Source organism: Cysteiniphilum halobium, assembly GCF_003574425.1.
GTDB lineage: Bacteria > Pseudomonadota > Gammaproteobacteria > Francisellales > Francisellaceae > Caedibacter > Caedibacter halobius.
In genome coordinates this window covers 1-57,671 of record NZ_QLIU01000017.1, presented here as the reverse complement: position 1 = coordinate 57,671, position 57,671 = coordinate 1, and the positions used below count along the sequence as shown (strand labels likewise).

Annotated in this window: 48 protein-coding genes (1 of these 48 running past the window's edge); 29 read left to right on the top strand and 19 right to left on the bottom strand. The window is 36.5% G+C overall.

The genetic code is table 11. The annotated features are described in order from the left end of the window. The 3 genes in view from DNK85_RS04465 to DNK85_RS04455 are tightly spaced (at most 26 nt apart) and all read left to right on the top strand, a layout consistent with a single transcriptional unit that may run on beyond the window. A protein-coding gene (locus DNK85_RS04465; protein WP_119328373.1) for a hypothetical protein crosses the window boundary here: on the top strand, positions 1-5,214 show its 3' portion. It extends 2,793 nt beyond the left edge of the window; 5,214 of the gene's 8,007 nt are visible here — the last part of the coding sequence; the start codon falls outside the window, past its left edge; the stop codon is at positions 5,212-5,214. 26 nt (positions 5,215-5,240) lie between these two features. Further along, positions 5,241-6,548, top strand: a complete 1,308-nt coding sequence (locus DNK85_RS04460; protein WP_119328372.1) for an HlyD family type I secretion periplasmic adaptor subunit — start codon at positions 5,241-5,243, stop codon at positions 6,546-6,548. A 16-nt stretch (positions 6,549-6,564) separates the two neighbouring features. Next, positions 6,565-8,535: a type I secretion system permease/ATPase gene (locus DNK85_RS04455; RefSeq protein WP_119328371.1), complete on the top strand. Its 1,971-nt coding sequence runs from the start codon at positions 6,565-6,567 to the stop codon at positions 8,533-8,535. A 158-nt stretch (positions 8,536-8,693) separates the two neighbouring features. Here the strand turns inward: DNK85_RS04455 and DNK85_RS04450 are convergent, their stop codons facing one another. Both DNK85_RS04450 and DNK85_RS04440 read right to left on the bottom strand, forming a co-directional pair. Beyond that, entirely contained in the window at positions 8,694-10,175 is a 1,482-nt protein-coding gene (locus tag DNK85_RS04450; RefSeq protein WP_119328370.1) for a YfjI family protein, read from the bottom strand. Between the two features lie 612 nt (positions 10,176-10,787). After that, positions 10,788-11,003 (bottom strand): DUF378 domain-containing protein, encoded by a 216-nt coding sequence (locus DNK85_RS04440; protein ID WP_119328368.1) that lies wholly within the window; start codon positions 11,001-11,003, stop codon positions 10,788-10,790. A 233-nt stretch (positions 11,004-11,236) separates the two neighbouring features. Between DNK85_RS04440 and DNK85_RS04435 the strand changes: the two genes are divergently transcribed. From DNK85_RS04435 to DNK85_RS04350, 20 genes are all read left to right on the top strand, one after another. Then, a complete protein-coding gene (locus tag DNK85_RS04435; protein ID WP_407919660.1) occupies positions 11,237-11,365 on the top strand; it encodes a cold-shock protein in 129 nt (42 codons plus the stop codon). A 347-nt stretch (positions 11,366-11,712) separates the two neighbouring features. After that, positions 11,713-13,578: a UvrD-helicase domain-containing protein gene (locus DNK85_RS04430; RefSeq protein WP_119328367.1), complete on the top strand. Its 1,866-nt coding sequence runs from the start codon at positions 11,713-11,715 to the stop codon at positions 13,576-13,578. 83 nt (positions 13,579-13,661) lie between these two features. Then, positions 13,662-14,354, top strand: a complete 693-nt coding sequence (locus DNK85_RS04425) for a hypothetical protein (protein ID WP_119328366.1) — start codon at positions 13,662-13,664, stop codon at positions 14,352-14,354. Between the two features lie 88 nt (positions 14,355-14,442). Further along, positions 14,443-14,865, top strand: coding sequence for an RNA-binding protein (locus DNK85_RS04420; protein ID WP_119328365.1), 423 nt, complete (start codon positions 14,443-14,445; stop codon positions 14,863-14,865). A gap of 76 nt (positions 14,866-14,941) precedes the next feature. Next, on the top strand, positions 14,942-15,307 hold the full coding sequence (locus DNK85_RS11760) for a hypothetical protein (RefSeq protein WP_208123134.1): 366 nt from the start codon (positions 14,942-14,944) through the stop codon (positions 15,305-15,307). A 169-nt stretch (positions 15,308-15,476) separates the two neighbouring features. Further along, a complete protein-coding gene (locus DNK85_RS04415; protein ID WP_208123133.1) occupies positions 15,477-16,871 on the top strand; it encodes an HsdM family class I SAM-dependent methyltransferase in 1,395 nt (464 codons plus the stop codon). Position 16,872: 1 nt separating this feature from the next. Further along, positions 16,873-18,000, top strand: coding sequence for a restriction endonuclease subunit S (locus tag DNK85_RS04410; protein WP_119328364.1), 1,128 nt, complete (start codon positions 16,873-16,875; stop codon positions 17,998-18,000). Beyond that, a complete protein-coding gene (locus DNK85_RS04405; RefSeq protein WP_119328363.1) occupies positions 17,990-18,253 on the top strand; it encodes a hypothetical protein in 264 nt (87 codons plus the stop codon). The genes DNK85_RS04410 and DNK85_RS04405 overlap by 11 nt, the downstream gene beginning before the upstream one ends. A 37-nt stretch (positions 18,254-18,290) precedes the next feature. After that, positions 18,291-18,425, top strand: a complete 135-nt coding sequence (locus tag DNK85_RS11900) for a helix-turn-helix domain-containing protein (protein WP_268876829.1) — start codon at positions 18,291-18,293, stop codon at positions 18,423-18,425. A gap of 46 nt (positions 18,426-18,471) precedes the next feature. Continuing rightward, positions 18,472-19,020, top strand: a complete 549-nt coding sequence (locus DNK85_RS04400) for a hypothetical protein (protein WP_119328362.1) — start codon at positions 18,472-18,474, stop codon at positions 19,018-19,020. 10 nt (positions 19,021-19,030) lie between these two features. Next, positions 19,031-19,366 carry a RecX family transcriptional regulator gene (locus DNK85_RS04395; protein ID WP_119328361.1) on the top strand — a complete coding sequence of 112 codons (336 nt, stop codon included), beginning with the start codon at positions 19,031-19,033 and terminating at the stop codon, positions 19,364-19,366. A gap of 9 nt (positions 19,367-19,375) precedes the next feature. After that, complete coding sequence (locus tag DNK85_RS04390; protein ID WP_119328360.1) at positions 19,376-20,320, top strand: Rpn family recombination-promoting nuclease/putative transposase; 945 nt, start codon at positions 19,376-19,378, stop codon at positions 20,318-20,320. An 852-nt stretch (positions 20,321-21,172) separates the two neighbouring features. Beyond that, on the top strand, positions 21,173-21,544 hold the full coding sequence (locus tag DNK85_RS04385; protein WP_119328359.1) for a phosphoglycerate kinase: 372 nt from the start codon (positions 21,173-21,175) through the stop codon (positions 21,542-21,544). 59 nt (positions 21,545-21,603) lie between these two features. After that, entirely contained in the window at positions 21,604-22,278 is a 675-nt protein-coding gene (locus DNK85_RS04380; RefSeq protein WP_119328358.1) for a hypothetical protein, read from the top strand. A gap of 73 nt (positions 22,279-22,351) precedes the next feature. Next, entirely contained in the window at positions 22,352-22,579 is a 228-nt protein-coding gene (locus tag DNK85_RS04375; RefSeq protein ID WP_119328357.1) for a hypothetical protein, read from the top strand. Continuing rightward, complete coding sequence (locus DNK85_RS04370) at positions 22,576-23,400, top strand: PD-(D/E)XK nuclease-like domain-containing protein (RefSeq protein WP_119328356.1); 825 nt, start codon at positions 22,576-22,578, stop codon at positions 23,398-23,400. Before DNK85_RS04375 ends, DNK85_RS04370 begins: the two co-directional genes overlap by 4 nt. A gap of 129 nt (positions 23,401-23,529) precedes the next feature. Then, complete coding sequence (locus tag DNK85_RS04365; protein ID WP_119328355.1) at positions 23,530-24,453, top strand: hypothetical protein; 924 nt, start codon at positions 23,530-23,532, stop codon at positions 24,451-24,453. A gap of 256 nt (positions 24,454-24,709) precedes the next feature. Next, on the top strand, positions 24,710-24,928 hold the full coding sequence (locus DNK85_RS04360) for a hypothetical protein (RefSeq protein WP_119328354.1): 219 nt from the start codon (positions 24,710-24,712) through the stop codon (positions 24,926-24,928). A 4-nt stretch (positions 24,929-24,932) separates the two neighbouring features. After that, positions 24,933-25,121: a hypothetical protein gene (locus tag DNK85_RS04355; RefSeq protein WP_119328353.1), complete on the top strand. Its 189-nt coding sequence runs from the start codon at positions 24,933-24,935 to the stop codon at positions 25,119-25,121. After that, positions 25,114-26,064 (top strand): ArdC family protein, encoded by a 951-nt coding sequence (locus DNK85_RS04350; protein WP_162896523.1) that lies wholly within the window; start codon positions 25,114-25,116, stop codon positions 26,062-26,064. The genes DNK85_RS04355 and DNK85_RS04350 overlap by 8 nt, the downstream gene beginning before the upstream one ends. 55 nt (positions 26,065-26,119) lie before the next feature. Here the strand turns inward: DNK85_RS04350 and DNK85_RS04345 are convergent, their stop codons facing one another. Next, on the bottom strand, positions 26,120-26,395 hold the full coding sequence (locus DNK85_RS04345; protein WP_119328351.1) for a hypothetical protein: 276 nt from the start codon (positions 26,393-26,395) through the stop codon (positions 26,120-26,122). An 86-nt stretch (positions 26,396-26,481) separates the two neighbouring features. Here DNK85_RS04345 and DNK85_RS04340 point away from each other — a divergent pair, with 86 nt between their 5' ends. The 5 genes from DNK85_RS04340 (at position 26,482) to DNK85_RS04320 (ending at position 30,137) form a co-directional block, all read left to right on the top strand. Beyond that, positions 26,482-26,853 carry a type II toxin-antitoxin system RelE/ParE family toxin gene (locus tag DNK85_RS04340; RefSeq protein WP_119328350.1) on the top strand — a complete coding sequence of 124 codons (372 nt, stop codon included), beginning with the start codon at positions 26,482-26,484 and terminating at the stop codon, positions 26,851-26,853. Next, the gene (locus tag DNK85_RS04335; protein WP_162896522.1) at positions 26,853-27,155 is read left to right on the top strand and encodes a helix-turn-helix domain-containing protein; all 303 of its coding nucleotides are present in this window, start codon (positions 26,853-26,855) and stop codon (positions 27,153-27,155) included. The genes DNK85_RS04340 and DNK85_RS04335 overlap by 1 nt, the downstream gene beginning before the upstream one ends. A 149-nt stretch (positions 27,156-27,304) precedes the next feature. After that, complete coding sequence (locus DNK85_RS04330) at positions 27,305-28,486, top strand: transposase (RefSeq protein ID WP_119328348.1); 1,182 nt, start codon at positions 27,305-27,307, stop codon at positions 28,484-28,486. 870 nt (positions 28,487-29,356) lie between these two features. Next, positions 29,357-29,749 (top strand): hypothetical protein, encoded by a 393-nt coding sequence (locus DNK85_RS04325; protein ID WP_119328347.1) that lies wholly within the window; start codon positions 29,357-29,359, stop codon positions 29,747-29,749. Beyond that, complete coding sequence (locus DNK85_RS04320; protein ID WP_119328346.1) at positions 29,742-30,137, top strand: hypothetical protein; 396 nt, start codon at positions 29,742-29,744, stop codon at positions 30,135-30,137. The genes DNK85_RS04325 and DNK85_RS04320 overlap by 8 nt, the downstream gene beginning before the upstream one ends. A 66-nt stretch (positions 30,138-30,203) precedes the next feature. Here the strand turns inward: DNK85_RS04320 and mobF are convergent, their stop codons facing one another. The 8 genes from mobF to DNK85_RS04280 all read right to left on the bottom strand — a co-directional run bounded on the left by mobF (position 30,204) and on the right by DNK85_RS04280 (position 45,438). Continuing rightward, positions 30,204-37,517, bottom strand: a complete 7,314-nt coding sequence (gene mobF / locus DNK85_RS04315) for a MobF family relaxase (protein WP_119328345.1) — start codon at positions 37,515-37,517, stop codon at positions 30,204-30,206. Positions 37,518-37,740: 223 nt separating this feature from the next. Next, a complete protein-coding gene (traD, locus tag DNK85_RS04310) occupies positions 37,741-39,780 on the bottom strand; it encodes a type IV conjugative transfer system coupling protein TraD (protein ID WP_162896521.1) in 2,040 nt (679 codons plus the stop codon). A 962-nt stretch (positions 39,781-40,742) separates the two neighbouring features. Next, positions 40,743-41,156 carry a hypothetical protein gene (locus tag DNK85_RS04305; protein ID WP_119328343.1) on the bottom strand — a complete coding sequence of 138 codons (414 nt, stop codon included), beginning with the start codon at positions 41,154-41,156 and terminating at the stop codon, positions 40,743-40,745. Positions 41,157-41,964: 808 nt separating this feature from the next. Continuing rightward, on the bottom strand, positions 41,965-42,909 hold the full coding sequence (locus tag DNK85_RS04300) for an Rpn family recombination-promoting nuclease/putative transposase (protein WP_119328342.1): 945 nt from the start codon (positions 42,907-42,909) through the stop codon (positions 41,965-41,967). A 4-nt stretch (positions 42,910-42,913) separates the two neighbouring features. Continuing rightward, the gene (locus tag DNK85_RS04295; RefSeq protein ID WP_119328341.1) at positions 42,914-43,864 is read right to left on the bottom strand and encodes a hypothetical protein; all 951 of its coding nucleotides are present in this window, start codon (positions 43,862-43,864) and stop codon (positions 42,914-42,916) included. A 34-nt stretch (positions 43,865-43,898) separates the two neighbouring features. After that, positions 43,899-44,216 carry an HU family DNA-binding protein gene (locus DNK85_RS04290; protein WP_119328340.1) on the bottom strand — a complete coding sequence of 106 codons (318 nt, stop codon included), beginning with the start codon at positions 44,214-44,216 and terminating at the stop codon, positions 43,899-43,901. Between the two features lie 74 nt (positions 44,217-44,290). Then, positions 44,291-44,881, bottom strand: a complete 591-nt coding sequence (locus tag DNK85_RS04285) for a single-stranded DNA-binding protein (protein WP_119328339.1) — start codon at positions 44,879-44,881, stop codon at positions 44,291-44,293. A 122-nt stretch (positions 44,882-45,003) separates the two neighbouring features. After that, on the bottom strand, positions 45,004-45,438 hold the full coding sequence (locus DNK85_RS04280; RefSeq protein WP_119328338.1) for a hypothetical protein: 435 nt from the start codon (positions 45,436-45,438) through the stop codon (positions 45,004-45,006). A gap of 192 nt (positions 45,439-45,630) precedes the next feature. Here DNK85_RS04280 and DNK85_RS04275 point away from each other — a divergent pair, with 192 nt between their 5' ends. Next, complete coding sequence (locus DNK85_RS04275) at positions 45,631-46,017, top strand: hypothetical protein (RefSeq protein WP_119328337.1); 387 nt, start codon at positions 45,631-45,633, stop codon at positions 46,015-46,017. A gap of 37 nt (positions 46,018-46,054) precedes the next feature. Here the strand turns inward: DNK85_RS04275 and DNK85_RS04270 are convergent, their stop codons facing one another. From DNK85_RS04270 to traW, 8 genes are all read right to left on the bottom strand, one after another. Then, positions 46,055-49,036: a conjugal transfer protein TraG N-terminal domain-containing protein gene (locus tag DNK85_RS04270; protein WP_162896520.1), complete on the bottom strand. Its 2,982-nt coding sequence runs from the start codon at positions 49,034-49,036 to the stop codon at positions 46,055-46,057. Between the two features lie 127 nt (positions 49,037-49,163). Next, positions 49,164-50,762, bottom strand: coding sequence for a conjugal transfer protein TraH (locus DNK85_RS04265; RefSeq protein WP_119328335.1), 1,599 nt, complete (start codon positions 50,760-50,762; stop codon positions 49,164-49,166). Further along, complete coding sequence (traF, locus tag DNK85_RS04260) at positions 50,762-51,493, bottom strand: conjugal transfer protein TraF (RefSeq protein ID WP_162896519.1); 732 nt, start codon at positions 51,491-51,493, stop codon at positions 50,762-50,764. Before traF (DNK85_RS04260) ends, DNK85_RS04265 begins: the two co-directional genes overlap by 1 nt. A 100-nt stretch (positions 51,494-51,593) precedes the next feature. Beyond that, positions 51,594-52,649: a conjugal transfer protein TraF gene (traF, locus tag DNK85_RS04255; RefSeq protein ID WP_119328333.1), complete on the bottom strand. Its 1,056-nt coding sequence runs from the start codon at positions 52,647-52,649 to the stop codon at positions 51,594-51,596. Positions 52,650-52,745: 96 nt separating this feature from the next. After that, the gene (gene traN, locus DNK85_RS04250) at positions 52,746-54,554 is read right to left on the bottom strand and encodes a conjugal transfer protein TraN (protein ID WP_162896518.1); all 1,809 of its coding nucleotides are present in this window, start codon (positions 54,552-54,554) and stop codon (positions 52,746-52,748) included. A gap of 106 nt (positions 54,555-54,660) precedes the next feature. Then, complete coding sequence (trbC, locus tag DNK85_RS04245; RefSeq protein ID WP_119328331.1) at positions 54,661-55,632, bottom strand: type-F conjugative transfer system pilin assembly protein TrbC; 972 nt, start codon at positions 55,630-55,632, stop codon at positions 54,661-54,663. 41 nt (positions 55,633-55,673) lie between these two features. After that, the gene (gene traU / locus DNK85_RS04240) at positions 55,674-56,729 is read right to left on the bottom strand and encodes a conjugal transfer pilus assembly protein TraU (protein ID WP_208123132.1); all 1,056 of its coding nucleotides are present in this window, start codon (positions 56,727-56,729) and stop codon (positions 55,674-55,676) included. Beyond that, complete coding sequence (traW, locus tag DNK85_RS04235) at positions 56,716-57,582, bottom strand: type-F conjugative transfer system protein TraW (protein ID WP_119328330.1); 867 nt, start codon at positions 57,580-57,582, stop codon at positions 56,716-56,718. Before traW ends, traU begins: the two co-directional genes overlap by 14 nt. Between the last annotated feature and the right edge of the window lie 89 nt (positions 57,583-57,671).

Genomic DNA, 57,671 nt, shown 5'->3' with positions numbered 1-57,671 from the left:
CTTCAAAATGTACGAAGCGAAACACACACCGTAAATGAGAAGAAAAATGCGACCAACATAACAAAATCTAAATATCAACATAATAAACCTTCAGTAGAAGAAGTATTAAAAAAGATAAAAATAGATAAAAAGGAAAAGGAAGAGAAAGGCAAGCTTAATCAGCTCGATACTCTTATAAAATCTAAAGAAAACGATATCAATACATTTAATGTTAAAATCAATAAACAGAAGGATTTAATACGCTCTAATGACATAAAAATTAATCATTATAGTTTGGTTAAAAAAAATATTATTAAAAATAATTATCAGATAGAGGATAAGTTAGAAGTTGCAAGAAAAGAATTTAACAAATTATTCCACCCCAAACCCCCAGTAGCACCTAACCCTTATAATTCTACTCCAGATAAATGGACACCTAAACAAGTAGAGGAAATTATTTCTTACTTGAAAGCTAAGGATAATAAATTTATTCCAGATAATTGGAATGAAACTGAAGATGGTAATTTCCAAGAAATAAAAAAACGTATAACTGATCTTGAAACTTCTGGTGTAGACAAACTCATAGAACGTATGACCATAACTATTAATAAACACATTGGAAAAAACACGAAATCTCAACTATTAAAACACCTAGCCACCCTCTACCTAAACCACCACGTCGATCAGCAGGTGGATGAGAGGGTTATACAGACTTTGCAAGATATTATTGATCAAAAGAATGTGGAATTTAACTCAGAAGAAGTTATAAAGACTATTGGTAATCTGTTTGGTGATGTTAATTTAAAAGATAATGTTCGCAATAGCTTTAAAAGTAAAAATCCGAAGCTTAAGCAATATGAAATTAATGGTAAATTAAACCCTTTATTTCTTCGCTTAGATGAGTTACTTAGTAATTGTAATGACTATTTGTCTTCAATGATGGAAAAAGACTCAGATTTGCTCAATTATATAATTGAGCAAACGACAAGTTTGCTAAAAGAAATTGCACCTATAAAAGAAATAAACCTTAATAGCTTGGCTGAATCTTTTGAAATCAATCGTGGCAAAATAGAAGCTGACCTTAAAATAGACTGGGAAAGCGGGGGGAGTTATGGAAATTACCCTGAGATGACTCATGGTGATAATAAAGGTTATCAAGACTTAAATAATGTAAAAGGAAGCAACAAAAAAGGTGATGAATTTACAATTATTGATAACAAACATGGTGGGGATTGTGCGGTATATGCAACAAGAGATGCTTTAGCTATTATAAATCATGATATTGGCAAGATCGATGATATTAACATACAGAGTCTAAGGCATGATATATGTAGCACGACAAAACAATTTATTTCATTATATAAAATGATAATTGATCCATCAAAATTTGATTTAGATCAAGTAATTAATTGTTATAAAAATATATTTGGCGCAAATAATTTGGATATTTTTAAACATGTAATATCTGCATATATAGATAAAAATTTAACTAATCAAGATAATAATGAAGAAACTAGAGAAAGTTTAAATGCTTTAAATGATATAGTTAAAAATGTCAATAGTTGGGATAATTTGTCTGAAGATACGCTAAAATCAGTTTGCCAATTATGCAATACATTTGATGTTAATATTGACATAATATTAGTAGACCATCAATTACCTCCCAAAAGCAATGCTCAGCAATATTATGATTATGCCTCACAGCCAACAATATGGTTAAGTAATAGTGAGATTAACGCATATTTACTTTCTTTAGGATTTATGTATGAATCAAGCAAAGAACTAACACAATCTACTTATAAAGGCACTTATATTACATATAAAAATTTGCTGGGTAATGAAATTTATTTTTATAATGATGGGAACCGTCAAAAATTAGGAATGAATTGGATGGCTGCAGAGAAAAATAAACCCAGTATGCAGCAAAAATTTCATATTGAAAGTAAGAAAAACGATGGCATAAAGCTTGACGGAGTTGATCGTAAAGAGCAAAAAGCAATTTTAGACTCTATGCAGAAAAATGAAAACAAAGAAGACAAATACCCCGACCATTATTATTTTCAACTACAGGGTGAGTTAAACAAATTAAGCAGTTTAGCATTACCTGATACATGGGCTAGTGAGAACCAAATTCTAAACTACCTTAAAGGGCAACTCAAAAATAATGATAATGTTATGGTCGTGGGAGATACTTGGCATGTAGATGATATAGGGTACGCATTCCCATTTGATGATTTTGCTAATTTCATATTGAATGATAAAGCAGTCAAACTACTTTTACCTATATATGGCTGGAGCCATTTTTTTGGAATGATGTTTGAAAAAAATAAATCTGAACAAATTGATCTTTATTTTTTCAATCCAACTGCAAAAGATGTTGAGAGTGATGAGTCAAAAAGAGTAAAAGACGACGCTTGGGAGATTAATGCTAAAAAACATATTCAACAGATTTCTGAAACACAAACAAATAGTTACAGTTACAATAGTTTAATGATTTCAGCAGAAAGCAAAGAACTTGAAAATTCTCATACTGTAAATACCGACACTATTACAAAAATCAAACGAAAAAAAATTAATTTTGGTGAATTTAAAGATTTATCCTGTAATCAACAAAAAAGTGCCAATGACTGTGGGTATATAGTTGGGCAAAGCCTCTATGATCTAGCAGTTTCTGAAGAGCATAAAATGTCAATTGGAGATCATCATACAAAGGATAACAATGTTAGTTTAATTGCTAAAATAAGGCATAACTTTACTAATAAGGATATTGTTGGAGAAGGAAATGCTTATGATGTGTTACTAAATCACTATTGTTCAAGCTTTGCAAAAGCATTTTTCTATGATAAGAAATTTCATGTATATGTTTTAGAAAAATTAACATTAAAGGATCAAACCTGTAATATACTATCACACATAGCTAAGTCATATAAACAAAGTTTATACACTAAGCACAATATAGATTATTTTGAAGATGAACCACTATATAAATTATCTAAAAATATTAATATTTTAGATTGTATAAGTGATGGCTTGTCTAATGCGTTTAAAGAAAACAAGATTGAGATTGGTGTTATTCAGAAATTGATGAATGATTTAATTGATGTTAAACCTGATCCTAAAGATGAAAGTAATACTCACGTAACCATTTCTTTAAAAGACGATAAAGCTAACATTGTTTCAGACGAATTATACTCAAAAGTATATGGGGTAATAGAGGAAAAAGAAAAATCAAATGATAATCAATTTGAAGTAAACATAGATGAATATAACGATCAAGAAAATAATGAATACGATGATGGTAGTGTACCCGAAGATAATAACCCTGATAGTGAGAAGAAACAAGGTAAGAAAAAAGGCACCACAGAGCTTTATGAGGGAATGAGTGATCAAGAAATCGAAAATAACCTTAAATCTATGCTACAAGCTTATGGTCAATTGAAACATAAAGTGCATAAAAATTTGTATGTTGAAGACAAAGTATTGGATACAAAAAAGCTAGCGATAAATATCCATCATTGGCTAGAAACACTTTCATCAGAAGATGGGTTAAAAACTTATAGAGCAATTACAAGTTTAGCAGGCAAAGAATTTGATCATGCGGTTTTAATTAAAGCGATTAAAGCAGAAGATCAATCCTTAGAAATAAAAGTAATTGACCCATTACCCGAAGAAAATGAGATGTTTAAACAGCAAGCTGATGATTTAATGATCGATCTATCCAAACAATTTGGCAATAAGAATCTGCAATATATTTATTCAGGCAGGCAGTGTAAAGATTCGGATACTTGTGCTGATATGAATTTGATTATGATACAAGAGTTTTTAGAAGCATCTAATAATACGGATAAAAAACACATTGATACAGTTAGTATTGATGACTCTATTGATTCACTGTCAACGACTGATAACAGTATAGTAAGTGATAACAAGATAAACATTGAAAATAATAATCCTGCTGATACTACTTCTGGTGAAACGTCATTAAAATCTGACAACCTGCCAGTATTATGGTCAAGCCCAACATTAGTTATCAACGACCCTATTGCTTTTGACTTGAATCCTGTATTACGTCCACAGGCAGAATACTATTTACAAACGGGTACAATCTTCGATTCATTCAGAGCCGCTGTCAATAATGGTCAGATCAGTATTTTACCTTCTAACAACTCAGGCAACAATTTTTTATCCAGTGTGATTAATAGGGAGAATAACCAAAACATTGAAGCGGATAACAATAGTAAAGATGACAAGGATAATAATCTCAATAAGAGCTGTGTGGTAACTGATGAAAACAAACACCAAACAATTGATTTAGCTAACTGCCTAATTGATCCTGAATTCAATCAGAAAGTCGATATACAGGCAATCATTGATCGAATTGAAGCAGAGAAAAACGAGCAGGCAAAAGCTAAGACCACACAACCTGAATCTGTTAAAGTAGCCGTTCATATTACCACCCCTTATGGTATTCCTTTTGTTGCTTTAGATGAACAGGGTGAGAAATTAAAAGCACAGTTAGAGCATTATGCGTTGACAGGTCAGAAATTTGACAGTTCAGCTCAGGCGCTGGAAGAAGGTTACCGTGTTGAGATAGAAATTTTACCGCAAGAAGATCAACAACAAGAGGAGAAAGCAATAGTAAAAGCAGGGGTAGATGAAGAAGACACAGTATTAAATCATTTAACTGAAATTACGCCTGTAACTGATCATTGGGAAGACCCTGTCATAACCACACAGCGCGAATATCGTGATGAAACAGGCATTGCGTTTGACAGTTTACAAAGACATGAACATGGTAATGTGATGGTATCGGTAGATGATCAGATAGCACAACGAAATGAACAATTGGAAGCACAGGATGCCTTATCAAGCGCACTAACTTACATATCAAGAATAGGCGCTGATGTTGTTACTGGCTTAACGATAATAAGTAATTTTATGGGTAAACAGATAAGAGAAGTTAATATGTTAAGCATGATACATCTATTAAAAAACCGTGAAATCAAAGTTTATGATGATCACGCTAATGATAATGCTTCTGGTTTATCTGGCTTTGGTGGTCATGGTGATGGGGACTCAGGCAATAATGACAATAATCTAACAAACTTCACACCTGATTTAGAAGGAAACGTCCCTAGCCCAGATGTTTTGCAAGCGGTATCTTTTATTAATCAATTAGAAAATGGAAAAATAAATGAAGATGATATGGTCATACACTATCATGCCAGTGTTTAAAGTCTTGACAGTGGTAAAATAGAAATATGCCTAATCAAACCTTAAAAGCCAGCTTTAGCCATCATATTCGTGGTAGCTTGCGGTTTATCTTTTTGATGATCGGTATTAGCGTATTGATCTTTGGTTTATGGAGTTACTGTGCGCCTTTAGATAGTGCGGTGATTGCCAGAGGTCAGGTAGTGGTCGGTGGCAATAAAAAAGTCATTCAACATGCTGAGGGTGGAATTATTGGTAATATTCTGGTCAAAGACGGAGATTACGTTCAGGCTGATCAGTTGTTGATTGAACTGGATAAAACCAAAGCGCATAGTGAGCTGGAAGCCGTAATAGCAGAACTGGACACCTTGCAGGTGATCGCACGGCGTTTGCAGGCAGAAGAAGCTGGTCAATCTGAGATTAACTCGATAGGATTTCGTCACAGTGACCAACGAGTTAAGGTATTTATTCATACGCAACAAACGCTACTACACAGACGATTATTAGAACGCGATAATCAGAAAGCGATTATTAGCCAGCGAATGAAACAGCAACAGACACATTTAACCTCACTGACTGCCAAAGCTCGTGCAATTAACCTACAGCTTGAGATATTGGCAGATAAATTAGCCAGTATTGAGCAGTTGCATTCACAGGATTTTGTTTCTCGTCATGAGTTAATGACATTAAAAGCTGAATATGAACAAATGGTTAGTCAGCGTGAAGTGATTAATGCAGAGCAGGAGGAAACACAGATAAAATTGCTAGAGTTTGATCATGAGTTAAAGCAACTGGATTTACATTATCACAAAACTCTGTCAGAAGAATATCAAAGCGTTTATACCAAAATAGAGGAATTAACACAACGTCAGACATTCTTGTCTGCGACCTTAGCAAGAACTGAGATTAAAGCACCTGTATCAGGCATAATTGCTGATTTACAATATCATACCTTACATGGGGTGATTGCCGCAGGTCAGAAGATACTGGAAATTGTCCCTAAAGATGCACCGTTATTAATTGAGGCACTGGTATTGAATAAAGACATTAAACGTATTGCGGTGGGGATGGAGGTTAAAATACAACTGGAAGCCTACAAGGCAAGACGCATGCCCAAACTTGAGGGTGAGGTCGTGTATATCTCTGCCGATAAATTTGATGACCCACAAATGGGCGGGGCGTTTTATAAGATTCATATTACCATCTCAGCAGCATCATTAGCTAAATTGACTAAGCCGATTGAATTACAGACAGGCTTACCTGTGACAGTGTTTATTGTTAAAGGACAGCGCAGTTTACTCGAATACTGGTTTGACCCATTAAGAGATAGCTTTTACAAAGCGATGAAAGAAGAATAAAAGAAAGATAAAGCGTATGGTAAAGATAAGAACAATAAAAAAAATAAAAATAACAGTAAAAATAGTAAAAACGATCAAAAAATCAATCACAACCTTGTGTCATGTCGTTAATGTACTCAAAGGTAAATTAGTGCGGTGGTTTCAACAACGATGGGCTATTCAAAAAAATAGCAGCGATGGGAAAGCAGTTGATACATCAAACACGTTAAATGACTTAAAAATGGCTCATGGTGATCAAGGCGAATACACAAAAGATCAAACCATTGCCGATGTCTTATCAACCTGTAAAATCGTGATTAAGTATATGCTTGTTTTTGGTGCCATCTGCAATCTGTTGCTGTTATCAAGTACGATTTATGTGATGCAGGTATTAGATCGGGTATTATCCAGTGGTAGTTATGAAACCCTGTGGATGTTAACCATTATTACTTTATTAGCACTATTGCTTTTAGCAACAATTCAAGGGGGCAGGGTTTGGCTGTTATCGAAAGTGGCACAGTGGCTGGAGAAAAAGTTGAGCGGGGCACTTTTTGCCAGTAGCATTATGTCTTCGAGTAAACTGGAAAAAGCAGTAAAAAAAGTAAAAACAGCCAAACCATCTGCGTTATTATCTTCATTGCATACACTTAAAAACTATTTAACCAGTCCTGCGTTTATCGCGGTGATTGATTTACCTTGGGCACTGTTATTTATTGTGGTGCTGTTTATTTTACATGTGTATATTGGCTGGTTAACGGTATTTGGTGCCGTGGTACTTATTTTAGTTGCCATTTTATCGCATCGCACCAGCAAGCCCTTAACCGAGCGCTATCAGAAACGTGCCAACGATAGTGCTCAACTATTATCACAGGCACAACAGAATCATGAAAGTTTACAGACAATGGGCGGGATGGAGGAAATTCAGCAAGACTGGCAACGCTTAAACGATGAAACTCAACAGGTACAGCTTACTTTAGCCAAACGTCAGACGATGATGAGTGAAATGAGTAAGTTTTTTCGCTTAACCTTACAAATTTTTGTAACAGGATTGGGCGCTTATCTGGTACTGATAAATGAGTTTACGGCAGGCGCTATTATTGCCAGTTCTGCCTTAGTAGGCAGAGCTTTGCAGCCGATAGAAATGACGATTGGTGGTTGGAAAAACTTAATGGGGGCATTACAGGCGTATCGGCAGTTAAAAAGTCATCAGGGGGAGGTGATTACCTATAACATATCAAAGACAACAAAAATGGTAAAAATGACAAAAACAAGTCATACCGATAGCCACCATACATTACAGAAATTTCAAGGCAGTATTCAGGTAGAAAAAGTCTACTATGGCTTACAGGGTGATCAATTACCTATTTTGCAGAATATCAATTTTACCGTTGCGGCAGGTCGTACTTTAGTCATCATGGGGCATAATGGCGCAGGTAAAAGCACTTTAGCAAAGCTTTTAGTCGGTTTGGTTACGCCTGAAATGGGGCAGGTACTACTAAATCATAAGGCAATATCAGATGGGGATAATCAGCAACTGGCTCAACATATGGGTTATTTACCACAAACGGTACATCTGTTTAAAGCACCGATCTGGCGCAACATTGCTCGAATGGCTTCAGACTATGATGCAGAAAAAGTCATCAAAGCGGCACAGATGATAGGCGCTGACAAGTGGATTGATCACTTGAGTGAGGGTTATAATACCAAGATTGACCCACAGCAATTATCAGCGGGGCAGATACAGCAGTTAGGACTGGCACGCGCATTTTATGGCGCACCACGACTTTTGGTGCTGGATGAACCCAGCCATTTTCTCGATGGAGAGGCAAACAGGGCACTTTCACAATCGCTGCAATCACTTAAAGCCAATAACATGACGATGATTATCATCAGCCATGATCCAACGATGATGGAAAAAGCAGATGATTTACTGATTCTGCAACAGGGTCAAATATTATTATCAGGTGAGCGTGAGAAAGTGTTACAAAAAATGGGTCATGGCAACTAGATTGGAAAAAATAAAAGAAATAAAGAAATAAAAGGTAGCCAGAACGATCAATCGTGTAATTGTCAACGTAGATATGCATATTGACATTATATGTTTTGACAATCACAGGGTTATATAAATCAATAAATATAAAGGGTTTTACGTTATTGTCATAATTGTCAAACTGTCACAGAGGTTTTGAATAGCGTTGGGTGAAAAATAATCTTTGTGCGCTTGGCATCAGGCGTTAAAATAAGATAATGTGCTTTTTCAAGCAGTTTGATTGCTTTGTCTCGTCTGACTTTGTCGCGAACAGGTGTGACACGTAAAATCTCGCGTGACGTGGTTTCAACAATATGCTTTGCTACGATAGCATCAAGCATTGATTGAGCGTCATGTTCTGCCTGTGTCAGTTTAGCTTCTCCAAAGATGCGTTGAGCTTCATTTAAATGCCATTCAATAATTTGATAAGCGGATTCAATATGCTCAGCCGATATTTCAGTACCTTGTTTACGAGTAAACAAATGAAATAGGGCAGCTAACCTTGCAATATTCTCACTGGCTTTGGATGCTAAATCATGAATTGATTGCCAGTGGTATTCATTGGCTATCGCGGTTTCGATGTGATTAAAGTATTTTATCCATACTTCCTTGGCTGTTTTGCTAAAGGTGAGTGTTGGAATGTATCCAAAACCGTATTTATCCACTGGCTGAGTGTTGTCAAGGCATGTTTTAATTCGCTTGTGAAACTTATCAAGATGTTCGGTGACGTTCTTGAATGGCTCTTTGTAATATCGATTGCCCATTGTTGAAGTAGGGTAAGCTAATAAAGTTCGCGCAAGAAAACCACTGTTTCTATTCATGCCATCACCTTTTTTGAGCATTTGTTCTAACAATAGTGGTTGCATCATTAGGTTCAGTGTAAACCGCCGATCTTTGATGAATAGATCACCGGTTGTTTTACGATGTACGGCTATGGGTTGCGCATCCCATAGCCGGTTTAGTAAGGCAACAAACTTTGTGTTGTCTTTTTGCATACTTGGGCTTGATAAGAAAATGCCTGCCTCGTCTGACCAAATACTAGTCGTTGGGTAGCCTTTGGCTAAATTCTCACTTAACGCTTCCGCGGTAATATCCTCATATTTAAGCTTGGGCAACAAAGGTATCTCTGGCTCTTCAAGCATAACCTGATCATAGTAACCATCATATTGATCTGTTTCATAACCCTGTGTGGCTAAGCGTCTAATCATCATTAGCAATCCTTTACGTTTGATTGACCACGTGGTGTACGCATTTTTGATGCGCGTATATTCTGGCATCATGGTTTTGGTTGTCTTATCCTGCCAATCCTCAACACCTTTACCAAAAATCTTATCAGCCGCCGTTTTACGTTCACCACTGGATGCAACTGTAATAAAGTACATGGATACAGGGCTGGTCAGCACATCATCGCGTGCAACATTCGCTAGCCCTTGGCAGCTTAGTGATACATTAGAAAGGGCGCTATTGGCTAATAATGCGGTCGGTTGCTGCCCATATTCAGCATAAGACTGGATAGCGTCTTTGATAATATCAGGCAAAGCATCAAGCGGGTAATCAGCTTGCTTTGCTGATATATGTGACAATGGTATGGGTGTTTTCCAATTAATTTTTCCAGTCATTGAAAATTAGCGGTGTTATTTTGGCTGAAAACATCATAACACAAAGCAGTATTGCCTGCATTTTAAAAGTCTTGCGGTGAATGATGGATAAACCAGTACCCATGTTTAAATCGCGTGGTGATAATTTTTTTATATACTTTACAGTAGTGTAAAAACGAATCTAACTTGATTGTTTTAAACTGATGGCGATGGCTGTTTTTCCCGCCAAAATAGCAAACGATAACAGTATCACCCAATAAATCCTGAGTAACTATTATCTCATAAAATTTGGTTTCTGTTTCCAAGCGCTGCATGATTTTTACCAAGCTTTATACAGTGCATTGGAGCATCGATTTGATTTTGATATCATCAAGGAGTTGATCAACCGCTACTTTTTTGATTAATGACTTTAGCACTTTAAGGCTTTAAGATTGCATTTATTGTATGGCGAGACATTGCATCGTCTGCACCATTTTCTCATCGTGTTTTGCTTGTAACCAAAAAGCTCGCCAACCTCTATATAGGTTAAGCCTTGATGAGCACATTGTCTTAGAAGGTTAGCTATTGTCTGCTTTGTTGTATTTTCAATAGCAATGCAGAAATTATCGGTAAATTGATTTTCCACACTATTGATTAGTCCTTATTGCATGATGATTTTGGGCAGCATTTCTTGAGCATAGGGATGCAGATTAAAGCGGCAATACCAACGATAATGTAGATGATGTTTTCAACAAAGCCCAGTTTGCCAAAAATGGCATGGACAAGATTGAAATGGAATAAACCAACGAGCAGCCAGTTTAAGCCGCCGATGATAATTAATATAAGTGCGATAGGGTTTAGGTATTTCATATAATGTTACTCCTTTGGTGATATATTTTTTATCAGTGACTAAAGTAGAATAATACGTCAAAATAAGCAAGCTTGTCAGCGTTTGAGTAAGGTACGCTATTTTTCTTACACAATCTAATCAGTTCTGCTATGCTGCCTTAACAACACATAATGTTGTATCAATTAATAACTATACAGAGAAGAAAAAATATGCGTAGATTGCACGGTACAGTGAAGTTTTTTAATAGTGGAAAATAGTCGAAAATAGTGGAAAAGGATTTGGCTTTATTACACCTAATAATGATGATAAAGAGGTTTTCGTACATATAATAAATCCAGGTGCGGTGGGCGTATCTTCAAGAAGGTCAAGCCTTTTCTTTTGAAGTACAACAAGGCAAAAAATGACTCAAAGCTATTGATGTTGAGTTAGTTTAATGCCCAAAATAAGGGTTGATGATCGTAACTTTTTTGAGGTGACTTTAACGCAGTTTAAACGGTTAAACTACCTTGTGAGAACGTGAGTATTATTAAAGCATTGCGAGGACTGAAATATAGATTGCCTTAGATTGCTGATATTCTCTGAGGATTAACCGCTTTCTTAGTTTTAAACCTATAGCCTATATTTTAGTTTCTGCGACAGATTATGAATGATTTTGAAAATATTTTTGATGAATAACAGCTAAAGTGTCAAAATAAAAGCATATCGATCAGACGATGAGAATGAACAGTTTTGAAAATTTTAAAAATAAATATTAAAGGCACCGTTAGCAAAGTATTTTTTAGTAATAACACATTTGTCATTGTTGGCGTAAAAGACAGCAACCATAATGAACATAAATATTTTAGATTTAAGGGTTTTTGCCAAACACCATTAAAAGCAGGTGATTCAGTGCTTATTACGAGAGGATATTTTAAGGATAGTGATTATGGCGCGCAAATTGAAAAGGGTACGATGATTGTCGTTAATGAGGTACAGCAAGGCAAATCCCCGTTAGTTCATGATGTAGTAGTGCCTAATCACACAGTAGAAATCAATCACAATATGCCTAAAAAATTTGAACTAACGAGAGAGCAGCAAAATTGTATTATTGCCGCTCAAGCACAAAAGGATTTAAAAATAAAAGCTTATGCGGGAACGGGTAAAACATCTACGTTAGTTGAGATTGCAAAGCGCTTGTCAGGTAAGGGGTTATACTTGGCATACAATAAGGCAATACAAATAGACGCTGTACAAAAGTTTCCTGCCAATGTTGACTGTAAAACGGCTCATTCATTAGCTTATGGTTATTTCTATGATTATATTCAAGACAGAATAGAAACACTGAACCCATTAACGATACTCTCACATGTTGATATGCGTGCTACAGGAGGCATGCAGCCCTATGAGCTTGCCTTTTTGGTCATCAAAGTATTAAGGTTGTTTTGTAACTCAGGCAATTCGGTTATTGATGGCTCGATCACAGATCATAGTGAGTTTGAAGCTTACAAAGGCGAAAATGAAAACAAAGACGTGTTAAATTATATTGTCGAAAAAGCCAAATCCTACTGGGATAAGGCAGTTGCAGATAACGCGACTGTGCCAATAGAACATGATTTTTATTTGAAGATGTATCAATTGGTTAAACCTAACCTTGGTCATCGGTATCATTATCTATTATTCGATGAGTGTCAGGACGCAAACCCAGTGATTATAGACATTATTTTAAATCAGGGATGTCAAAAAATATGCGTTGGTGATGAACATCAGCAGATATATTCTTGGCGTGGTGCCGTGAATGCTTATGATAAATTTGATGGTGAGTCTTATTATTTAAGCCAATCGTTCAGATTCGGTGAGCGCATTGCAAATCTAGCAAGCGCTATCTTGTATTTAAAAAAAGAAAAAATCTCATTAAAAGGTAATGCGGATATAAATAGTGTTATATCTAGTGACAAGCCAAGCATATATACTTATTTGTGTCGAACGAATGCGGGGTTAATTAGTCGGTTGATTGACAATATCAAGAAGAAGCTACACGTTGTTGGTGGTATTCATGAAGTGATCGAGTTAGCCAAAAGTGGCTTTGCACTGTATCAAGGTAACAATGAGGAAGTAAGGCATAATAAAATACGTGGCTTTAAGAATTGGGATGCCTTAAAGAAATTCAAAGAGGACTTTGAAGACCCTGATATAACCTTTCTTGTCAATATTATTGATCGTTACGGTGATCATTTTGATGAAGTTATTAAGCAGATCGAAAACGCAAAGTATGTTAGTGAAAATAATGCCAATATTATTTTTTCAACCATTCATAAGTCAAAAGGGCGAGAATGGGATAATGTTGTGATTGGCGATGATTTTACGCTATTCACTAAAGATGATGGTATGCAAGAGTTATTGAAAGAGCAATCAGAAGAATTTAATTTACTGTATGTTGCTATAACAAGAACCAAGTATAAGTTGTGCTTAGAAAAAGATGCTGATAAATTCATGAAAAGGGTACAGGCTTATGTTGAGCCAATCATTGCATCTTTGCCAAAAGAAGAAGTTAAACCGCACCCGAAACCTATCGTTGACAGTTTAAATGAGGTACATGATGATGGGTTGCCGTTTTGAGTAAATAAACCATTTGAGAAGTGTATAAATTTTATTGTAAGATTTAACCAACTAAATTGAGCAGTATTTTAGGGTATTAAATAATGGCATTATCAGATAAAAAGCGTTTGGCTAAATTACAAAAAAAGAAGCAAAAACGTAAGAATAAGCGTAATAAAAAAAGTAAATCTCCTCATTATCTAACCCGTTCAGATGTGTATTCGCCTACGCCTTTTTTTGGGTTGTCAGATTATGAGCAAGATTATGATGATGTTCATATCATCATTGAAACACACATTAAAGAGATTAATTACTTGAGTGATGATTATGATGAATTTGAAGACAGAGATCATGATGTTAACCCAGATAGCACTTATAAAGGCTGCCCAGTTCATAAGTTAATAGAAACAACAATAGAGTATTTAAAGATTTTAAGCGTTAGGTTGGATAACAAATACCATTTTGGCTTAGATACTTTTTATTATTTATCAATTGCTGTTGATGGTTGGAATTTAGCAAAAGATCATACAGTTGATATAAATCAAGTCGCCAATGAGTTAGAAGATGAATTAGATTGTTATGGTTACGATATTGATTCAGATGAGATTATTTCAGCTTTAGAATTTGCATCTAATGAGGTTAAGAATGATACAGATGATACATGTTCTTGTTTTGTTATAGAGTCATTAAGATTAGTTTACGATGAAGGTGATATTGATTTTATTGATCTTGAATTAAAAGCATTCAAAAATCGAAAGTCAGAATTACTAGAAAAAGTTAGGAATGGTGAGTTTTAAATCTTATGATTTAATGCATTTCAATTGACACCAACCCCAAACCAAACTAATTTAATTATCAACAACACCTAGAATCAAAGGCTCAACGATGCGTTTTAACCTTGCCCAACGCAAAAACCTAAAAGCAGATATTTCAACCCTCAGCCAAATAACCCATTTGCTCAATTACAAAAAGAAAACCTTTATTGAACAATCCAGTGAGGACGATTTCAACAATGCCCTTGATTATGTCAACAACACGATAGCTAAGCTCGAAGATAAAAGGCAAAATTTGCCGATAGGGCATAGGTATACTGGGGTGTTTTATTTGAAGAAGCCTTACACGATACCGAGTGAAGCAATGAAGATTAAAGGGGCAGCTTTTGTTAGGGAGGATTTAGTTATGTGGACGATTGAGGCTGATGATGAGTATGTTAAAAATGTTTACTATGTGCGTGAGGTTTATCTCGATAAGGAAATGACGGTTAGGTTGAAGAGGGAGGATTGTGTGGAGGTTTTTGAAGAAAACTAATAGATCAATCATCAATGTATTTTGCTGTTCTTTATGTATAATAGCCTGAAACATATAGCTGATAATGATTTTTAGAATGGCAAACGAAAGAAAAACTGATTTTTTTATAGGGGCATTGCTTACTAGTGCCAATATTGACTTCACCCCAAATGGAAGTGATATAAAAGAAGTAGCAGATGCTTTAAAATCATCATCTAAAAAGGGTACTGGAAAGTCTGGGTATCCTGAATTTATTGCTAAAGTTAAGGATTATCTTATTGTTATTGAAAACAAGGCTGACACAGATAGGCAAGCAATATATGTAGATGATGATCAATTGCAACTGGATTTAGATATAAAGTCTGTCACTAATTATGCAGAAAATGGTGCATTACATTATGCTAAACATATAGTAGAAAAAACAACGTATAAAAAAAATATTTGCTTTCGGTTGTTCAGGTGATGAAAAGCACCATAAAATTAGACCCATTTTTATTGATAGTGAAAAACAATATAAGCTTTTAGAGTATGTAGAAAATTTTGAAAATTTTAGCGATGACAATATTGACAAATACTATAATGAACAAGTTTTAGGTGAAACACCAGTAGAGACTTTAGAGCTTCAAGATATATTGAAAAAATCAAAAGAGCTACACGAGGATTTACGAAATTATGGGCAGCTAGGTGATTCTGAAAAACCTTTAGTAGTTTCTGCTTTATTATTAGCTTTAAGCGAGAAAGATTTTAATATAGATACGCTTACTGGTGATCATATTACAACAGATGGCAAGAAAATATTTGATTATATGGATTCATATATGAAAAGAGTAGAAGTAATGCCAGGTATAAAAAAAGATAAAGTTCTCAATCAATTCAATCTTATAAAAGACAGGGCAATATTAAACAAGGCAGATAAAAGGAATGATAAAAATAACCCAAAAGATAAAAAGATTGAAAAAACACCATTAAGACATTTTGCTGAGTACTTACAAAAGAATATATTATCAACAATAAAAAAGAGTTCAACAGAGGATGTATTAGGACGATTTTATGGTGAATTTATCAGATACAGTGGTGGTGATGGTCAGTCTTTAGGCGTTGTTTTGACTCCACGTCACATTACAGATATTTTCTGTAAACTTCTTGAGGTTAAGCCTAGCGATATAATATTTGACCCCTGCTGTGGCACTGGTGGTTTTTTAATTGCAGCAATGCACCATATGTTAGAAAAATCAAAGAGCAAGAAACAACGAGATAAAATTAAAAAAGACCATTTACATGGTGTCGAGATCAGAGAAGATATGTTTTCGGTTGCTACAACCAATATGATTTTAAGGGGTGATGGCAAAAGTAATCTTGAAAACAAGGATTTTTTGTTAATGCCAACAGAAAAAATTAGGGGAAAGAAATGTACCGTTGGCATGATGAACCCGCCGTATTCTCAGGCAAAAGGCAAGGATACCAAACATCTTTCAGAAATATGTTTTATTGAGCATTTGCTAGATAGTTTAGTAGAGGGCGGAAGAAGTGCCGTCATTATTCCTCAATCAACGATGGTAGGCAAAACGAGTGAGGATAAAAAAGTTAAAATGAGTATCCTTAAAAAACATACTCTTGAGGGCGTTATTACTTTAAATAAAAACACTTTTTATGGGGTTGGGACGAATGCTTGCATTGCAATTTTCACGTCACATAAACCTCATGATGAAAAGAAGTATTGTAAATTTATTAACTTTGAAGATGATGGCTACGAAGTTCAAAAGCATGTTGGTTTGGTTGCAACAACCAGAGCAGAAGAGAAACAAGCCCATCTTTTAGATTGTTGGTTACATGGTAAGCCCGCCGAATCTAAATTCATGGTATCAACAACAATTGAATCAGACGATGAATGGTTGCATTCATTTTATTATTTCAATGATGAGATACCAAAGGATTCAGACTTTGATAAAACAATATCAGACTACCTAACTTTTGAGTTAAGTATGGTTATGCAGGGTAAAGAATATCTTTTTGATGGGGTAAATTAAAATGAGCCTTAAATCACGAGAATGGAAAGAGTTTTTATTTACTGATATTTTTGATATAAAAAAAGGTTTTTATAATAAGAAGCCAAAAGGCGGTAACATTATAAAAAAAATCCCATTTTTAGGCGCTACAGCAAGCAATAACGGTGTTACTTCATTTTATTCGATTAATGATATTAAAAACAGCTCAAAATTAGGCTATGGTAATAATGAAATTTTAGATCAAAAAATATTCAAAGGAAATTGTATAGCTGTAACAAATAATGGTTCTGTAGGTTATGCTTATTATCAACCCCATGACTTTACATGTAGCCATGATATTAATCCTTTATATTTGAAGAACAAGAATCTAAATGGTCATTTAGCTATGTTTTTGATATGTGCTATTGAGAAGCAGAAAGTATGTTTTGAATATGCGCGCAAATGGAGACCATCAAGAATGATTAAGTCAAAAATTATTTTGCCAAAAAGTATAAATGGTCAACCTGATTATGATTTTATGGAGCAATACATAAAGGAAAAATATAGAGGAAAACTGATCAACTATAAGAATTTTTTAGATTCTAAATTATTAGAATCACCTAAGCAGAATATTAAGCCACTGAAAGAAGTTGAATGGAGTATATTTAAAATAGGGGAGTTGTTTACGCTTTCTCAAGGGAAATCAAAAGGTTTAAATCATTTAATTAAATCAAATGTAGGAGTAAATTATTTAGGGGCTACAAACCTTAATAATGCTGTTCTATGCCAAGTGGATAAAGTAGAGTCGCTATTACATAAAGGGAATGCGATTGCTTTTATTAGAAATGGTGAAGGCTCAATGGGGTATTCTGTTTATAAATCTGAAGAGTTTATTGCAACGTCAGATATATCTGTTGGATATAATAAAAGATTAAATAAATATATAGGTACATTTATCACAACTATAGCTGATCAAGTAAGGGGAAAATACAATTTTGGATATAAAAGAAATGGCAAAAGATTAAGTAATGAGAATGTTTTATTGCCATCTAGAAATAAAAAAGTCCCTGATTATGAATATATGGAATCCTACGTTAAAAACTTTGAATATAAACGACTAGAAAAAATGAAATCATATCTTGATAGAAAAATAGCCAAACATGCCAACTAAAAAACCCCGCAAAAAATCAGGCAAAATAAAATCATGGCGTTGTCACCTACGCTGTGACTTCACCAAACCCAACGACACCAATACCTACATCGAAAGATGCAGCGTCACTGTCGGCATATCTAACCTTGCCAAAGCCAAGGAAACCTACGACTTGCACGATGCGGTTGCGGATTGGCTTAAGGAAACCAGAGATGACAACGGTTATAGCAATGATTTTGTAATGGTAGTTGAGAGAAGGGAGCCGATAAGGTAAGATCAACGACTACCTAACAATAACAAGGATAGCGCACATGGAAAATAAAACAGACAAAATCAATGAAGCATACGACATGATTAAAGACGGTATGCCAAAGTCAGTTATAGCAAAAATGTTAGGCATGACTGAAAACGAAATAGATCATTTGCAGCGAGTAGTTAAGTGGTAAATTATTAGCTCTAATTTATGGAATTTCAAAAATTAAGGCATGAGATATGAGCAATCAAAAGCAAATTCAAGCATTACAATTTGAGGTATTAAAAAAGCTTGGTGAAATGGTTAACCTAGTTGATGAAGGTAAAAATAAAACAGCTGAATCTATACCAATAATGGCGATTGTATTAGCGGGGTGCGTTTCAGCGGTAGCTGACCTTTTAGAATTAAACCAAGAGGGTGCCTCGTATGTGCTGTACAAGGAAGCGGAAGCCGCTATACAGCAGGGTGGGCTTAAAAATATACGAAAAAAACAAGCATCAGGTGGTGTTAAGTATTCAGTTTCAGATATCAAGGAAAATGACTTTGAAAATGGCATGAACTATTTAGGTCAAGAGCTGTCAACAACGCTGTTTAGCTCGATTCATGAGTTACCTGAAACAATGCGCAAGCCAGAAATGTTATTAAGAGGAGTTGAATGTTTACTTGCTAATTTGTTAAATCAAAAATTTTGCGGTTTAGGCGATGTACATAATATTCTTGATTCATTATGCGAGCATGTACATATGAATTTAAAAGCATTAGACAATAAAGTTGTTCCAATCAAATAAGGTTTGAGAAATGAGCCTAGACAACGCCAATATTACCGACAACATGCTACTGGAAAACAAAGCAAGGCGTATTATTGAAAGTAACCAAGATATTTCAACTGGTGCATTGATTGATAAGCTCAAAAAGAAAGCAACACCGCAAAGCATGATTGACAAGTTAGTTGTCGTTGACGAAGCACAGCAGCTTAATAACATCCTACGCAGAATTAGTGCTAAGTACCCATTAATCAAAGGCAAAACGGATTATGACAAGAAGCAAAAGCTGTTAAAATATTTGCTAAACAAGGGTTTTGATTATCCGTTGGTGCGAAAGGGGATTGATGAGTATTTTAGTGATAACGAATAGGGCGTTACAGTGACAAAGAAAAAAGACCTTAGCAAACCCAAGTATGATGAATTTGTCAAATTTAACCTTGAGCAACGAGATATTGCCGAAGAATTGATTAGGCAAATATTACCGCAAGAGTTATCTAATCTTGCTGAGTTTGACAAAATGCAGCTTGAACCCAGTGAGCATATTGATCCTGAGCTTAGGAAGTTAATTAGCGATGTGCTTTGGAGTATTCCCATTAAAGGCAAACAAGCCTATATCTATTTGTTGATAGAGCATGAGAGTGGTTTAAAGGGGCATGATCTTTTGCCTTTTAGATTCCATAAGTATGTCATTAGGATAATGGAAAAGCACTTAGCCAAGGGCAATGACAAGTTACCTATTGTTATGCCAATTTTGCTTTATCATGGTACAAAAGAAAATTACCCGCATAGCGTTAGTATTTTTAATTGTTTCGAGAGCAAAACACTGGCACAGAAATATGCATTTAATGATATAAGGCTAATTGACCTAACCGTGATGAGTGATGATGAAATTGCCAAACAAGGGTTTAGGTTTTTCTTTGAATTGGTGCTAAAATACGCAAGAGATAAAGAACTTGCCAAGCGATTAGTAGAGTTATTGGAATCACACCCTGAACTTGCTAATTATTTTGATGGTAAAGATTTTAAAAAAGCGTTTGTTAATTTGCTTATGAGTTTGGATTTAGATTCAGAGTATGTAGCAAGTGAGACGTTAAAGAAATTAGACAACTTAACAGGGGTTGATATTATGACTTTAAGGCAACAGTGGGAAGAAAAAGCGCAGCAGCAAGGTATGCAGCAAGGGCGTTTTCTTGAGAAACAGGAAACGGCACGTAATTTTTTAGGCATGGGTGTATCTGTTGATCATGTTGTCAAGGGTACTGGACTCGACCTTGATACGGTACTTAAGCTTAAAAAAGAAGTGGATAGTAAAACGCAACACTAATCCATGAAGTCAAATTTTAAAGTCAAATGTGACCGATGCAAACGTGCCAAGGATTCGGTGAAGCGTATTTGTATCGGGAGCCACAAACAAGGTTATCGTTATTTAATGTTATGCTTGCGCTGTCGTTGGTTTAGGTTATTTGAGGTGATCAGATAACTGTTACGGACACGCTAATATTCAACGCAACTTACGTTGCACATATCTCCTTTGCTTGTTGCAGTGAAAAATTTGCGGAGTATGAAATATAATCAAAAGTGGTTGGTTTTGATTAAGGGGTCAAGGTTGGTGTTGTTAGCCAAGCGGGGGGAATCCGAAACGAGCGCACACACTCCCATTAGTACGTACTATGCTATCACAATTTAAAGATTTTGACCAGAAAAAACGCCTCAAAAATAACAAATAAATATCGCTAAACCCCTTATAAAATATAGCTTTATGCTTGCTTTTTTCTGTCGTTTTGGTATAATAACCACATGCTTAATTAAGGCATCAACTAACGCTTAGAGTTGTAAAATATTTAAGCATTTATTTTTTAAGGACAACAAAAAAGGCGACTATCCGAACCGCAAAATTTAGATAAGTCACCTTTTAAGCAATGAGGTTATAATATGTCAAATATTACTCAATCTGTCAACACGACAAATCAAAATAATCAATCCCCTATACAATCAAGCAACAGTTATGTTGATGAAGTCATTACTAGATCAGAGGCAATATAACAGAGATTAGATCAGTTAATTCTGCCACTGTTGGCATAAAAGTCACAATCAACAAAACAACCATCGTTAAACCGTCCTTTTAACCTAACCACAAAAGGGCATTAACACAATTTTGTATAGGAGAATTTTTGTCATGGGATTAGATATGTACGCTTACAAAACCAGTAAGGAAAATATCAATAATGCTGTAAACGTCATCGATGAGAAAAAACTAGAGGGGGTTTTTTATTGGCGCAAACATCCTAATTTACATGGATGGTTTGAACGTCTTTACCGCAACAAAGGCGGTGATAGTGAAGAATTTAATTGCAATTACGTGGAAGTTACAACAGACGACATAAACCAACTTGAAAAAATCGTTAATCAAAAAGGATTGCCTTATACCACTGGCTATTTTTTTGGTGAATCTGAACCAGAACACATCAACGAAGATTTAGAATTTATTGCAAAAGCTAGGGAAATTTTAAGCAAAGGTGAAAGTCTTGTTTATTTTTCTTGGTGGTAATTATCAGTAATCAACCATATTAACAGCCTAAGTTAATCAATCAATTAAGGAATTTCACAATGGAACAGAACACAACAGCAGTTACAAACCCACAAAACGAACAAACAAATGTCACAGTAACGAAAGACAACCCAACCAATCAACCCACAATCACCACGGAAACAGCCTTTAGCAAGGACACAATCAAGCAAGAATTAGCCGAGCTTGGCTTAGACGGCTTAGCGTTTGACTATGCCAGTTTTCCCCTTATATCGCTAAAGGGAAATGCTTTTGAAATGAAAGCCGATCCTGATTATAACCCTAACAGCTTCATTGTTACGGTGATCAAGACCACTGAAAAGCACGTTTTAAGTGATGCAGACGATGACAACTATAGCGACGTTAAATACTCCCCAGATGGCATTGTTACAACAGTTGGAGAGCCGTTAAAGCACTTCATTGCTAAAATGGCAGAAGAGGGTAGAAAACCGATAGTGAAGCGGTATCTCGACGTACTCGTGCAACTTCACACCAATGATAAGCACAATAAAAAATTAGTGGTGCTATCCATATCCCCTACCAGTGTATCAAGGGTCAGCGGTTTCTTTTATCAGCTAAAACTTCAAGGCAAAATAACCCAACTCCCACAGTTAAAAATTCAAGTATCCAAAGGCGAGACCAAGAAAAGCAAAGGGAATCACCAGTACCGACTATGGCACTTTGAGTTAGTCGAACAAGGACAAGAAGCCGCTTAGTTTAAGCGTTATTTAAACAACAAAATACAGTGAAATTTTTAACGTGTGCTACAGGCACAGGGAGCAAGTCATCATGTTTTTTAGATCAAAAATCAAAAGCAAAAATATCACCGCAAAACAAAGCAGTCTTAAATCGCGTACAATCAGCGTTATCAAGTGGGATAGGCACAACATCAAGAAAGACGCTAAAAACAGCGTCAGCGTCCTTAAAAATGGCAATGACAGCAAAAAGGATACGGTTGTATCGATATTGCCGTATTTAAAGCGTGACGTGAGTAACATGGGAGGATTCTTAGCATGAGTAATATTAAAAAAATCTACCCATTAAACAAAATCATCAACAACCTAAGCAATGAAGACTACCACGCAAGCGACCCTATTTCATCCAGCAACTGTAAAGACTTGCTGATCAGTCCTTGGCTTTACAATTACAAACGTCAAAATCAAATGGAGCCAACGCCCGCGATGAAGTTTGGTACACTGTTTCATTCGTTGGTACTGGAGCCTAAGACCTTTGATGATGAATACGTGGTTGCCGATATTCCCAAGCGTAACACCAAGCAAGGCAAAGCGGATTATCAGGAGTTAATCGAAACGGTAGGCGCAAGGCAGCTTGTCAGTACCGATGATTTTTTGCAAGCGCAGACAATGCGCCACAATCTAGCAAAAAATGAGTTAGTCAGGACGCTGCTAAATAAAGGTGTTGCTGAACAATCGGTTTTTTGGATAGATGAAGCAAGCAAGGTAAATTGTAAGGCGCGAGCGGATTATATCAATCTTGAGCAGGGCTATATAGTTGACTTAAAGACCACCTCAAGCTTGGCGGATGATATTAATTTTAGCTTTACCACCAGAAAATACCATTATGACCTATCAGCAAGCTTTTACGTTGATGGATTCAAGCAAGCCACTGGTAAAAACGGTAAAGACTTTGATTTTTATTTTATTGCGATTGAAACTAACCCCCCATTCAACTATGGCGTTTATAAGCTATCACAGGGTTTAATCGAACAGGGCAGGGGGAAGTATACCCAAGCGTTAGAAATCTTTGTTAAGACAAGGGAAAGGGGCAATTTTAACGTGCCTTACAATGGCGGGAACTTGATCGAGTTAGTGGCTTAGATAGTTAGGCAATTAATAAAAATAAAAAGGTTGTGTACTTGATAGGAAAATCGATATAAAACGCCTCTGTCTATTTATCAACCCAAGTACACACCTTAACCATAGACAAAATTTAAGAGGATTCAAACCATGTTATTCAAAAACAAAGCAAATCGAGCAGAAATAACCATTAACAACCGTAATTTACATTGTAGTGGTATATGCGGTTACAAGAAAAGGCAACCGTACTGTGATGCTTTTAAGTTGTCACTATTGCGTAATATCAATACTAACGGCATGACAAAGAAAGAAAAAGAGCGCATCAATAAAGAAGTCAACGAATCGCGAAAAGATATTGCTAACTACTTTGATACTGTTGATCAAATCTATCATGCAGATATAGCAAAATATTATCATGACAAATACATGATTAAATTTGTTAAGACGTTACAAGATTCGGTGCTTAAAGAGGATTTAATGCGAGCCATTAAAAAATTAGGTGATAGTGAAATCCAAGAGATACCGAGCAATCACAATATGGTTAATAGTGTAATTACAAGTTACATTGACAGCAATTTAGTTAATTATCACTATCACCGATTTAACCGTGAATTACTTTGGCATACAGCAGCACATATCTATTTTTCGAGGCTGAAAGGCTATGCGTATACTGGTAAATACAAGGTGCTTTTCGGTAGCCTTAATTTTGGTAATCAATTTAACCTTACAGGCTGCAATGATCAAACGGCAGAGCTTACATTGCCACATACCTACAAAACAGAAGTTTTAGGCTCAGGCTTAGAAGTCATCGACAACAAATATTTAACCATCAGTTTAAAAGCATACGATAGCATTATCAAAGATTGTCAGATGTACCAAGCCGAGCTACTGAAAGTTAAAAAGATTTTCAAAGATTCCGAGATCGAGCAAGCCTATATTGCCAAGTTAGATAATCAGGTACTAATCGGCAAAAGTCACGCGCAGCTTATGCGTAAAGTGATTAAGGCTAAGGAATCAGCTAAGAACAATGGAAGTCAACCCCAAAATATCCCATCAAACACGATTGTCGCCTAATGTGCATTTAACATTTAATGCTTAGTTTATACGCAATTGCATTGCTCAAAAATCTGTGCCAAACCATCACACTTTATCTTATCAATGAGTCAATCACTACGTGATTGACAGCCTAGTTTTAATTTCTTTTTTAACAAGCCCGAAATACCTGTCAAGGGTAAATGGCACGCTACGCGCCCTTGACAGGCATTTCTAAATGGCTTGTTGCAAAAAGGTTGTGAACACACACAAACCTAAAATTAAAGGAGTTAGAACAATGAGAAGCTTAATAACCAATCAACCTGACAATGACGCATGGTTTGAATTTTTTAACTATGTACGCGCGGTTGAGAAAGACCAAGCCGCACCTGCCAATAAAAAGACACCAAAGCGCTTACAAGAAATAAAAGGAATAAAAAAAATAAAAAACAACCATGAGCAAGCGGTGCATGTGGTCAATGCAGTGTTAGCGATTAATCACGTTAAAAGAGGGTAAAGCGATGCGTATTTTTAACAGTAACTTAGATTTAGCAGTTGATGAAATATATGCCAATACGTCATTTAATGATGATCTGTATGAGGAAGATTTAGCAGAGGATATTGCGCAAAATATTTGTCCTCTATGTGGTGGGTTGAATTGCAAAGCATTATTTGATGGTAAAGATTGTGGAGGGGTTAATCATGACTAAGCAAAACACCATAAAAAATAAACACAATAATGGGAATAAACAAACCTACAACGACTTTGTAAACGAAATTGCCCAAAGTATTAAAGCAATTATTCAAAATGGCGGTGCCACTTGGAAAGATGTTTTTCATCGTGAGGGTTGCGCTAAATTGCCAGTAAATGCGAAAGGCAATCTCTACAGTGGTGTTAATGTGCTAAATCTTTACATGGCACAACTCAAAAACAATTACAAATCGAACCAATGGTTGACGTTCAAACAAATCAAAGCGTTAAATGGCAGTGTCAACAAAGGTGAAAAATCAAGCCGTGTTTTTTTCTTCACTAGCTACGATAAGGAAAAAGTAGCCAAAGAGGATTTTAACACTGGCGACAGAGTGATCAAAAAAGGTGACGCTTACGAAACAACGATATTATGCCCGAAATATTATGCCGTTTTTAATTTGTCACAAACGACTTTAGCAGAGACAGAAAACACCATTTTTTTTAATGATGACTTGCAAGCCATTATTGATGCTCAAGATGTCGAGATTATCACGCATGATCAAGGGCAAGCGTATTACATGCCAAGTTTAGATATTATCAAAATGCCATCCTCAAAATATTTTGATAGTGAAGAGAATTACAAAGCGGTTTTACTGCATGAGTTAGCCCATAGCACCATGCACAAAAAAAGATTAAACCGCAGTGTCGATTTAAAGTGTAAGTTAAGCTATGCCAAAGAAGAATTAGTTGCTGAATTATCCAGTGCGATGTTAAGCGCACACTTTGGCATCAAAACCGATTTACAAAATCATGCAAGCTATATTGATAATTGGCTTACAAATTTGACTGATGAAGATTTTAACGAAGCGGTAAGGCAAAGCACCAAAGTTTTGAATTATTTGCTTGGTGCGATTTTAAAGGCGGTTGGTGAAGATAATAACAACACAGAAAAGGTTGCCTAATAAAATAAAAGAGAGTTTTCATAAAACTGTGTTAAATAAAACAATACTGGAGCTTTTAAGCTCCTTCTTGAACTAGTTGCTCGCTGTTATTTTCAGTTAATTTTTTCTGGTGAGTGTTTTTATTTTCTTTCAGATACTTTTTAAACTCTCGATCACCATCAAAAACAAGTTGCAATGCTTGATCAATTAAAAAATCTAAATCTTTTTCACCGTCAAGGGAATTATTCCAGTCTAAATATTCAATAGCTTTTAGGTAAGTATCTTCTGTCACTTTAACTTTTTTAGGTAAGGCTGTGTAAGTTGGTGACTTTGGTTTTTCGATCATAGGCATTTTTGGTATTCCTTATTTTGTTATATTGACAAACATAATACATTGTATTATAATATCAAGTATTATATATTATCAAACTTCATTCTATGAAAAATTATAAAATAAAAAAGTTTGCGAATGAATCAAAACATATTAGTAATTTTTCACTAAAGGAAACGCTAGATTTTTTTTGCGCTCTTGATGATATAGGTAAACAGAGATATTCACTAGGCAGCAATTTGTATAAGCTTAGAGTAGCAACAAACAATAAAGGCAAAAGCGGAAGCAGTAGAACGATTATTGTTTTTAGCGATGGAAAAGTATGTTATTGGGTGCATTGCTTTAACAAAAATGAAAAAGAAAACTTTACCACTAGAGAACTTAAAGACTTTAAAAAAATTTCTGGGATATTATTGTCATTAAGTGACAGTGATATTAAAAAACTAATTGAAGATAAAAAATTATTTGAGGTGATATGATGAATACGATAAGAGAAACAATAAATGATTTATCAAACGATTTATATACAACTGGCATAATTGATAAGCAAACGCTTAGAGATTTAACAGAATTAAGTACGCCAGACCTATACGAATACACTGGCGAAGATATAAAAGAAATTAGAGAGCGTCAGAATGTTAGTCAAGCTGTCTTTGCAAAAATTTTAAATATTAGCCCTGCTATGGTAAAAAGTCTTGAACAGGGTCAGCGTAAAGCTCAAGGAGCGATATTAAAACTTATTAATATTGTTGATGATAAGGGTTTGAAATATTTATCATGAGTCTTAAACAATCTAAAAAATTTTTGAGTTTCTCGAAATTATTGGCAAAAGTCCACGCATTATTTTTGAGCAATACTTCGGACACTTTTGACTAGATTTGGTAATCTAGCATCCATTAATAGGGTTAAATATCGCTTCCAAATTCAATAATGCATAAATCATTAATCAAAGCAATCAATGACGTTACAACCTTATCCAAACCACAAAGAAAATTCCTAATCATTATTATTAACGTCTTTATAGCTGTCGTAGGTAACGCTAACTATAGAAACCTCAGTCGGTACTGCAGCATATCAGAAAAAACAATTGCAAGATGGTTTAATAAGGGAATCTCATTTATGCAAGTCAATATGCTAATGATCTCAATTATCCCAGATAAGCATGATAAAATTGCTGCTATTGACGCAAGCTTTATTGAGAAATCAGGGAAGCATACCGAGGGCTTAGCAATGTTTTGGTCTGGTGCTAGTGGGGAGTCAAAAAAAGGATTGGAAATGTCTTTAATATCGATAGTTGATGTTAACGCCAATACTGCTTATGCGCTAGATGCTAAGCAGACTATTGACGATGAAAAGAAAAGCCGTGCTGATTTGTACGCAGATCATATAGAATCTGTTTTTGATCAACTAAAAACATTGGAAATAAAATATGTTGTAGCGGATGCTTTTTATACAAAAAATGTTTTTGTTAATCGTCTTTTTGATAATGGGTTCGAAATGATTGGCAAATTACGTTGTGATGCTAATTTAAAATGGCTTTATGATGGCGATCAAACAGGTGTTGGTAGACCAAAAAGTTATGACGGGAAAGTAAAATTCAATCAAATAGAGCGATTTACTTTTCAGGGTGCAATCGATGGCAATGTTAATGTATATAATGCAATAGTTTACTCACCAAATATGAAAAAGAAGATTAATGTTGTCATGCTACTTAATGCAGATAATTCAAGTTACGCATTATTGTTTTCAACTGATTTAAGCTTAGATGCTTTTACGATAATCAAATATTATAAATCACGATTCCAGATAGAGTTTGTCATTCGTGATGCAAAACAATACACTGGGTTGATGGACTCTCAAGCAAGGAACTCAAAAGCAATTAATAGTCATCTAAACATATCTCTGATGGCGCTTAATTCCTTAAAAATAGAAGATGCATTGAGCAAAAATTCATTTGAAAAATCAGTTATATCTATAGCCTCTTGGAAGCGTGTTAAATACAATGAACACTATATGGAAGCTATTTTTCGCAAGTTAGAAATTAAGAAAGATACTGAAAAATATAACCAGATATTTGACGAATTAAGAAACTATGGGGCTATAGCTGCTTAAAAGTGTCCGAAGTATTGTTTGAGTAGACTATTTTAAAATTAATCAAGAAAAATATTTTTATTTATTTTCATCTTTAGTTTTAATTTTTCCTTAGATAAATCGAAAAATAAAATCTAAAACTTTTTTCAATTACTCACGCAAAAAAATATAAAATAATTTTCAAAATATTTTTTAAAAAACTGCCAAGCTTGTCTTGGTTTTTTATTTTTTGCTTTTCCTTTTTATTCTCACGTGTTTTTTAAAAATATTTTCTATTCATTGTCATTTTTAGCAAAGTCTTTGCTATCGCTTTTATATTGTCTTTTGTGATGATGTTAAAAGTCCATTCAATCGCCATAGGTTCGGCTTGTATAAATAATAAGCTAAATTATGACCCACTAATTTGACTATATATTAACCTGTTGTCAACAGTCACTCCCTCCCCCTCAGCAAGCAGACACAGTACGCACTGTTAGTGCATCGTGTTCTTGTTGCGGTTAAGGGTGTCGTCAATCTCAGTATTTATAAGCGTTTCAGTGAAATAAAATTATTCAAAATAAAGCGAAAAAATTTATTTTTCAAACTTTCACTTTCTAATCAAACAAAACCCAATACAGAATGCCAGTTAAAACAATGGTAAAAAGCAGTACAGCCTTTATTTATATGTGTTATGGCAATTTGACATACAAATGACATAATATATAGACATACGTTTGACTGCTTTTAATAGACGACAAATAATGTCTATTATTTCAGTATAGACATTATAAAGACATCTATTCATAGTTTTAAAATATGTTTAAGCATACATATTATGTCATAGACATTATACGTATGTCATTGTATACTATGACAAAGACGACAAATGACATGCGCAAAAAAGGGTGAAAAATGCACAGAATAACTTTAAGACTCCCTGAAGAACTTGCAAAAAAAATTGAAGATTACGCAAGTGAAAGCAAATCAATACCGACAAAACAACATGCATATAGATTATTTCTTGAGCAAGGTGTTGATGCGGTGATGAATAATGCAAACAAAGGGCAAGAAAGATTGGCAGAAATTTCAGCGACATTAGCACTTGAAAATAGACACTACTTAAGACAGCTATATCGCATATTATTTGATGCTAGAAAATCTAAATTTGAAACGCCTGAAAGTGAATTTGAATCGGTAAGAATGGCAATGAAAGAGCTAATAAGTTCTGTTTTAGCGAATGAAAAAGATGAAAAAAATGAAAAACAAGGGATTTCAGAACAAAAAGACGGTGAAAATAATGCCTAAGATGATACCCAAAGAAATACGAATTGATGAAAAAAAGCTAATAAATATCCGTGAATTAATGGTTGCTTATGGAGAAACGAACGAGTCCTACTTTATTCGTGATTTGATTGATATAGGTTATGCCGTTAAAAAAGCACAGCTTAATGCGTCAGATGAAGAGGAAATGAAAAACTGGCAAGCAGTCTATCAGGATGCTGCCAAGAAAATGATTGAATGCCATCATTTGATTAGACAAGCGTTTGCTTTTACCTATAATGCTAAATTGTCTAAACATGAAGGCTATGGTGTTGAACTGAAGGAAAACAAGAGAGAATCAGACGAGTATATCGCTGACCTTTTAAGTGGTAAAATTGATGTTGAAAAATTAAAAGGGGCAAAGGGAAAATAGGCAACTGTCAGGTTGGGTTTAAACTTCTATAATTAGTGCAATTTACCCTAATTTTTTTGATATAAATCACTTAGTCAACTGATCCTTTATGATCTGTTTTTTTGTCACATTAGGCACAATATCAACGTCCTGTTGCTTGTATTTTTCCCATTTTTCCGTGATATTTTCTTGTGATTTCATTGATTGTGCGACTGAATCAATCTCTTTTTGACTGATTGATAAGTTATCTTTATGCAGTACATCAATATGTTTCTTGATTGATGATATATCTATATCGTGTGATTTATTGACATATTTAATCACATTGTCAATGTCATGGTGTTTTAAATCACCTTGCGATACCATCTTATCAATCAATGATTTTATGTTTTTATCATGCGTTAATAAGTCTTGATATACAGGATTAAGTTTATCAAAAATTGCCTGAACACCTTGATCTTTAAGTGTGTCATTGTAGTCGGTTTTTTTATTATCAATCATATTGGGAAATACCACCTTAACCTGTTTACCTACTTTTTCAAATAACTGTATGGCTTTCACTAAGGCAGAGTCTTTGATTAATGCTTTCCCATCATTATCAGCACAGATAAGGATATTATCTTTGAGCGTATCAGGGCTGATATTCGCAAAGTTATCTTTACCACCTGATGCTAAAATATGCACGTCTTTAAAAGCTTGCTTGATAGATAAAGCCGTTACAACACCCTCAGCTAAAAAGCTAATATTATTTGATTGCTCATTTCCTTTGCTAATCAAAACAGCACTGCCATTTTTCGTGCCATAATTTCTTTTACCCACTTTAAGATGAGACATTTTCTTGCCAGTACCACGCTCAAGGTAAATAGATTCAATTCCTGTCAGCTCGTCTTTTTCATTTTTGAACTGAACGACTAAAGCGGGCTGATATTTACCTGTGACTTCATTTGAATAAACACTGGCATTGTATCTAACATCGGCACCTTGATAATCCTTAATGCCTCGATGCTGTGTTAAGTATTTTTCTGCTAAGGTGCCTTTAACTGGGTGTGATTTATTCCAAACTTTAACCGCACGTTCAAACGATTGTTTTTTGCGCTCATCATAAGAAATATCCTTGCTTAACGCTTCATGGTTTTTGGTTTCCTTAATATCATACGCTTCTGGCATAGCCACCATTCTTGCCCCCTCAGCCACAGCGTCAGCGTAGTTTAATCCTTTCTCTCTCATGATTAATGAAACTAGGTCGCCACGATCATTATTGTTTGACCAATCTTTATAATAACCACGATATTTACCTGTTAACGTTACTTTCAATGAAGCACTATCTTGACCAAAGGCAAGCACTGTATTATTAGAACGCCCCTTGTTTTCTTCACCTAACAGCCATCTTGCCACATCTTCTGTTCGTTTTTTTAATTCTACTGAGACCTCAGCCCCATATTTGCGAATATCAAAACGCCCTTGTGTGTCACAGTATTTAGGGTCATACACCTTTTCAGCAAAGACAGTATTGGCATAGTTATTTGAATGGTCATTTTTGGCTTTAGCCTTATTATTTTTTACCTTACCTGTTTTTTCATATTGATTGATGACGTTTTGATTATTTTGATTATCAGCTTTATGCTTACTTTTTATTGTATTTACTGTATTTATTGTACCATTCTTAGCACTTTTAGCTTTATCCTCGCTATGCTTAACCGTATAATACTTTGAAGCAGAGACATCAAAATCATCTTTTAACTCTGCCATATACTGATCATAATCTTTCATATCAGACGCATTATAAGTTGGCGTTGCTTGCGTATAGCGGTCATACTCCTGCAATGAATCACCAACCTGTTGTTGATCATTATTCTTTTCTTGCAGTGTCGCTACTTGATGTTGAGCATAACTATCCTGTTTTTGCTCGGCTTTTTCCTTTTGATAGCGATCAAAATGCTCAGTTAAAGTGACTTCACCTGTCACGGCATGAATGGCAATTTTATTATTAAAGTCATTTTTAACACGCTTTAACAAAGCCTCACGATCATCGGTAAACATTTTTATATGACGCACCCCTCTTGTGATGGTCACATAAAGTGAACGCATATTAGCTAAAGTAGAGGTGGATTTTTGAGCAGTAACCACTAAATTTTTATCACTCCCTTGTGATGCCATTGTCGTTATATTCAGCGCATAATCCCAATGCAGTGTTGCCAGATTATTTTTATCTAACACAATCTTTTGATTGTCTTTTTCCTCATTGACTAAGGTAACAAAACCTTTATCTTGGTCAATTGACTCAACACGCATCTTGTCCTTAGCGTAAATACCCTTGTCTTTATCGGTTCTCGTCATAATCAACTTTTCATTGACAGCAACCTCATTTTGTTTGACTTCAAACAAACCATTAAAGCGATGATTGGCTTTCGCAGGGGCAAAGTGTGTAATCTTGCCAGTATTTAAGTTTTTTAATTCGAGCAAATTATTATCATGATCAACTTTATTGATATTGTAATAGTTCCTTTGCCCTTTTTGTAAAACCATACCAACCGCATAGCTGGCAATGGCTTTCATCTTTTCACTTTCGATATTAAGATTTTTAAGGCGATCAATGACCATATTTTGCTTTTCATCTTCGGCAATAACACCGTTTTTTTTGTCATGCTCCCTTACCATTGCAGTGATATATTCACGCTCCCTATGTGCATCAAGCACAGTTAAGGTATTTGCGCGACATTCAGCCGTGCGATTGCCTAGCTCGTTAGCTGTATCCTCACGCATTTTTTCAATTTTCATTGATTGATAAGCGTACTTTACTTTATTGGCAAACTTATCATCACCCAGTGCTTTTATATCCCCACCATCAATAAGCATATTAATTGCTTCAGCAACTTTAATTTCCTCTTTGTTTTTAGGGTTGAGTTGGCTTATATCGATTTTATGTGGTACAGATTCCACAATATTTAATTTAAGTTCGGGGGTTTTAAATTCAGTGTTGGGGCGATATTTCACTTCATCATGTGATTGTTGCTGATCTAAAAACTGTAATGCCAGTTCAGGGTTTTTCTTAGCAACAGCATAAACCGCTTTTAAATACTTGCCGTCTTGTTGACGTTGCACCTCATTCATCACTGCCACATCGATCTTGTCAGATAACACCAGTAATTTAAAAGGCGCACCCGCACCTAAAGATTCCAACTGCTTAATGTCACCAATAAAAACCGCACGTGCATTATGCTTTTCAACAATCCGCATAAAGTCAGCAAAGTCTTTATTAGAGACCATCGATGACTCATCAAGCAAAAATACTTTGTTTTCAAGTTCGCTTTTAGGTTTGTTTTGATGATTACTTGTAAACACAGTGGTGCTATTGTGCTTTTCATCAAAGGCTTTAAGTTCATTTAATACATCCTTAGACCGCTGAAAAATCAATGATTGCGCTGTTTGCGAGGTGATGTTTTTATCACTTAATGCCTTAACCGCATCATGCGTAGGTGCCAGACCAATAAACTCAACTTTATTGATTTTATTTTTATTGCTCTCATTACTCTCATTATTTTCTGCGTTATTTTTACTTTTTTGATTTTCTTTACTTTCACCATTAGGATGATCAACCTTTGCATTATCTGTATTACTATTATGATTCACAATCTCGTCAACATGCTGAATAATATTTTGTGCCTGTTGCAACATCGTTGATTTACCAGTCCCTGCATAACCTTGTACGGCAACAAAACGATCTTGTGTATTAGTAATCAATTTAACCGCAGCAATTTGCCCTTTGGTTAGTGATCTACCTTGCGTTATCTCACCACCGAGATTGTCAAGATAACGTTGGGTTTGCTCAACACTGGCTAAGGGTGCCACTTGCTTTTTGCCATTCTCACACGATGCAATAATTGATCTTTCAAGGGCAATGGCTTCTTTAGTCGTCCATACGAGCGTATCTTTTGATGCAATAATCTCACCATCACTGAATTTCTGATTTAATACTTCCTGAACATCACCAAAATCAATCGTTTCTTCATACTCATTCACACAATGCGCTACAGCATCTTTGACTAAATCAGTATGCTCAAATGCTGCCTGCCTGTCGGATAAAACGGCAATGACATGTTCAACCGACTTGGTGATGTTATCCTTACTCATTTCAATATTTAATGCGCTTAATGCTTGGCTTAAATCATGGATTAATTGTTTATTTGTTGTTGCATTAACGTATTGCGTTATCGGTTTGACGGTCGTATCTAAATGTGCCTGAATAATCGCGGTCACCACAGATGGTTGCACCTTAGCCTGCTGTATGCGGTTACGTGCTTTTTCCAGATCATCAGTAATTAATTCAACGCTGCCTGTGGCTTTTGCCATTAACTCACTGGCAACTTCTTTACTTAACGCATATTGTTTAAAACTGGCAATAATTGCCTTATCTTCATGATGTGATACATAGTCTAATGTGCGGGCATAATCATATTGTAGCGTTGATTTCTCTAGCTCGCTTTGCTTAACCTTGATCACCTCACCTTGTCGATCAATTAAGCTGATCTCTTGATTTGAACGATCAAAATCATGCACAACATAGCTGTGCCCTTTTTTTAAACGATCTGCTTTTGATTGCGTAATCATTAACTTTTCTCCCTTAATAATTTCCATAGGGGTTGTGGTGATTAAGGAGAAGGGATTGCTATTAGTTAAAGGATTAAAAGCGCTTTCTTTAGTTTCTTTACTTTCTTTACTTGCTTTATCACCACTAAAAAACTGTTCAATCGAATCTATCAGCGGATGTTGAATTTTAGCCGTTTTCACTTCATTGTTGCGGGCATCAATTCCTGTCACACGATAGGACATCATCTCTTGCCCTTTGACAAAAAAATCAATCCGTTCAACGTGCGCGTAGTTTTTTGCAACCTTTGCCTGTTCAGGGGTTAGGTAAACACGCTTTTCCATGTTCAGCGTCAATATATCGTCAGCTTGCAATCGATGGTGTGTTTTAACAGATTCACGCACCACGTCATTTAATGCGCTGACTTCTTTTTTAGTTGCTGCGACAATTAACGTGTTAGCTTTCTCTGCTACGGTTAATCCGTTATAGGTATTGACGACTTTATGAATACGCGCTTGATCAAGATCTAGGTTTTTAATGTTGTTACTGATTTTGCTATTTTTACCGCTTGTATCATTTCCATATTGATTTCCCTGTGACTTAACCTCATTAACTTCATTGACCTCATTAACTGCCTGAATATTCAAAGACACGGTGCTTTTTTCCTGATAGTGCCAGTTAAATTGCTTAATTCCACCAGTGGTTAACGTTTCCGTAATATTGCCGTTGGCTTTTTGCACGCCATTTCTATTTAAAAAGATAATCTTAGCCTTGCCCTTTTGCGTTATTTCTAACAACGTCTTAGCATCTTCAACCGATAGCTTTTCAGCTTGATCAACCACGATAATGTCACGCTGAGACAAGCGGTTACTTTGGCTATTTTGACTATGATTACTTTTCGCATCGTTAGCATGGCGATAAGTAAACCCGCCCAGTGTTTCAATATATTCATGATCTTTATTAAACAAAAAGGTGTTCTTTACCCAGTCAAATAAACTTTCGGTTTTACGTATCGGTTGTTGGGTATTTCTCGCTAAATCGGCAACGTGATAATGATTCGGTGCCAATACTTTGATACGTTTATTTTCCTCTTGGGCGCAATGAATTAAAGCATTAATTGCTTCTTTAGCCGAACCTTGCATATGAATCATATTGGCTTGCTTGGTGCTTGCCATAACACCCATAATCGCTTGCACATTATCTTTCATAATCGGCAAGGTACTTATGGCTCCCAGCCCAAGATTAACCTTGGCACCCTTAACCTGATTGCTAAGCAACTCATGAACAGACAACTCCTGTTGCTTTTGTTGTTCAGTGGTTAAGGTTTCATGGGCTTTGTCTAAGGGGATAATCTCACCTGATTGTATCTTTTGATCAATAGCAGTTTTCAATTCAGCAACCGTCATTGCCTGATCAATCGCAAAATCATCAAGAGCTTTATTTAAAATATCTTGATAACGCATACTTGTTTGAAAACGTGCCATATGTGACACCGTTAGCTCAACAACCGCAGTGGCAACATCGCCTTGGTTGGTCATGCTGAGGTAATCAGCATTACTTTTAACGGTTTGATTTTTTTGATTTGTTTGACGCTCCCCTGTTGTTTGACTCATATCGTCTTTTGCTTGGTGCGATTTATCAGTAGTAGTACCTAATGATTGCTCTGACAATACCTTGCTATGAGCATGTTGTTTGTTTTTGTCTTCTTGTGATGTTGCTGTTACTTGTGTCTGTTGATTCTTTTGATTAGCCTTTGCCTCTTTTACTTCTTTTGCCTTATTCATCGCCTGAGAACGTGCCAAGACCTCTTTATACAACCCCACCCCATCAAATGCCGCTTTGCGATCTTGCCATAAACCATGCAAATAAGACTTTTCAACATACGCTTTACTTTTGCGCGTATACTGCGCGATTTTATCAATCGTATTGGCATCAGTAATACCAAGGGCAAAAGCTTTCTCAATAATCACTTGCCTGCGCGTTGAAAAACTATCTAAGAACGCTTGCGGAATGTCTGAAATATTAAATTGACCATTGCCTGTGGCATGTGTTTTGTAACCACATAAACGAACACGCTTATTTAAACTCGCTTGATAGAGTTTACCCAAATAAATATTGAGCTTTTTATCGTAAAAATCATCAATATTAATCGCCCTTAACTTTCCCTCATCGTCCATTGCCATATTAATAGCTAACGTATGGGTATGTATTTGGGGATCAAGATTGCGAGAGACCTTGTGCGTTTCCATCGCATAAAGTATTTGATCGGTTTTAACACGCATTAACTCACCTGTGGCTTTATCGCGAATACGAATAACAGGAACCAATCGCGCAAATTCAGTCATGGCATCTTTAACCGCAGCTTGATGTTCTTTCATTAAACGATAATCACCAAATAACAGTGCCATGGCTGATACCGACTTAGGCGCACTAAACACAATATCATGCCCTGCACAACGAACACTATTGGCTTGTCCCCCTTTAGCAGCACCTCGTTGTACGGTTTGCCCCATTAAGTGACCCTCTAACACTTGCGCCAGTTGTTCTGAGGAGACTTCTTTGCCTAACAGCCCTGCTTTTTCAGCCAATGCCCCGCCCCATTCAGATAAGCTGCGATCTTTGTTATTCTCAGCAATCACATAATCGCCATAGTCATTTTTAATACTCGATGCATCAATGCCGAGCCTTTGCGCTTGCTCTTTCGTCATCAACTCAACATCTTTGACATCAAGATGTTTTTCTTCCTCTTTGTAATAGTTGGCAATATTCATGGATTGAGCCATGCTTGATGTACTCATTTTTTTGGCTTTAAGCATAAATTTCCCCTAATTAATCTTTATAAAATCAATAAATCTGTGGTGGTTGACAGTGGTGTCAAATGTGAAAAAAGTTGAAAAATTTGAAAAAACAAACGCCTAATACAGGTAAACCGCTGTTAAATAAATCAAAAAAAATAAAAAAAATAAACAATATATATGGCGCAAAAGTAACGTAAAAAAGTGTAAGAAATCTATTGCTTAGATTAACAATAGCTTCCCCCTAGATTTCTTTTTCACTTACCTTGTAACGATTGGCTTTAACAGCTACATGATGTTTATTGAGTTTTTTTTGCATGATTTCTTCACTGTGCTCATTGTTTTCATCATCATTTTTTATAAGCACATCATCGGTCATGCTATTGTTTCTATCGTCAATTTTCGATTCTGTCTGCGCTGTGCTAGGATTTGTATTGTTATTTGCTTTATGACTCCCCGCTACCGTCATAACCTCCGTGGTAACGGCATGAAAGTTTAGCCCCTGATCATGATATGCTTCTGTCTTTTTAAGTTGCGCCTCAATGGCAGTATTGGCAATGATTTTTCTCTCAACAAAACAGTCACTGCGATGGACATCTTTTTTAGATAACGATAATTTCATCTTAACACGCGGTACATTAGCAGGTAATTTGATATACACTTCAAGATCATTCATATTTTGAATTTCAGTATAACTGACCACACGCTTAGTTCGCCTGCTTGGGTTAATGGAAATACCATCACGAACCGACTCAGCCCCATAGGAATTAGACTCTAAACGTTCAATCACCTCACACTCGCCTAACTCTTTTGATATTTCATCGGCAATCTCTGCTGAGGGTGAACGTAAAAAGACTTGCGTTGATAATAAATCAAAAATGGCTTGTGCCTCATCACGCCCATAGGTTGCTCTGAGTTGGGCTTTATTCTGTATCCCGAGTACACAGCTTAACCCATAGTTACGTCCTGTCGCCAAGGTATCAGGTAATGATGTTAAACGATTAAGCTTCATCAACTCATCAAGAATTAACCAGATTCTACGTTGATGTGATCGCTCCAGTGACTTAACATGAGTGGTCAATAAGCCAATCCATAATGAAATCAGTGAACGTATTGCCTGTATGTCCTTATCACGAATGACCACAAATACACAGGCACCTTTGGCATTTTTATGCTCATTCATTACCCATTCACGGAATGAAAATGACGATCGATCTTTATCTTGAGGCAGAAAGCGTAATGCTTTCACATGATTGGTGATGATCGCGCGAATGGTCAATGCTGTTTTGGCAATATCACCATCGACCAATTGCTCTGCGGGCGTACCTTTTAACACATCCTGTAAGACTTCTAAACGTAAATTCAGGCAATGTTGCAACAACGATTCATACGATATCTGTCCTCGTTTTTTCATCTCTTGCATTAAGCTTGATAATAAGTTGCGGGCGGATTGCACCCAAAACTTATCTTTATCGGCTTCTTCAGGAATTAATGCTGCCGCAAAGTTATCAAAATCAATTGACTCAACACACTCGTCCCATGCATTCCAGTTAGGGCAACGTGCATCAAATGGGTTTAAGATAATATCACCTCTGGATGGGTCATAAAAGGATTGAGCATAGGCACCACCATCATCTAAAATAACTGCTCGATGATGGCGTGGACGAATCTGACGCAACAAATCTTTAATAATAACCGTTTTACCTGTACCTGTTGTGCCATGTAATACGATGTGTTTGACTTCTGAATCATACACTAAATGTTGTATCCCTAGGGTGAAAGAAGATAATCTATTTTCAGTTTTCAATATTTTATTGACGACTTTTGGGGATTCAACACGTGCCCCTCTGACTAACTCTTCTCCACTGTATTTTGCTTTGGTTCTTCTGACCAGTAAAAAAGCAAAGCATAAAAACAACGCAGTTAAACTGTAAAATGGCATCATAAATGCCCAATACAGTTTATGGTTTACATTATCTCTCTGTTGAGTAAAGTAAGGGTCTGTCAAAATCTTAGCGCGCTTATAGGGCGCAATGACTTCATGTCCAGTATGATCAATGATTAAAACATTCAACATATTATTTGTCCACTTTGAGGTCATCCGAGCAATGTAGTGCGCTTTCCATGCAGATAGTTCATATTCATTGCTAGTATAATAGGCAAGACCACAAAAACTGATCGCCATAATCAGAAAATAAGCAATGAGAACATTCCTGAACACTTGCTTAAACATGCGCCAGTTATGAAAAAATATCTGCCCACTACGTGTAAATAATTTAAACATAAAATAAATAGCTCCTTTATTGAGTGTTAATAAATACATTGATGTTGATTGGCTTGTGACACCTAATTTTGGAGTCAAATTTGTTTTTTATGAGAAAGTTTTTTAGGGATTTATCAAAAATCAGACTCGCGAGGCTAGTAATGTCAAGGGATACAGCCTTATGCCGCATTTACGCAGGAATCTTGATAGTACCCTAAAAATTTTACGGCATTAAGTTGCACTTACGCTTTTACCCTCTATACTTAGCATCATTAGCCAAGATGTCTTATTCATCCCCTCCCTCAATAATTAAGCGTCTTGGCTAAATCCTGTAGAACTTTTTGTTTTTTATCTATCTTGATTTGCAGTCATACAGAATGATTACTTGTCATGAAGCAAAAATTTTTGCTGTACCCTTTACTGTATATGACGTTAAGCGAGGTTATTTTTTCAAAACAGGGAAAAATGGAGGGCTTTGCAGGGAACCTATAGCCTAGTCGGAATACGTCAGTAAACCGGTCATAGTGATTTAAAAATTGTCCTCTAGCCCTTACTCGATAAGTGATTGCTGAGGTGCTGTTTAAAACATGATCTTGCATTTCTGGCACTTGTTCTACAGAGATGTAATTGAATCAATCAGATAATCACTAGGCGATCAGTTTTAAAAAAGTAAATAGCAGCCTAAGCCATATAAAATATGGCGTTAAGGTGCTTTTTGGGAAAAACCAGTGCTATCTGGAAAAGCAGCCTTGTGGCGGCTCAGCGAAGAGAACTTACTTAGCACTAACGACAATTACACTGTTATTGATAGCAATAAATAATATCCAACAAAGCTATATAATATATGGCTTAGCGTTGGTTTAAAATACCTTTGATTATCGTTGATTTTGTCAGTTATGGCACCTCAGCGAAGAACTCTTAATAGCAACTTAGCCGATTTGTCCAAGATTTTTAGTTAGCTAAAAATGTCAGGTCAGAGCAACCTAAGCCACGTGCTCACGCTGAAAAGGATTACAAAAAGTCTGCCTTCCTCTCGTCAATAAGTTGTAATGTATCACCTGATGGCGTGGCAATGCCATATCATTGTAGTTTTCGATCTCAATGATTACAGCATGATCAATGATAAGTTCTGTTTTGCGGTTGTCTAAACAGTAATTGATCATGAACCTTGCTTTTCTGGCATAACTGCCATTGTCAAAATAAAAGTACACCGCTGAATACAAATCATCGTCTATGTGATGATGAATGGCGACAACATACTTGCTATCGTCTGGCTCAAATAAGGTCACGTCTTTGTAGGCTTCAATATTTTCAAGGTGCATTGGCAGTATGAGTTTACTGCCTTGAAGCTTTATTTTATCGTGAATATCACGTTGTATATTTAGTTTTAGTTTCATGGATTGGCTCTCTTAAGATGAATAAGAATATGCAATTTTTTTAAAAATTGACGTTTTTCGGCTTATAACGCGGGTGTTTTTTTCCTTATATTTTCAAAACTAGCCTACAAATCCATTTTTTTAGCAATTTTGATCAAAAATTCGGCTTTAATATTTGAGCGCTGTTTAATTATCTTTAATATGCTAATGTAATCGTTCAAAATCAATAAAAAATACGCTTAAATCGAATTTATTGGCGTTTTTTTGGTATTTGTCATTATTTTTGATTGTTATTTGCGCTTGTAGTATTAAATTATCAGTGATTCATCATATTGAAACGTAAAGCGCACTGAGCGAAAAACGATCCCCATTTTTGGGGGTTCTTCCAGACAGGCTGTAAATGATAAAGAAATTCCTTAGCGTTCGTTTTCGTTCCATTGGACTTCAAACCCCATAGCTTAATATAACTTTACATGGTATTATCGATCATATTATATACGAAAACTGATAGGGTGGTCTGTAAAAGCACGTAGCTTAACACAGGGTATTTAAAAAAAATTGACACTTTTCACCCTTTAGCACAACAGCTTTTTAAGGTTACATTTTATACCGAAGTAGGAATTTTGGGCTGAATATTGATTGACTGCATTTTTAAAAGCTATTGTTTAATATGCCTTTCATTTTTTTTATAAATATTTTTCAAATGCTTTTAAATAAGGCTTTGCGGTCAATTTTCCAGAAAATATTTACGAATTATCTCTTGTCACACGATACGCATTTTTGACTAAAGTTTAACCCGAAGTGGGAGTTTTGTCCCAAATTTTTATTCTCAGTGTTTCGTCTTAGTGTTAATTTCTTTTTTGAGTTTAAGGACAGTATCAAAGTCAAGATTAGTCGCTTGTGCAATTTGCTCATTAGACAATAAACCCATGCCTAACAAGTTGCGTGCTGTTTCTTCTTTTTCCAAAAAACGCCCTTGTTGCATACCTTGTTGTTCTGCCTTTTGTTCTCGCCTTTGTAAGTAATTCATAAACTCACCACCTGTATTATCATTAATGACACCGATTAATTTATCTATCGCTTCACTGTCAACATCATTGCGACTTTCTATATAAGAGAATACTTGATTTAACAAATTATTGCCAGATTTTATGAAATAAATCGCTTGATGTGGGTACTGCAACAGCCATTCTATCATTTTATCTGCTAAGTTATCGCGGCTATGTTTAAGCATATATTCAAAAACTAAATTAGCATCAAATTTCCCTAAGTCATCATCACTCATGACCGTTAAATCAAGCAAGTTAAATGACTTGAACATATATTCTTGAGCTATTTCTTTATCTGCAAAGCAGTCCATCAAGTCGGTCGAGTAAGGATAAGGTGACTCTTTACCGTGGTAAATTACGCTTGATAAAACAATAGGTAACTTTTCATAACCCTGTTGCAAATGCTGTTGCATGATCTGAACCACATACAACAACAGCCTAAATGCCATTAACTCATCACTGCTTGATTGATGTTCAAAAAGGGCGTAAACATAAGCACCTTTGCCGTTCAGCTTAGTCATATACAGCACATCACCGACCACTTTACGCAAGTTGTGCTGTATAAATTCAGTAGGCACTTGCTTAAAATGTTTTAAATCAAGCTTGCTTACCAACTCCTTTGAATATATCTGTTTCAGTAATGCTTTTGCCTTACTTTTTTCGGCTAAATTAGCCTTGAAAAAGACATCATGCGCTGTTGGCAATGGTTTCGTTTGCTCAGTCATCGACTTAATGAATCGTAATATGACTTAAGGCACCACCACGCAAGCAAAGTCCATATACCTTGCGAACACATTGCAGCACATTTTCATCAATAGCTGATTGCGCATTACGTAATTGTGCCAAATAAGGTTGAGACAGACTTAATGCAGATTTACCTGCAGCGGCTTTGGGGTCAACAGGAACACCGCCACCACTTGTCATCACATATTTGCCCATTGTTAATAATGAGCAAATAAAAAACATACCCTCTTTACGTGAACGATTGAGCGCTTTATCAATTAATAAGCTTTCTTTCTGGGTAATCATATCTGTAACCCTAATACCACCATGTGCTAAATTTTCATCTAATCGCAATATAGCAAACCGCGCCTGCTCAAGTGCTGTAACAACCTGTCTGTTGTTCTGATTAACCGCATCAGGGTGAGTTTCTCTCCAGTCAATAATCACACGTTTATTTTTTATTGTCCGATACAACGTAATATAGTCATAGAAAAAATTCATTTCAGCTTGATTACGAATGACCACTTTATCAATGTAGGGGTCAAAATTACCCAACTCTTTGGCAGCTTCCGTGTCATAATCGATCATAATATCAACGACTTCATCATGATAAGCAGATAAAATCTCTCGCTGTTTCATATATTCATTAGACAAACGCTGTAACTCAACATCTGTCGGAATGGTAAGACATTCCTTAGCTTGACAGTGAATTAAACCATCAATATAAGCTTGGTCGTAAGTATTTAAATCATCTGGGTTTAAGTGACCAATATCAGCATTTAACGTGTCACGCTTACGCATAATAAAATCTGAGCCAATCACCTGATCATGTCCCGCTAACATCAAATCAAGTGCGCTTGAAAACTCGAAAAGATCATTCCCTTTATTCCTTTTGTTGCGATTGCTTCCACTGCTTTTATGGCTCGTATGGCTTTTACTTCGTTTTTTTGTCTTCACGCTTCACGTCCTTAATCACAACAACTTTATGATATTATTGATTAACATTCACTGCATCTTTTAAGTTTTTACCCGCACTGAATCTAGGTATTTTAGATGCTTTAATCTTTAACTTATCACCTGTCTTAGGATTGCGACCCTCTCGCGCTGCTCGTTCACCCACACTAAACTTGCCAAAGCCAATAAAGTTCACTGAATCACCGTTTTTGACAATATCTGTGAGCGCTTCAATAAATGCGTCAACTGATCTGTTAGCATTGTCCTTGGTTGCGTCCATTTTTTCTGCTACTAATGCGACAAATTCGTCTTTTTTATAGGTTTTAAATTCTTGTTTCTCTTGTTTCTTGCTCATAATACACTTCCGATTAGCTGAATTAACACATGATAACACTAACGATCAATGCTGTTTAAATCAAGACTTCACTGCTAAAACGGTAAATCATCAGGGTCAAACGCATCATGTGTTATTGCTTTTTGATCACTACTGGGTGATTTTGACTGTGCATTACCATGAGAGGATTGGTTATCTTTTTGCTTTGCATCATCCTTTAATGTTGTTGTTACGGTGGTTTGATTGGTTTGATTAGTTTCTTCTGGCTTTTGTTGGGCAGGTTGATTCGATGGTATTGCCATATCGTTTTGTGCATAACTTTCAACTGGTGGGTTATGGTTATTTGACTGACCACCCATCAACTGAATCTGATTGGCAACAATTTCCGTGGTATAGCGATCTTGACCCATTTGATCTTGCCATTTATTCGTGCGTATTCTGCCCTCAACAAATAACTGACTCCCTTTGTGAGTATATTGCTGAATAGTTTCAGCTTGCTTGCCAAATACAACCACTCTATGCCATTCTGTCACATCGATATATTGCCCTGTTTGATTATCCTTATAACCACTATTCGTTGCTAAACTGATATTAGCAACCGCATTACCATTAGGCATATGGCGAATGTCTGGCTCATTGCCCAAACGCCCAATTAAAATGACTTTGTTGACCGTGCCTTTTGACATAATTTTTCCTTATTTTTAAATTCATCATATAACCAGTTAAAAGGTTGATGATATTAATTTATCGAAATGTGCGAACCGTTACAATACGATCATTGGTTTTAACTTTTTTGATGATGTGCATATTAATCATTTCCACCTTGTTTGTATAAACTAAACAATGAGATTGGCTTTGTTTTTTTGTCTGCCATTCTATTGGCTAAATATTCAACTCTTCTTGCATTTAACAGCGTTAATATAACACTCACCATTAAGGCAATGCACTCAACTAAGCCTAAAAAACCATCGTAATCATAGTTAATGGTATCTAAACCCAGTAATTTTTGATATGCCACTAACAGCATCACTGACCCCATTATTGCAAACATTGTCATAATATAAACAACAACGTAATACATCATAAACGCTGTTATTAACCGTAACGCATGTAATAACAACGCTCGCTTTTTGTTTGACTGTTTGAAAACCCAAACAAAAGATTCAACACTTGGTTTAAAACATAGTAATACAGTCATGATTACCAATAAAGCAATCAGAAGCATTAAAAAACTTACCGTCATAATAAAATCCTCCTTCTCTTGTTTTGATGAAAAATAATTTTGTCATCGTGCGTTTCCTTTGTTTGTTGTTTTGGTTTTTAGTCGTTTTATACACTGATTGATTAAACACTTACCTTACTTTTTGATTGAAAAACTGCTTAATTTATGCTAGCTTGCTGAAAGCAAAAGGCATATTGAAAGGGAGTTTTGAAGATGAATGACCATCAAAAAGAAAGGCTATTAAAAATAGCTGAAACGAATCCTGAATTAGCCAAAGATGTGGTTGACATTCTTAAGCAGGAATCTTTATCGTCTCACGAACCCATTGCGGTTAAAATGGTCAAGTCAGAAGAAGATAAAATTGAGATTACGGCGGAGCAGAAGAAATATACTAAATATTTGATAGAGACTTATTTATTTGGAATTGTTTTTTTTCTTATTTTCTTTTTCACTGTTATGCTTAGTAAAGAGTTTCCAGCTCCTGCTTTTACAATGATGTTTATAACTGTTGCTATAACTATTGCTGCATCATGGTACTTCTCGTTTAAGGCAGGCTACTCATCTATTAAAGCCATCCTTTCTAAACATTTTAAATGGTAAATAAACTGCCACATAGCAGACCGTAGTGAGCTTTATTTTATTCTTCTTTTTTACCAAATAAATTTTTCCATGCTTGACTTGCTAGTTTTGCATTTTCTTTCGCAGCATCGCGATTAAGTTTTTGTATATCAAAACTATTTGAATCATCTGATTTTTTAAATAAGCGAGCGCCCTCGCCTACAGTCTTTTCAATCTGAGATGATCGCTTATCCTTTTGACTTTGCAGCTCTCCAGATTGTGTACTAATTTGTTTATTTACTTGGTCAATTTGTGAAATATTTGAACGCTCCAAGTCAAAAGCACTTACAGGTTTATTATACTCAGCAAACTTACCCTTAAACTCATGATCTTGCGGCATTATGCCAAGCTGTTTCATTAGTGCAAAGTTATCACGATGCACCTGCTCGATCATCGGTACAGTCGATTGCATTTTTTCGCCTTTGCGTTCATGTATTCGATATTCTAGCTCATCTTGCATACCACCATGTTCTTTTGTCACCATCTGATCATTGTCAGTTCGTGCTTGTTTCACTACATCTTTACCCTGATCAACATCATGAGATAAATTATTAATCTCTGTTTGACCTCTGGAGTTAATGCTGTCTGAATTTTGCTTGTACCAATCAAGATAAATATCACTATTAGCAACCACAAAACTTTCCTGCGCTTTTTTAAACAGTGGATCATTCTGCTGGCTAATATCACCTAACCAACGATCACGATTCTGTGGCGTATAATGATCATCTAAGTAATCCTTAAATTTTGGCATTAAATTCTCACTCATCATAAAATCATGGTTTTTGGCATAATTCGCAGCTTCTCCTGCTTGCACCGATAAATCATAATTGCGTTGCGCTAATTCACTGTATGATTTGGCTTCACCAAAAGTTGATTGCAAAGACTGTCCTTGATCAACACCTACTGCTTTATCTAATGTCGCAACATCTGACTTGGTGGCACTGGTAATGTTATCCATTGCTTCACGGTAAGATTTCGCTTCACTGGCAGATAAGCCAACGGAATTGTTTATCGTGTCTGTGTCATTCCATGTTTTACCTATTTTACCATACCCTCCTAGCTTAATAAATTTAGATACATCGCCTGTTCCCAAACTAACTTTTCCTCCAACCTCTTTCTGCCAACCACTCATACTCGAATTAATCTGATCTTGACTATAACGATTATGAATATCTGCCACCGTTGAATAGGCACTTGCCAATTGTGCTGATTGGCTTGTGGTCTGGCTTGATGCCGCATAATCTTTTAACGCTTGCGTCTTACCTGTCTGATTTAAGTAATTCGCACCGCTATTGATCGTTTCATTAAGCATCTGCGCCTGTGCAAACGCTTCTTTTTCATACGCTGCCTGTGTTCGTGATAAGCCAGTCGATACTGATTCCCTTTGCATCATATCAAACGGTTGTCGGTCAATCATCGTCGTATTATCATACACCGTATCGCCTTTCGGTGTCTGATATTGACTGCCACCTGATAAGCTCGAACGTAGCGCACCACCTGTGATTTCACTAGAGCGTGTATTATGTTGTCCAAAATGCATATTATTCCCTGTATGTGAACTCACCGAGGTGGTAAATGCCGTAATATTGCCCTCACTCATCGCTCTTGAGCCTTTCTCAGCATCAGACGCTAACATCGAGGCCATGCTAGTGGCAACCCCCATCATCGCGTTACCTGCACCAACAATTAACATGCGTGATAAGTAAGGTACAAAGGCTAACAGCCATCCTGTTGCGGCAGCATATTTCCATGTCAGTGATTCTAATGCATTAATGTTCGACATCGTAATGCCAGAATACCCCCCTGAATATTCCCTTAAATGAAGTGACAAAATCGAGGTCATAATAAAATTCACAAACACATAGAATGTACTCCATGTCCCTAACCAGATTAAGCCGCCCATATATTTCTTGGTGATATGAATCAAATAGCCTGGAAAAAGTGCCATGTAACCCACAGGAATAAAAGCACAAGCCAACAGTAATAATAAAATGGTATGCAGCATTGGAATAAACTCCTGTGCTTGCATGCCCATCGATACCCATGTCGATTTACGTGACATCTCGCCTTGCACTTTGCTGTAATTTAAAGCTGCTGCGGCATTGCCACTGGCACCTGTTAACACCCTAAAGCCATCACGCACAGCATTAATCGCCAAGTTCTGCATCATCGTGTTTTGTGCTGTACCCGATATATCAAAAAAATTCTGGTAAACATTCTGAACACTGGTTTGCATTTGTGCCAAGGTTAACGCTTGGTTATTAGCATTGTACTTGTGTAAATCACCCAGATTAATCGTTGCTTCATTTTTAAATGCATTTTCAAGCCATGTGGTTGCTGTACCACAATACGGATTATCTTTAGCACCCTCCTCATTTGGATTAGCACCATGAATATGCACTCTGGACACACCATCTTTAATCCGCTCTTTCAAAAAAGCAAAAATATCAGGGGTGCTATATAACTGTTTAAAAGTAAAGTTTCTTCTAAGCTTGATCTCAGGATACACACATTGTCGTAAATAACGCGCAAAATAACCTAACAGTTCAGTATTCACGCGTGATTGATTCATCTGCTCAAAAATCGCTGAACCCCATACCATGCCATATTTTTCATAGGCTAAATCATTCGGCACATGCATAATACCCTCTATGGTTTCATTGACATAATTGGATAAAGCCGTGGTCGCAAATAACGGATATGCTAACCCAAGCGGTACATTATCGACTTTATATCTTGCTAACGGTTTCGTGGTATCATGCACCATTACGGTTATGCGCATATTAAATGCCAACATCGTGATAAAGCTATAGCTTAGTGTCCAAACCAGCACTTCTTTAAAGTCATGCTTCATTAACAAACGACATAACACCACAAAGGCACCAACGCTACCGACAAACCAAAATAGTGTGCTGCTTTGTTCACTGTTATAAAATGCGGCAATCGCATTTAATACATATTGTACGACCTGACCCTGCGAGGTAAAAAAGACATCTAACATCATTCGCTCCTTAAGCTGTTAGGGAATGAAAAATAAAAAAGGTAAAAAAGTAAAAAAGATAAAAGTGAAAAAGTGGGAAACTGGAAAAGTAAAAAAGTAAAAAAAGGTTAAAAGTCTCCTCTACCTATCAAAAAACCTTCTCAAAGTAGTAACCATCTTGTGTTTCCGCTGACATATGCCCCACCACCACACTTTCGGTTTGTAAGCTACGCATCACTAAATCAGATTTTTGTTGTAATGCCTGATAAGCAGCATGATTGACATGATGCGTAATCATCCTTTGTGCATTGTCTAAATTCGTAATCAACCACTTCATATCATCATCTTTGCCTAAGTCCGTCATACTCAGTGCCAGTCGTGCCTGTCCTATGATTTGATTGATATAATCCGTTAAAATAATCCGTGCGATAATTTCAGCATACTCGTGATACTCAGGCTGCCAGCCTGCCATCAGTTGCGTTTCAATCAAACGAAAGATTGGAAAGTGAACGGAATTGATAATGTTTTGCTCAGACGCAATGAGCTTGGTGTTACTTTTGATTTTATTGCCGATGCTTTGCAATACATCCCTTAATTTGGGGACTAATGCACCTGTTTCAGCAAACGATAATGCCTTAACAGTTGGCTTTAAACATTTCTCGGCATTCGTGTCATCACACTGATAGACTTTGACTTCCTGTTTATTGTCTTTAGCATCTTTTGATTTACCATTAAGCATCAAATCAAAGCCTGCACTTTTTGCCTCTTTAATTAATGGCTCTAACTGTTTGAACGTTGAATTACCTGCATTATCGGTTTCATTAATCAGTGAACCTGTCATTGTCATCACATATTCAGCAATCTCTGTGTTGCTTGATAAAAAGCCATTTTTCATTAAAAAGTACCACACCAGATTACGATTTTGTTTGATCATATCTTTTAACTCAGGTTGTGCTTTGGCTTGTTCTGTTTGTTGTTTTGAGGTTTCTGGTGAACTACAGCCTTGTTTAGATGCCAACCAACTGCTAAAGCCGGTTGAATGGGTACCATAGGTTTGACATAAAAACTTATTATTCTCTGAATGAGTAAACCACCCTGCAATACCGCCTACAGCTACTTGCGCCGCTTCACACGAGGACATATTGAAGTTATTAATATCTTGCGCTAACTTTTGCAGATAATCTAAGGCTGACTTCATCGACGGTGCCCAAGTCTGCAAGGCAAGCTGTACCGCAAAGGGTGCGGCATTTTGCATAATTGCCTGACCCATCTGCGTTAACTGTTCATCATTAACAAAACTTAACCCACCCGTAAACAAGTCAATACCACCACAACCAAATTTGACATTGGGTGCCTGAACATTAAATAACTGTAAATTTTTCACAGGAGTGCGAATATAACCAGACCCCGCAGTAACATAGCCACTTTGCTGATCAATAACCACTTCCCCTGTGGTGATATTAGACGCGTAACCTGTATCATTTAAAAATGCCTGCATATCGCTGCTTAAACTGGCGTGACTGGCATTAATCACACACCAAGTTAAAGCAAACACTTTTAGCCATGTAAATCGAGAAAGTAAGCAAACTCGGTCACACAAATGAAACAAATAAAATAAATGAAACCCATAAGATGAGTGAGATAACTTTTCCTTTCTTTTGTTTTTTTCATTTTCTTGCTTTTTCCCCTTTTTCCTTTTTTTCGTCACAGTGACTTTTGTCGCGCGATTTGAAGACAATATAAACATTACTTACCCCCATACACTGATTTTTCTGCTTGATCTCTCTTTGCTAACAGACGACCATATAAATCCTCACGACTGATCACACCTTTTGCGAGCAACTCAAAACGCATCGTCTCTTTGTGCTGTAAAAACAAAACAGGTGTAAATGGTTGAGCGCTACCGTAATAAACTTTATAAATCTCCTGCGCTAACTGACATTGTTGAAAGGCTAATTGACTGATCTGCAAATAGCCCTGACAATAATTCGATCGCTGATCGGCAATCACAGGAAACACCTGTTGAAATGACTGAACCCCTTTGCCATCAAAGCTAAATGTCATCACCGACAACCCCAACTGATCAGCTAACCCTTTCACCGTGTCAGCAAACTGGTGACAATAGCGACAATGACCACTGACAAAAAAGATGAGTTCATATGCTTTAGCAAATGCTATCAGGGAATGTTCACTAACCTGTGGTGTTATATCATCACTTTTTGAAAAAAATAAATCGCGCAACACTGTTTCAGCTAACTCATTTTTATTATTTTTATTATTTTTATGATCTTGCTCATTTTGCTTATCTTGCTGACTTTTCTGATTGTTATATACTTGTTTAGCATCTGCTATGTTATCTATTCTACCAACAGCAAATGCTACCCCTGACTGACAGTTCAAGCCAATCAATAAAAGGATTGCTAACAGCATCATTATCATTGGCTGTTGCATGTTTTTAGAAGCACGTATGCTTTTCAAACAGAGACACCGTGGTTGAATAAAACGGACGAAATAGACAAAATAGACAAGGTGAATAGCCTGAAAAAGGTTGGCAAAATTGAATAAAATCAATAACCGCTTATCTAATCTCATGCGATACATCCCCCTGTAGTGGTTTTTGGGCATAATCCGTTGCAAACTGTAAAAAGCGTTCTGCCATCTGATCTTGTGCAATAAAGCCATAGGCAAAAGGACGTACTTGTTTGGTTTGATTGTCGTAAAGAAATAACGCAGGCACGGCTTTAACACCCCAGTGTGTTAATTTTTTGGCTATCCCTTGTTGTTGCGCATCATCACTGGGCATATTATCCTTGATGTCATTCACCATCACCCCATCAACAGCAATCCCCATTAGGGTAATACCATATTGATCAGCAAAGCTTTGTATCGAACTAGCCAGTGACTGGCTATAGACATCCTGACCCTTATAAAAGAAAAATAAACCATGCGTTTGTGCATACTGCTGTATCGCTTGCGTTTGACGGTGTTTTTCACGTTCTCTTGATACTTGACGCGCTCGATCTTGGATGGGAAATTTAAGCTCATGCGATAAATTCGGATACTGTAACAGCGCCTGCTGAAATGCCCGCCCATAGTCTTTAGATTGCTCCATCATAAACATGCGCAAATACATCACATAAGCAACATCTTCAACTTTGCGTGTCATCACCGCTTTTGCTTGCATTTCCTCATAGTGTGCTTGAAACACTTGTAACTGTGCTTTGTAGCTGACTGCCTGTGGTAGTGATGTCGCTTTTTCAGCTTTTTCACTTTGTTTATCTTTTTCTATTTTTGCATCACCTTGAGCTTCAAACGGATCAATGATTGCTATGTCTTCAACTTCATTGGCTTTAGAATACCATTGCCACCCTGTTGCATTATACGATGATGCCATCGCTACCTTACTACTCAGCAGGAAACCTGCTGTTAAAAGCATTAAACTAAATAAGATAGGTAAAAGACAAAAAAGTCCTCGCAAATAAGAATGCAACAAAGAGGGAAAAGGGAGTAAAAAGAAAAAGCGAAAGTAACACCATACAGACTCAGAGATAGTACAAAATAACGGTAAATTTAACCGCTTATCGCTTGCTGTTTTAATGCAACGATGCCAACGATGACATGTCATCAACGCCATAACGACTCCTCACTGTTTATTGTTTGAGTAGTTTATTTTTTTTATTTTTACTTTTGAGTTATTTCTATCACTTGCACAACAGCTAACTTTTCGCATTTATTCAACCTTGGGTAATGCCGCATTGACCTCTGGCATTGATTTGCCACCACCAAATTTATCTTCCAGTGTTTGCCCCATGCGATCATCTGGAAACGCTGCTGCTTTGTTTTGTATATCTTGATAAATCTCACTAAAATCAATGCGTCTAAAATCAAGCTGCTGTAACTGCTCAGGTGTCATGCCACTGCAATTGGGATGCTCACCTGAGCCAAAGCCAATCCCTAACTGATCACGTCTGCCCTGCTCTTGTATAATCCGTGATATTTTAGAACCAAAAACACACCATGTCTGATGGTGCAAAATACATACGCCTAAGACTTTTTTAGCACAATAGCGTCCTGCAAACGTAGCTAATCGCTTCTCTTTGGCACCTTGTAGTTCTTTCTCCTGATCTGAACAATGGTGAAAAATCCCACCACCACCGTCACAGCAGTCATACAAGCCTGCCATTGCCTCACCGCAATCTTTGACATCTCCTTTAAAAATTTGCAGTTGATCTTGACTGTCTTTGAGTTCTTTTCCTGCTTCAGCCGCACCTGCTAATCCACTGACTGCCTTTAAAAAATCCGCTGTGGTGCCACGTTCAATTTTTTGTTTGAACTGAATTGAGTTAGGATTACCACAGATAAGTTCTTTATCTCCTGCATTTTCCTCAACACAGTGATAGCTTTTCTCATACGTTATACAAAAATGACCAACCTGCTCAACACAGCGCTGTGAAACAAAATTGCATTGATCTTCAAAAACTTCACAGGCATTGATTTTATGAAAGCCACACTTGTATTTTTTATGATATTTCCAACACGGTAAATCAACATCAACCCCACCAATATGGCGCACACCTCCTGCCTCAATACATGTTTCTTCAATATTGACGCAAGCATCAGGATCAATATTCTGGCAATTATCCACCCAGTGAACACGAGCTTCAAATCGTGGAACAGCAGGTACTTCAATCACCCCATGATATTCAATGGTCATATCAGGCACATGAGCATATTCTCGACCATCGGCTGATAATTGACCTTGTTGACCTTGCGTCACTGGAATCGCTAAATGTGGATAGGCAAATGAAATAGGATTTTGCCCTGACATAACATACTGTGGTACACCATAGACCACTCTAGGATTCATGCCACCATACCGAGTATCAATCAAATCAACAATCGGTGGAATGTGAATCCAAAAATGCCCCATCCAATTACCATGCGAGGTAATATGAAATGATTTTAAAATACCTGAGTAGGGGAAGGTAAAATGCGCCCCTGAATGATATGCTTCATGTCGCCAATCCGTTGCACCTGTACCACTAAAATGAATGTCTCTGGCAGGGATAGTGACATCAATAATCTCAACCTGCGGGTACTTAAAGCATTCGAGCATCTGATGGTTTGACATGCGACAATGCTGTGTTGTCGTTTGTGTTTTTGACTGCCCTGCCACTTCTTTGCATTGCATATCGTAACCGTTGTCCCTCAAAATCTGTTCGGCATTGTCCTGATAGCTCACCGCCTTTTGATACGCGGGATTATTGGGATTGATTCGGTGTTTGTTTGTATTATGCGTCACCACAATTGCATTTGCCTGTGGATTATGCGCAAACGCTGACTGTTTATCCACATCAATCGCCGCGGGATTCTCTCGATACGCCTTTTCGGGCACATCATTCATATCGCCCTTGGTGTAGTTTTGTGGGTTAATTTGGTTATTTAATTTGCCTGATTGAATCATTTCTTTTGACGCATTGGCATAAGACGCACCTGTTTGATCAAAACGCTGTTGCATGTCATGTGCAAAGCTGGTCATAGGCATATTACATAAGCTAAGTAAACTAGATAAAGTAAAAAAGGTAAAGAAGGTAGAAAAGGTAAAAAAGCTAAACAAGCGTAATGTAAAAGCATAAAGCCCTACCTTATCCCTTGGTTTTATCCTCAGTTTCCTCAGTTGCCTCATTTGCATCACTAGCTCCTAATCTATTTTTACTTATTTTATTGATTCTGCTTGCTACCTGTGCTTTTTCAAGCAGTGCTAACACTTGTGTCTTAAGAGATTCACTGCCTTTGTTATATAAAATACGTAATGAATCCACCACACTCAGATTGCCATAAACCACATCGTGATCAGGTGTTGGACAGTCATAGTCAAACGGCATGTTTTGATTTGTTGCCTTACCTTGTTTATTTTGATTGATAACATCATTGTTTACTGACATGGGAATACAAGGTTGCGCTACTTTACTGACGACAAAGGCAGGCACTTGTTTGATGTTAAATTGTTTAAAGCGTAAGGGGTCAATCGCAAAACCGCCGACAGGTGGTGCTTTAGGATTAAACTTATCCTTACCTTCTGGAAACAATATTTGCTCAATCCGCACATACGTACTTTCAAACGAATCACCATATAATCCCTGTATCAATAGCGGGATTTTCAGTGCAGCGGCTTGTTTGTTCAGTATCCTTAAAGTCTCAATTGGCATTGCCAGTGACGCAAATATATAAACCCCATGAAAATGCTCACTTGCTGTCACTAACTGCTGACGTATGTCATTCATATCATTCTGAAAATAAGTTTGCATCTGCGTTTGTGCATCACTGAGTTTTGCTGAGGTGATGTGTGCATAATCACGAGCATATTGCTGATAATCCTGTGCTTTAATGCGGGCATCTTTGCCATAGCTTTTGACCTGCGTATAATATCCTTTGGCAGCCTCTGTTAGCTTTGCTTGTAATGATTCAACCTGTTGTTGATCGTAACGATCACGCTGAGTATCCGCCTGTGCGACACCTGTTAACATCAGCAGGGTAAAAACCAATGATACTTGTATAACTAAGGGTAAACTCAATGACTTAAACACGTTATATAACTTGAAGTGACATAAAAACATATCGATTTGCTCCTGTGAGTAAACGTCTTAGGTGTTTAAGGTTATATATAAACACAATTGCGTTTTCTAAAATTCAACAGCCCAAAATGAGTCCCTGTAACAATATTGTCTTTACCTGCTTCTGAAATCACCGTGGTAGTCGTATAAGGGTGCGATAAATAAGGCTCTGGCACAATATTAGTCAACTGATAACGATAGCGTGATTTCGGTAAAATTGGCTCAGGGTATTGCTGACACACAATAGGATAAACTCCTTTGCTTTCTAAAATCATACCCTGACGATGCAATTTGTAATTCATCCGCTCTGTTAAGAGTACCGCATTAGAAATATGGGTATTGGTGTAAGCGACAGAACCAGTTAACGGATAAATGCCGCCTTGGGAACCCGCACACCAGAAAAGCACATCAAAAGCTAAACTCATATTCGTTGAGGTGGCAATCGCCTCAGGAATACATGCCAATTGTGCAATCGGATTACCAAAAAAAATGGCTTCAGGATTTAAAATAAACGCCAGCATATCATCATCCCATAAGGGGTCTAGCTCACTCATATAGGTAAGATCAACACCTTCCGCCTGCATACAACCTGTTGACATAATCAAGTTTAACAGATAAATCACATTATATTTATACCAATGCACATGATAAAAACTGCTATCACTGGAGCCTGCCATATAATTCGATCGTCCACCAATCTGCTGCTGATTAATCCCCATCGACATCTGATAGCCCATATTGACCATACAATACGGAATCCTTGTCACATCAACTAACGAATGCGGCTCCCAGTAACCCAAGGTAATACCAAGTCGGTAAACATTGGGCATAATGGGACACAGTGCCACAGGCATGGGTGGATTTTCTGTGTCAGGCAAGCCCAATGGGCTAGCTACTAATGGGGTGGCACCGATTGTGATCGGAAAAATACTTGCCCATGACACATCCGTTATAGGATTAACAAAGCGACCCACACAGCCTGTGCCTGTGGCATACAAGCTTAAAACACCAAATAACGACAAAAAGCACATCATCAACGCAAAGATAACAAAGGGTAAACGTAAACAAAACCATTTCAATAATCGTCTATCTCGTTGCATCACTGCCTCCTTTATTTGCTTTTTCCTGTGGTTTGATCACTCCTTTTGCTTTTCTTACTTCCCTTACCTCTTTCACTTCTCCCTTTGGTTGTATTTGCTTTGCCAAAAAGCTCACCATTTGATAACTGACTTCTTCAATCTTCATCGACACATGTTCTTTGCTTACCATGCTAGGCACTGCCTTAACGCCTATGGTGCGCGTAATAAATCCGCCCTGATCAAAGCGTACGTTATGATTAAGTGCTTGAGAGACTTCATGGATATTGCCACCTGTTAAGATCACTTTAAGCGGCGTTTTTGACTGCTGCAATTGCATAATCTTGGCTTTTAACCAGTTGACCTGTAAGGCATCATCACCATCGGCAAATAAAAGTATCGTGTCATATATCGGTGGCGTTAATGCATATTGTTGTAGTGCTTTGGGGTAAGTGGCAACATCTAGCGCATTCACGGTTAAGCCTTTGGGATAAAGCACCTTGCCTGTATGATCGATAATATCTTTATGTAAGGTAATCATCGGCTGATAATAAAAAATATCAGGTGTGATCGTTGTCGGCAAACGCACAGGGGTTGGGCGCAGCATTTTTGCTTTAACGTTTTCTTTAACTTCTTGTTGCCACTGACTTAAAAAACCACTTTGCTCAAGCGCTTTGAGTTTAAGATGAATCAAATCCATAAAATTCATCTCAACAACTTCAAAGGTATGACCGTATTTGCCTAAGTCTTTTGCATAACTGAATGTCAATAGGCTAAGGTTGATTAATGTAAGAAATGCAAGAACTGCAAAAAATGCGAAAAATGCAGAAGTACGAATAAATATCATAACGAATGTTACATAGTTCAATAATTTCATCTTTTTGTCCGTAATTCAGATTAGTTAACCGATGTGCGTCAATTTTAAGCTATAGTAGCTATCGCTGTTGATGCTGACGTTATGTTTAT

Excerpts from the sequence above, each read along its gene's own strand:
- DNK85_RS04460 (WP_119328372.1), top strand. The coding sequence starts at position 5,241 with ATGCCTAATCAAACCTTAAAAGCCAGCTTTAGCCATCATATTCGTGGT.
- DNK85_RS04455 (WP_119328371.1), top strand. The coding sequence starts at position 6,565 with ATGGTAAAGATAAGAACAATAAAAAAAATAAAAATAACAGTAAAAATA.
- DNK85_RS04450 (WP_119328370.1), bottom strand. The coding sequence starts at position 10,175 with ATGACTGGAAAAATTAATTGGAAAACACCCATACCATTGTCACATATA.
- DNK85_RS04440 (WP_119328368.1), bottom strand. The coding sequence starts at position 11,003 with ATGAAATACCTAAACCCTATCGCACTTATATTAATTATCATCGGCGGC.
- DNK85_RS04425 (WP_119328366.1), top strand. The coding sequence starts at position 13,662 with ATGGCATTATCAGATAAAAAGCGTTTGGCTAAATTACAAAAAAAGAAG.
- DNK85_RS04420 (WP_119328365.1), top strand. The coding sequence starts at position 14,443 with ATGCGTTTTAACCTTGCCCAACGCAAAAACCTAAAAGCAGATATTTCA.
- DNK85_RS11760 (WP_208123134.1), top strand. The coding sequence starts at position 14,942 with ATGGCAAACGAAAGAAAAACTGATTTTTTTATAGGGGCATTGCTTACT.
- DNK85_RS04410 (WP_119328364.1), top strand. The coding sequence starts at position 16,873 with ATGAGCCTTAAATCACGAGAATGGAAAGAGTTTTTATTTACTGATATT.
- DNK85_RS04405 (WP_119328363.1), top strand. The coding sequence starts at position 17,990 with ATGCCAACTAAAAAACCCCGCAAAAAATCAGGCAAAATAAAATCATGG.
- DNK85_RS11900 (WP_268876829.1), top strand. The coding sequence starts at position 18,291 with ATGGAAAATAAAACAGACAAAATCAATGAAGCATACGACATGATTAAA.
- DNK85_RS04400 (WP_119328362.1), top strand. The coding sequence starts at position 18,472 with ATGAGCAATCAAAAGCAAATTCAAGCATTACAATTTGAGGTATTAAAA.
- DNK85_RS04395 (WP_119328361.1), top strand. The coding sequence starts at position 19,031 with ATGAGCCTAGACAACGCCAATATTACCGACAACATGCTACTGGAAAAC.
- DNK85_RS04385 (WP_119328359.1), top strand. The coding sequence starts at position 21,173 with ATGGGATTAGATATGTACGCTTACAAAACCAGTAAGGAAAATATCAAT.
- DNK85_RS04380 (WP_119328358.1), top strand. The coding sequence starts at position 21,604 with ATGGAACAGAACACAACAGCAGTTACAAACCCACAAAACGAACAAACA.
- DNK85_RS04375 (WP_119328357.1), top strand. The coding sequence starts at position 22,352 with ATGTTTTTTAGATCAAAAATCAAAAGCAAAAATATCACCGCAAAACAA.
- DNK85_RS04370 (WP_119328356.1), top strand. The coding sequence starts at position 22,576 with ATGAGTAATATTAAAAAAATCTACCCATTAAACAAAATCATCAACAAC.
- DNK85_RS04365 (WP_119328355.1), top strand. The coding sequence starts at position 23,530 with ATGTTATTCAAAAACAAAGCAAATCGAGCAGAAATAACCATTAACAAC.
- DNK85_RS04360 (WP_119328354.1), top strand. The coding sequence starts at position 24,710 with ATGAGAAGCTTAATAACCAATCAACCTGACAATGACGCATGGTTTGAA.
- DNK85_RS04355 (WP_119328353.1), top strand. The coding sequence starts at position 24,933 with ATGCGTATTTTTAACAGTAACTTAGATTTAGCAGTTGATGAAATATAT.
- DNK85_RS04350 (WP_162896523.1), top strand. The coding sequence starts at position 25,114 with ATGACTAAGCAAAACACCATAAAAAATAAACACAATAATGGGAATAAA.
- DNK85_RS04345 (WP_119328351.1), bottom strand. The coding sequence starts at position 26,395 with ATGCCTATGATCGAAAAACCAAAGTCACCAACTTACACAGCCTTACCT.
- DNK85_RS04340 (WP_119328350.1), top strand. The coding sequence starts at position 26,482 with ATGAAAAATTATAAAATAAAAAAGTTTGCGAATGAATCAAAACATATT.
- DNK85_RS04335 (WP_162896522.1), top strand. The coding sequence starts at position 26,853 with ATGAATACGATAAGAGAAACAATAAATGATTTATCAAACGATTTATAT.
- DNK85_RS04330 (WP_119328348.1), top strand. The coding sequence starts at position 27,305 with ATGCATAAATCATTAATCAAAGCAATCAATGACGTTACAACCTTATCC.
- DNK85_RS04325 (WP_119328347.1), top strand. The coding sequence starts at position 29,357 with ATGCACAGAATAACTTTAAGACTCCCTGAAGAACTTGCAAAAAAAATT.
- DNK85_RS04320 (WP_119328346.1), top strand. The coding sequence starts at position 29,742 with ATGCCTAAGATGATACCCAAAGAAATACGAATTGATGAAAAAAAGCTA.
- mobF (WP_119328345.1), bottom strand. The coding sequence starts at position 37,517 with ATGCTTAAAGCCAAAAAAATGAGTACATCAAGCATGGCTCAATCCATG.
- traD (WP_162896521.1), bottom strand. The coding sequence starts at position 39,780 with ATGTTTAAATTATTTACACGTAGTGGGCAGATATTTTTTCATAACTGG.
- DNK85_RS04305 (WP_119328343.1), bottom strand. The coding sequence starts at position 41,156 with ATGAAACTAAAACTAAATATACAACGTGATATTCACGATAAAATAAAG.
- DNK85_RS04300 (WP_119328342.1), bottom strand. The coding sequence starts at position 42,909 with ATGACTGAGCAAACGAAACCATTGCCAACAGCGCATGATGTCTTTTTC.
- DNK85_RS04290 (WP_119328340.1), bottom strand. The coding sequence starts at position 44,216 with ATGAGCAAGAAACAAGAGAAACAAGAATTTAAAACCTATAAAAAAGAC.
- DNK85_RS04285 (WP_119328339.1), bottom strand. The coding sequence starts at position 44,881 with ATGTCAAAAGGCACGGTCAACAAAGTCATTTTAATTGGGCGTTTGGGC.
- DNK85_RS04280 (WP_119328338.1), bottom strand. The coding sequence starts at position 45,438 with ATGACGGTAAGTTTTTTAATGCTTCTGATTGCTTTATTGGTAATCATG.
- DNK85_RS04275 (WP_119328337.1), top strand. The coding sequence starts at position 45,631 with ATGAATGACCATCAAAAAGAAAGGCTATTAAAAATAGCTGAAACGAAT.
- DNK85_RS04270 (WP_162896520.1), bottom strand. The coding sequence starts at position 49,036 with ATGTTAGATGTCTTTTTTACCTCGCAGGGTCAGGTCGTACAATATGTA.
- DNK85_RS04265 (WP_119328335.1), bottom strand. The coding sequence starts at position 50,762 with ATGTTTATATTGTCTTCAAATCGCGCGACAAAAGTCACTGTGACGAAA.
- traF (WP_119328333.1), bottom strand. The coding sequence starts at position 52,649 with ATGGCGTTGATGACATGTCATCGTTGGCATCGTTGCATTAAAACAGCA.
- traN (WP_162896518.1), bottom strand. The coding sequence starts at position 54,554 with ATGACCAGCTTTGCACATGACATGCAACAGCGTTTTGATCAAACAGGT.
- trbC (WP_119328331.1), bottom strand. The coding sequence starts at position 55,632 with ATGTTTTTATGTCACTTCAAGTTATATAACGTGTTTAAGTCATTGAGT.
- traU (WP_208123132.1), bottom strand. The coding sequence starts at position 56,729 with ATGCAACGAGATAGACGATTATTGAAATGGTTTTGTTTACGTTTACCC.
- traW (WP_119328330.1), bottom strand. The coding sequence starts at position 57,582 with ATGAAATTATTGAACTATGTAACATTCGTTATGATATTTATTCGTACT.